Origin of the sequence: Streptococcus cristatus (assembly GCF_003943505.1) — a bacterium.
Classification (GTDB): Bacteria; Bacillota; Bacilli; order Lactobacillales; family Streptococcaceae; genus Streptococcus; species Streptococcus cristatus_E.
Genome location: NZ_RJPS01000008.1, coordinates 1 through 56789, shown reverse-complemented (window position 1 = coordinate 56789; position 56789 = coordinate 1). Strand labels below are relative to the sequence as shown.

At 43.7% G+C, this 56789-nt stretch carries 64 protein-coding genes, 3 pseudogenes, 1 riboswitch and 1 other annotated feature (1 of these 69 running past the window's edge); of the genes and pseudogenes, 10 read left to right on the top strand and 57 right to left on the bottom strand.

The genetic code is table 11. The annotated features are described in order from the left end of the window. The 3 genes from murD to typA form a co-directional block, all read right to left on the bottom strand. Positions 1–15, bottom strand: partial view of a UDP-N-acetylmuramoyl-L-alanine--D-glutamate ligase gene (gene murD, locus D8792_RS07915; RefSeq protein ID WP_125373604.1) — the beginning only. Its footprint begins 1338 nt before the window's first position; the window shows 15 of its 1353 coding nt (coding positions 1–15); it begins with the start codon at positions 13–15; its stop codon lies beyond the left edge, outside the window. Between the two features lie 394 nt (positions 16–409). Then, a complete protein-coding gene (locus D8792_RS07910; RefSeq protein ID WP_005590808.1) occupies positions 410–667 on the bottom strand; it encodes a DUF3165 family protein in 258 nt (85 codons plus the stop codon). A gap of 34 nt (positions 668–701) precedes the next feature. Continuing rightward, positions 702–2549 (bottom strand): translational GTPase TypA, encoded by a 1848-nt coding sequence (gene typA, locus D8792_RS07905; RefSeq protein WP_005590809.1) that lies wholly within the window; start codon positions 2547–2549, stop codon positions 702–704. A 193-nt stretch (positions 2550–2742) separates the two neighbouring features. On the opposite strand from typA, the gene D8792_RS07900 reads away from it, so the two are divergent. Then, positions 2743–3468 carry a 16S rRNA pseudouridine(516) synthase gene (locus D8792_RS07900; RefSeq protein ID WP_125373603.1) on the top strand — a complete coding sequence of 242 codons (726 nt, stop codon included), beginning with the start codon at positions 2743–2745 and terminating at the stop codon, positions 3466–3468. A gap of 35 nt (positions 3469–3503) precedes the next feature. On the opposite strand, the gene D8792_RS07895 is transcribed toward D8792_RS07900, so the two are convergent. From D8792_RS07895 to D8792_RS07880, 4 genes are all read right to left on the bottom strand, one after another. Continuing rightward, positions 3504–3740 (bottom strand): DUF4190 domain-containing protein, encoded by a 237-nt coding sequence (locus tag D8792_RS07895; protein ID WP_125373602.1) that lies wholly within the window; start codon positions 3738–3740, stop codon positions 3504–3506. A gap of 83 nt (positions 3741–3823) precedes the next feature. Continuing rightward, positions 3824–4204, bottom strand: coding sequence for a rhodanese-like domain-containing protein (locus D8792_RS07890; protein ID WP_125373601.1), 381 nt, complete (start codon positions 4202–4204; stop codon positions 3824–3826). Position 4205: 1 nt separating this feature from the next. Then, entirely contained in the window at positions 4206–4424 is a 219-nt protein-coding gene (locus D8792_RS07885) for a YqgQ family protein (RefSeq protein WP_125373600.1), read from the bottom strand. A gap of 382 nt (positions 4425–4806) precedes the next feature. Further along, positions 4807–5322 (bottom strand): Dps family protein, encoded by a 516-nt coding sequence (locus D8792_RS07880; RefSeq protein WP_015605512.1) that lies wholly within the window; start codon positions 5320–5322, stop codon positions 4807–4809. 166 nt (positions 5323–5488) lie between these two features. On the opposite strand from D8792_RS07880, the gene D8792_RS07875 reads away from it, so the two are divergent. Continuing rightward, complete coding sequence (locus D8792_RS07875) at positions 5489–6151, top strand: prepilin peptidase (RefSeq protein WP_125373599.1); 663 nt, start codon at positions 5489–5491, stop codon at positions 6149–6151. Here the strand turns inward: D8792_RS07875 and trpA are convergent. The 31 genes from trpA to D8792_RS07720 form a co-directional block, all read right to left on the bottom strand. After that, positions 6120–6899 (bottom strand): tryptophan synthase subunit alpha, encoded by a 780-nt coding sequence (trpA, locus tag D8792_RS07870; protein WP_125373598.1) that lies wholly within the window; start codon positions 6897–6899, stop codon positions 6120–6122. The genes D8792_RS07875 and trpA overlap by 32 nt on opposite strands. Then, on the bottom strand, positions 6892–8115 hold the full coding sequence (trpB, locus tag D8792_RS07865; protein WP_125373597.1) for a tryptophan synthase subunit beta: 1224 nt from the start codon (positions 8113–8115) through the stop codon (positions 6892–6894). The genes trpA and trpB (D8792_RS07865) overlap by 8 nt, the downstream gene beginning before the upstream one ends. After that, positions 8105–8692 carry a phosphoribosylanthranilate isomerase gene (locus tag D8792_RS07860; protein ID WP_125373596.1) on the bottom strand — a complete coding sequence of 196 codons (588 nt, stop codon included), beginning with the start codon at positions 8690–8692 and terminating at the stop codon, positions 8105–8107. The genes trpB (D8792_RS07865) and D8792_RS07860 overlap by 11 nt, the downstream gene beginning before the upstream one ends. After that, positions 8679–9446, bottom strand: a complete 768-nt coding sequence (gene trpC, locus D8792_RS07855) for an indole-3-glycerol phosphate synthase TrpC (RefSeq protein WP_125373595.1) — start codon at positions 9444–9446, stop codon at positions 8679–8681. The genes D8792_RS07860 and trpC overlap by 14 nt, the downstream gene beginning before the upstream one ends. Then, positions 9443–10447: an anthranilate phosphoribosyltransferase gene (gene trpD, locus D8792_RS07850; RefSeq protein ID WP_125373594.1), complete on the bottom strand. Its 1005-nt coding sequence runs from the start codon at positions 10445–10447 to the stop codon at positions 9443–9445. Before trpD ends, trpC begins: the two co-directional genes overlap by 4 nt. A gap of 10 nt (positions 10448–10457) precedes the next feature. Beyond that, positions 10458–11021, bottom strand: coding sequence for an aminodeoxychorismate/anthranilate synthase component II (locus D8792_RS07845; RefSeq protein WP_125373593.1), 564 nt, complete (start codon positions 11019–11021; stop codon positions 10458–10460). After that, positions 11018–12376: an anthranilate synthase component I gene (gene trpE / locus D8792_RS07840; RefSeq protein WP_125373592.1), complete on the bottom strand. Its 1359-nt coding sequence runs from the start codon at positions 12374–12376 to the stop codon at positions 11018–11020. The genes D8792_RS07845 and trpE overlap by 4 nt, the downstream gene beginning before the upstream one ends. Before the next feature lie 400 nt (positions 12377–12776). Next, on the bottom strand, positions 12777–13958 hold the full coding sequence (gene trpB, locus D8792_RS07835) for a tryptophan synthase subunit beta (protein ID WP_125373591.1): 1182 nt from the start codon (positions 13956–13958) through the stop codon (positions 12777–12779). Positions 13959–14019: 61 nt separating this feature from the next. Continuing rightward, positions 14020–14248, bottom strand: a binding site (T-box leader). A 97-nt stretch (positions 14249–14345) separates the two neighbouring features. Next, positions 14346–14885 (bottom strand): VanZ family protein, encoded by a 540-nt coding sequence (locus D8792_RS07830; RefSeq protein WP_125373590.1) that lies wholly within the window; start codon positions 14883–14885, stop codon positions 14346–14348. Next, complete coding sequence (gene rlmN / locus D8792_RS07825) at positions 14872–15960, bottom strand: dual-specificity RNA methyltransferase RlmN (protein WP_125373589.1); 1089 nt, start codon at positions 15958–15960, stop codon at positions 14872–14874. Before rlmN ends, D8792_RS07830 begins: the two co-directional genes overlap by 14 nt. Positions 15961–15969: 9 nt before the next feature. Further along, entirely contained in the window at positions 15970–16533 is a 564-nt protein-coding gene (locus D8792_RS07820) for a YutD family protein (protein WP_125373588.1), read from the bottom strand. 181 nt (positions 16534–16714) lie between these two features. Then, positions 16715–17782, bottom strand: coding sequence for a SepM family pheromone-processing serine protease (locus D8792_RS07815; RefSeq protein WP_221763071.1), 1068 nt, complete (start codon positions 17780–17782; stop codon positions 16715–16717). Between the two features lie 22 nt (positions 17783–17804). Beyond that, entirely contained in the window at positions 17805–18290 is a 486-nt protein-coding gene (gene coaD / locus D8792_RS07810) for a pantetheine-phosphate adenylyltransferase (RefSeq protein ID WP_125373587.1), read from the bottom strand. After that, positions 18280–18819, bottom strand: a complete 540-nt coding sequence (gene rsmD, locus D8792_RS07805) for a 16S rRNA (guanine(966)-N(2))-methyltransferase RsmD (protein WP_125373586.1) — start codon at positions 18817–18819, stop codon at positions 18280–18282. Before rsmD ends, coaD begins: the two co-directional genes overlap by 11 nt. Before the next feature lie 85 nt (positions 18820–18904). Beyond that, the gene (gene yidD / locus D8792_RS07800; protein WP_185758431.1) at positions 18905–19165 is read right to left on the bottom strand and encodes a membrane protein insertion efficiency factor YidD; all 261 of its coding nucleotides are present in this window, start codon (positions 19163–19165) and stop codon (positions 18905–18907) included. After that, on the bottom strand, positions 19162–19893 hold the full coding sequence (locus tag D8792_RS07795) for a pseudouridine synthase (RefSeq protein WP_125373585.1): 732 nt from the start codon (positions 19891–19893) through the stop codon (positions 19162–19164). The genes yidD and D8792_RS07795 overlap by 4 nt, the downstream gene beginning before the upstream one ends. Positions 19894–20026: 133 nt before the next feature. Then, complete coding sequence (scpB, locus tag D8792_RS07790) at positions 20027–20572, bottom strand: SMC-Scp complex subunit ScpB (RefSeq protein WP_125373584.1); 546 nt, start codon at positions 20570–20572, stop codon at positions 20027–20029. Continuing rightward, positions 20565–21275 (bottom strand): segregation/condensation protein A, encoded by a 711-nt coding sequence (locus tag D8792_RS07785; RefSeq protein WP_125373583.1) that lies wholly within the window; start codon positions 21273–21275, stop codon positions 20565–20567. Before D8792_RS07785 ends, scpB begins: the two co-directional genes overlap by 8 nt. Before the next feature lie 2 nt (positions 21276–21277). Beyond that, complete coding sequence (xerD, locus tag D8792_RS07780; RefSeq protein ID WP_125373582.1) at positions 21278–22009, bottom strand: site-specific tyrosine recombinase XerD; 732 nt, start codon at positions 22007–22009, stop codon at positions 21278–21280. Further along, positions 22006–22467: a cyclic-di-AMP-binding protein CbpB gene (gene cbpB / locus D8792_RS07775; protein ID WP_125373581.1), complete on the bottom strand. Its 462-nt coding sequence runs from the start codon at positions 22465–22467 to the stop codon at positions 22006–22008. The genes xerD and cbpB overlap by 4 nt, the downstream gene beginning before the upstream one ends. Beyond that, the gene (locus D8792_RS07770) at positions 22464–22985 is read right to left on the bottom strand and encodes a metallophosphoesterase (RefSeq protein WP_125373580.1); all 522 of its coding nucleotides are present in this window, start codon (positions 22983–22985) and stop codon (positions 22464–22466) included. Before D8792_RS07770 ends, cbpB begins: the two co-directional genes overlap by 4 nt. Next, positions 22961–23938, bottom strand: coding sequence for a nucleoside-triphosphate diphosphatase (locus tag D8792_RS07765; RefSeq protein ID WP_125373579.1), 978 nt, complete (start codon positions 23936–23938; stop codon positions 22961–22963). Before D8792_RS07765 ends, D8792_RS07770 begins: the two co-directional genes overlap by 25 nt. Beyond that, a complete protein-coding gene (gene racE / locus D8792_RS07760; protein ID WP_015605535.1) occupies positions 23935–24729 on the bottom strand; it encodes a glutamate racemase in 795 nt (264 codons plus the stop codon). Before racE ends, D8792_RS07765 begins: the two co-directional genes overlap by 4 nt. 99 nt (positions 24730–24828) lie before the next feature. Then, positions 24829–25077, bottom strand: coding sequence for a YneF family protein (locus D8792_RS07755; protein ID WP_015605536.1), 249 nt, complete (start codon positions 25075–25077; stop codon positions 24829–24831). A gap of 57 nt (positions 25078–25134) precedes the next feature. After that, complete coding sequence (locus D8792_RS07750; RefSeq protein WP_125373578.1) at positions 25135–26385, bottom strand: diaminopimelate decarboxylase; 1251 nt, start codon at positions 26383–26385, stop codon at positions 25135–25137. Between the two features lie 159 nt (positions 26386–26544). Continuing rightward, the gene (locus D8792_RS07745) at positions 26545–27624 is read right to left on the bottom strand and encodes a hypothetical protein (protein WP_125373577.1); all 1080 of its coding nucleotides are present in this window, start codon (positions 27622–27624) and stop codon (positions 26545–26547) included. Positions 27625–27695: 71 nt separating this feature from the next. Next, positions 27696–30347, bottom strand: coding sequence for a valine--tRNA ligase (locus tag D8792_RS07740; RefSeq protein ID WP_125373576.1), 2652 nt, complete (start codon positions 30345–30347; stop codon positions 27696–27698). Between the two features lie 29 nt (positions 30348–30376). Next, on the bottom strand, positions 30377–30964 hold the full coding sequence (locus D8792_RS07735) for a GNAT family N-acetyltransferase (protein ID WP_125373575.1): 588 nt from the start codon (positions 30962–30964) through the stop codon (positions 30377–30379). Between the two features lie 243 nt (positions 30965–31207). Continuing rightward, positions 31208–31462: a DUF1912 family protein gene (locus D8792_RS07730; RefSeq protein WP_002899692.1), complete on the bottom strand. Its 255-nt coding sequence runs from the start codon at positions 31460–31462 to the stop codon at positions 31208–31210. Positions 31463–31488: 26 nt separating this feature from the next. Then, a complete protein-coding gene (locus D8792_RS07725; protein WP_125373574.1) occupies positions 31489–32850 on the bottom strand; it encodes a DUF438 domain-containing protein in 1362 nt (453 codons plus the stop codon). A gap of 2 nt (positions 32851–32852) precedes the next feature. After that, complete coding sequence (locus D8792_RS07720) at positions 32853–33083, bottom strand: DUF1858 domain-containing protein (protein WP_125373573.1); 231 nt, start codon at positions 33081–33083, stop codon at positions 32853–32855. 292 nt (positions 33084–33375) lie between these two features. Here D8792_RS07720 and D8792_RS07715 point away from each other — a divergent pair, with 292 nt between their 5' ends. Beyond that, positions 33376–34308 carry a nitronate monooxygenase gene (locus tag D8792_RS07715; RefSeq protein ID WP_125373572.1) on the top strand — a complete coding sequence of 311 codons (933 nt, stop codon included), beginning with the start codon at positions 33376–33378 and terminating at the stop codon, positions 34306–34308. 483 nt (positions 34309–34791) lie between these two features. Here D8792_RS07715 and D8792_RS11730 read toward each other — a convergent pair. Then, positions 34792–34866 (bottom strand): annotated as a pseudogene (locus D8792_RS11730) (hypothetical protein); the annotation flags it as partial. A 168-nt stretch (positions 34867–35034) separates the two neighbouring features. Continuing rightward, a complete protein-coding gene (locus D8792_RS07700) occupies positions 35035–35199 on the bottom strand; it encodes a hypothetical protein (protein WP_125373571.1) in 165 nt (54 codons plus the stop codon). Positions 35200–35346: 147 nt separating this feature from the next. Between D8792_RS07700 and D8792_RS07695 the strand changes: the two genes are divergently transcribed. Continuing rightward, entirely contained in the window at positions 35347–36198 is an 852-nt protein-coding gene (locus D8792_RS07695) for a helix-turn-helix domain-containing protein (RefSeq protein WP_125373570.1), read from the top strand. Between the two features lie 9 nt (positions 36199–36207). On the opposite strand, the pseudogene D8792_RS07690 reads toward D8792_RS07695, so the two are convergent. The 3 genes and pseudogenes from D8792_RS07690 to rlmD form a co-directional block, all read right to left on the bottom strand. Further along, positions 36208–36849: pseudogene (locus D8792_RS07690) on the bottom strand (replication initiator protein A); the annotation flags it as partial. Next, positions 36846–37019 carry a hypothetical protein gene (locus D8792_RS07685; protein WP_125373568.1) on the bottom strand — a complete coding sequence of 58 codons (174 nt, stop codon included), beginning with the start codon at positions 37017–37019 and terminating at the stop codon, positions 36846–36848. The gene D8792_RS07685 and the pseudogene D8792_RS07690, both read right to left, overlap by 4 nt. A 119-nt stretch (positions 37020–37138) precedes the next feature. Continuing rightward, positions 37139–38497, bottom strand: coding sequence for a 23S rRNA (uracil(1939)-C(5))-methyltransferase RlmD (rlmD, locus tag D8792_RS07680; RefSeq protein ID WP_125373567.1), 1359 nt, complete (start codon positions 38495–38497; stop codon positions 37139–37141). Positions 38498–38657: 160 nt separating this feature from the next. Here rlmD and recX point away from each other — a divergent pair, with 160 nt between their 5' ends. From recX to D8792_RS07665, 3 genes are all read left to right on the top strand, one after another. Further along, positions 38658–39434: a recombination regulator RecX gene (gene recX / locus D8792_RS07675; RefSeq protein WP_125373566.1), complete on the top strand. Its 777-nt coding sequence runs from the start codon at positions 38658–38660 to the stop codon at positions 39432–39434. 86 nt (positions 39435–39520) lie between these two features. Then, positions 39521–40054, top strand: a complete 534-nt coding sequence (ntdP, locus tag D8792_RS07670; protein ID WP_005590859.1) for a nucleoside tri-diphosphate phosphatase — start codon at positions 39521–39523, stop codon at positions 40052–40054. Between the two features lie 187 nt (positions 40055–40241). Next, entirely contained in the window at positions 40242–40559 is a 318-nt protein-coding gene (locus D8792_RS07665; protein WP_125373565.1) for a DUF960 domain-containing protein, read from the top strand. Between the two features lie 57 nt (positions 40560–40616). On the opposite strand, the pseudogene D8792_RS07660 reads toward D8792_RS07665, so the two are convergent. Continuing rightward, a pseudogene (locus D8792_RS07660) lies at positions 40617–41051 on the bottom strand (GNAT family N-acetyltransferase). A 62-nt stretch (positions 41052–41113) separates the two neighbouring features. Here D8792_RS07660 and D8792_RS07655 point away from each other — a divergent pair. Further along, on the top strand, positions 41114–41539 hold the full coding sequence (locus tag D8792_RS07655) for a MarR family winged helix-turn-helix transcriptional regulator (protein ID WP_125373564.1): 426 nt from the start codon (positions 41114–41116) through the stop codon (positions 41537–41539). Between the two features lie 120 nt (positions 41540–41659). Here D8792_RS07655 and D8792_RS07650 read toward each other — a convergent pair whose 3' ends face one another. The 4 genes from D8792_RS07650 to D8792_RS07630 all read right to left on the bottom strand — a co-directional run bounded on the left by D8792_RS07650 (position 41660) and on the right by D8792_RS07630 (position 45607). Further along, positions 41660–43201, bottom strand: a complete 1542-nt coding sequence (locus tag D8792_RS07650; RefSeq protein ID WP_125373563.1) for an ABC-F family ATP-binding cassette domain-containing protein — start codon at positions 43199–43201, stop codon at positions 41660–41662. Positions 43202–43448: 247 nt separating this feature from the next. After that, complete coding sequence (locus tag D8792_RS07640) at positions 43449–44105, bottom strand: CBS domain-containing protein (protein ID WP_048763750.1); 657 nt, start codon at positions 44103–44105, stop codon at positions 43449–43451. Between the two features lie 277 nt (positions 44106–44382). Beyond that, the gene (locus tag D8792_RS07635) at positions 44383–45237 is read right to left on the bottom strand and encodes a bifunctional methylenetetrahydrofolate dehydrogenase/methenyltetrahydrofolate cyclohydrolase (RefSeq protein WP_125373562.1); all 855 of its coding nucleotides are present in this window, start codon (positions 45235–45237) and stop codon (positions 44383–44385) included. Positions 45238–45376: 139 nt separating this feature from the next. Continuing rightward, positions 45377–45607 (bottom strand): DUF1797 family protein, encoded by a 231-nt coding sequence (locus D8792_RS07630; RefSeq protein WP_005592360.1) that lies wholly within the window; start codon positions 45605–45607, stop codon positions 45377–45379. A 241-nt stretch (positions 45608–45848) separates the two neighbouring features. Here D8792_RS07630 and D8792_RS07625 point away from each other — a divergent pair, with 241 nt between their 5' ends. Further along, positions 45849–48122 carry an ATP-dependent Clp protease ATP-binding subunit gene (locus D8792_RS07625; protein WP_125373561.1) on the top strand — a complete coding sequence of 758 codons (2274 nt, stop codon included), beginning with the start codon at positions 45849–45851 and terminating at the stop codon, positions 48120–48122. Positions 48123–48301: 179 nt separating this feature from the next. On the opposite strand, the gene D8792_RS07620 is transcribed toward D8792_RS07625, so the two are convergent. The 9 genes from D8792_RS07620 to D8792_RS07580 all read right to left on the bottom strand — a co-directional run bounded on the left by D8792_RS07620 (position 48302) and on the right by D8792_RS07580 (position 55792). Next, complete coding sequence (locus D8792_RS07620; RefSeq protein WP_125373560.1) at positions 48302–50356, bottom strand: cation:proton antiporter; 2055 nt, start codon at positions 50354–50356, stop codon at positions 48302–48304. 12 nt (positions 50357–50368) lie between these two features. Continuing rightward, positions 50369–50623, bottom strand: a complete 255-nt coding sequence (locus tag D8792_RS07615) for a hypothetical protein (protein WP_125373559.1) — start codon at positions 50621–50623, stop codon at positions 50369–50371. A gap of 47 nt (positions 50624–50670) precedes the next feature. Further along, on the bottom strand, positions 50671–51219 hold the full coding sequence (mnmM, locus tag D8792_RS07610; protein ID WP_125373558.1) for a tRNA 5-(aminomethyl)-2-thiouridylate-methyltransferase MnmM: 549 nt from the start codon (positions 51217–51219) through the stop codon (positions 50671–50673). Then, positions 51213–52160: a tRNA modification radical SAM protein MnmL/YtqA gene (gene mnmL, locus D8792_RS07605; RefSeq protein WP_125373557.1), complete on the bottom strand. Its 948-nt coding sequence runs from the start codon at positions 52158–52160 to the stop codon at positions 51213–51215. Before mnmL ends, mnmM begins: the two co-directional genes overlap by 7 nt. Positions 52161–52219: 59 nt before the next feature. Next, positions 52220–52519, bottom strand: a complete 300-nt coding sequence (locus D8792_RS07600; protein ID WP_125373556.1) for an MGMT family protein — start codon at positions 52517–52519, stop codon at positions 52220–52222. Between the two features lie 102 nt (positions 52520–52621). Then, on the bottom strand, positions 52622–53272 hold the full coding sequence (locus tag D8792_RS07595; protein ID WP_125373555.1) for a phosphatase PAP2 family protein: 651 nt from the start codon (positions 53270–53272) through the stop codon (positions 52622–52624). Beyond that, positions 53262–53819: an ECF transporter S component gene (locus D8792_RS07590; RefSeq protein ID WP_048766230.1), complete on the bottom strand. Its 558-nt coding sequence runs from the start codon at positions 53817–53819 to the stop codon at positions 53262–53264. The genes D8792_RS07595 and D8792_RS07590 overlap by 11 nt, the downstream gene beginning before the upstream one ends. Positions 53820–53963: 144 nt before the next feature. After that, positions 53964–54198: riboswitch (FMN riboswitch) on the bottom strand. 85 nt (positions 54199–54283) lie between these two features. After that, entirely contained in the window at positions 54284–55225 is a 942-nt protein-coding gene (locus D8792_RS11445) for an HU family DNA-binding protein (protein ID WP_185758430.1), read from the bottom strand. A 57-nt stretch (positions 55226–55282) separates the two neighbouring features. Beyond that, positions 55283–55792 (bottom strand): tRNA (cytidine(34)-2'-O)-methyltransferase, encoded by a 510-nt coding sequence (locus tag D8792_RS07580; protein ID WP_185758429.1) that lies wholly within the window; start codon positions 55790–55792, stop codon positions 55283–55285. A gap of 305 nt (positions 55793–56097) precedes the next feature. Here D8792_RS07580 and trkA point away from each other — a divergent pair. Further along, the coding region (gene trkA, locus D8792_RS07575) for a Trk system potassium transporter TrkA (RefSeq protein ID WP_125373553.1) at positions 56098–56789 on the top strand (692 nt) is incomplete at its 3' end.

Below are 56789 nucleotides of genomic sequence, written 5' to 3'. Positions count from 1 at the left end.
TGAAATAGTCTTCATCATGTACCTCTTCATTCATACTACCTTCTATTTTACCTTTTTTTGCGAAAATAAAAAAGTCATATCAGGCTTTTATTTTAACTGTTATCAGCTTTTAATAAATAAGAAGAAATATTATTCTATTTGAAATCCTTGTAAAACCTATTTATATAGATAATAACCATCCAAAACATTTAATTACCAGTGCCTTACCAAACCTAACCTACTCACTGATGGTCAACAGCATTCAAAAGAATCGGGCCTTCTTTACATGAAAAACATCGGTATCTGTATTATATTTTTACTCAGCCAAAACCACCATTGAAGAATCTCGCTTTAGATAAACAAAAGGAATTAGGCTCCAAAAGTCTACATAACCTTTGAAATCCTAATTCCTTCCTTATAGTTTATGAGTTTAAAGTTCTTTTGATTTCTGAGATGGTACTAGACGCTCGATGTCCATCAAGGCCCACACTGTAATAATAATCAAAAAGATACTCACAAATAATTCTCCAGGCAATTTAAAAATTTGAAAAATTGCCAAAGCAAGCAAAATGATCAAGGCAACCAGCAAGAGTACAAATGTCAAGACATTCAGCGTTCCCTTAATACTAGTTGGAATGGCAAATACATAGAAAAGCAGGATTAATATTCCAATAATCAGGTAAATCATGCTGCTCCTTTCTACCACCAATCAACTCAATGATTTATTCTGCTGCTTGTTTTTTCTTATTTTTATTAGCTTTTTCGCGTTCTTGCTTGTTCAAGATTTGCTTACGCAAACGGATAGACTCAGGCGTTACTTCCATGTACTCATCGTCGTTCAAGAACTCAAGTGACTCTTCAAGGGTCAAGATACGAGGCGTCTTGATAACAGCTGTTTGGTCCTTGGTAGCTGAACGAACATTGGTCATTTGTTTCGCCTTAGTGATATTAACAGTCAAGTCGTTTTCACGAGAGTTTTCACCAATGATCATTCCCTCGTAAACCTCAGTACCTGGGTTGACAAAGATGGTACCACGTTCTTCGATAGACATGATTGAGTAAGTTGTAGCCTTACCAGCATCGATGGAAACAAGGGCACCACGGTGACGTCCACCAATTTCCCCTGGAATCAACGGCAAGTATTGGTCGAAGGTATGATTCATGATACCGTAACCACGAGTCATTGACAAGAACTCAGTTGAGTATCCAATCAAACCACGCGCTGGAACAAGGAAGACCAAACGAGTTTGACCATTACCAGTTGAGATCATATCCAACATTTCACCTTTACGTTCAGAAAGGCTTTGGATTACAGAACCTTGGTATTCTTCTGGAGTATCGATTTGAACACGTTCAAATGGCTCGCATTTAACACCGTCGATTTCTTTTACGATAACTTCGGGACGAGATACTTGAAGTTCATAACCCTCACGGCGCATGGTTTCGATAAGAATTGACAAGTGCAATTCTCCACGACCTGAAACGGTCCACTTATCTGGTGAGTCCGTTGGGTCAACACGAAGGGAAACGTCTGTTTGTAGCTCAGCCTGCAAACGTTCTTCCACCTTACGAGACGTTACCCATTTTCCTTCACGACCTGCAAATGGTGAGTTATTGACCAAGAAAGTCATTTGAAGGGTTGGTTCATCGATGTGAAGGATTGGAAGAGCCTCAACTGCATCCGTTGGCGTAATAGTTTCACCGACAAAGATATCTTCCATACCAGATACGGCAATCAAGTCACCTGCTTTGGCTTCTTGGATCTCACGACGTTCCAAACCAAAGAAACCGAAGAGTTTCGTAACACGGAAGTTTTTAGTTGTGCCGTCTAGTTTAGAAAGAGTAACTTGGTCTCCAACTTTCACACTACCACGGAAGACACGACCGATACCAATACGACCTACGAAGTCGTTGTAGTCCAAAAGTGACACTTGGAACTGCAAAGGCTCATCTGAGTTATCAACTGGAGCTGGGATATGGTCGATGATGGTATCAAAGATTGGTGCCATTGTTTTTTCTTGATCAGCTGGATCATCTGACAATGAAGATGTTCCGTTGATAGCTGAAGCATAAACAACTGGGAAGTCAAGCTGGTCATCATCTGCGCCAAGCTCAATGAAAAGTTCCAAGACTTCATCCACTACTTCTGCTGGGCGAGCTGATGGTTTGTCAATTTTGTTGACAACAACAATTGGGACAAGGTCTTGTTCCAAGGCTTTTTTCAACACGAAACGAGTTTGTGGCATAGTTCCTTCGTAGGCATCTACGACCAAAACAACACCGTCAACCATTTTCATGATACGCTCAACTTCTCCACCGAAGTCCGCGTGTCCTGGTGTGTCCATGATGTTGATACGAGTTCCGTTGTAAGCAACGGCTGTATTCTTAGCCAGGATGGTAATACCGCGCTCTTTTTCGATATCGTTTGAGTCCATAGCACGCTCTGCCAACTCTGTACGTGCATCAAGAGTTTCAGATTGTTTCAATAATTCGTCAACGAGGGTTGTTTTCCCGTGGTCAACGTGGGCGATAATCGCAATGTTACGGATATCTTCTCTTAATTTTGTCATGTTTTCCTCTAAATCTTATTATTTATTTCCAACTAAAAATTATAACACAGTTTTTTCCAAAAAACACGGGCTAACCAAGTGTAAATGTTTTCATAGGCAAATCGTAAACTGTAGCCATTTTTGCAATTTTACTTCCGAAAGTGTATGATAAAAAGAAAAAAATAATCGATCCAAACCTTTGAAAGGAAAACTCATGCGCCTTGATAAATTCTTAGCCCTAGCTAAGATTAGCCGGAAAGAGATGAAACAAAAACTGCGACTAAGGCAGATTGTAATTGACGGTCAAGCTGCTCGCTCCCTCAGTCAAAATGTCGATAGTGGCCTCCAGTCCATTAGCCTAGCTGGTAAACCTTTAAACCACCTAGCCCACCATTATTTTCTGATGAACAAGCCCGCCGGTGCTGTCACTGCCAATTCTGACTCGGACAAGATGACTGTCCTAGATCTAATTGCCCCAGAAGATTTTAACGACCAGCTTTACGCCATCGGCCGTTTGGATCGCGACACACGTGGCCTGCTCCTGATTACAGATAATGGGCCACTGGGATTTCAACTCCTCCATCCACAATACCATATCGCAAAGACCTACTATGTCGAAGTCAACGGCCCTCTTGACCAAGAAGTCACAAACGCTTTTCAGCAAGGCATTATCTTTCTGGACGGAACTCAATGCAAACCTGCCCAACTTCAGATTCATACAGCCAGCCCCGAGCACTCCACCGCCTCAGTTACTATTTCTGAAGGAAAATTCCATCAGGTCAAGAAAATGTTTCTAGCAGTTGGTGTCAAAGTCACCTATCTCAAACGTACCCATTTCGGTGATTTTCAGCTGGATCCCAATCTGACAGAGGGCAGCTATCGACCGCTGAATCCTTCCGAACTCGAGATTATCAAAGGCTATTTGGAACAAACCTGGTAAAATAAAAAGGCTTATTCAAGCCTTTTTATTATTTATTACATAAATCCATTCATGGTCAGAAGAATTCCTGCAATCCAGTTAATGATAGAAATTACAATACCGACGATATTCAGAATTTTTTCTGTTTTATAATCTAATTGAGTCTCTTTTTGATGAGAATTGCCCAAAACCAGACCGATAATACCTAAAATAAGACCAATTATTGGAAGCAATAAGCCCACAACAATGGACAGGATACCTAAAACCAGAGAGGTTTTTTTCTTTTCTTGCATGTTCTAAAAACTCCTTAAAAAATATTTGCACTTACCTATTATAACATAGGTAGTTAGTTTTGTATATATATTTCTACAAAGAATCAGCTTGTCTTAACCTTACCACTCCATGAATCAAGACCGTAAGACAGGATATAAATATCATTAAAACCTTGCTTCTTCAAGTAGATCGCCGCATTGGTCACACGTTGCCCACGGCTATTTTCATAGAGAAGAACTGGTTTGTCTTTGCGAAGCGCATTGATACTAGACTTGAGCTGTTGAGACGGAATATTACGCGCCCCCAAGATATGTTTGCGATGGAAATCCGATGGATCACGCAGATCAATCAACTGCCCCTGACGAATCAAACCTTCAAACTCACTATTATCTACTACCCTAGCTGCACGACGAATACGGAAATAATTGAAGCCCATCCAAGCCAACATTCCCAGCAAAATTGCCCATAAAATCCAAATTCCCATTCTAGTTTCTCCCTTTATCTTCTAAATACTTCAACTCTGTTTGATGCTCTCTGCGTAGGACAGCCTCAGCCTCCAGATAATCAAGCTTATCCATCAGGCCGGCATCGTAAATCCGCTCCAACTCAATTTTCATCATTTCAATATCATAAAGACGCTTGCCCATATAGATAATGATCCCGAAATTTTTAAGAAATTGCTGCACATCATAGAGTGTTTTCATGAGCTATATTTTATCAGATTTTAGCAAAGTTTTCAAGATGGCAAAACAGAAAAGACAGCCACGGAGACTGCCTTTTCGGGAGATTATTATGAAAAAGAAAAGTTTAGGAGTTCTATCAAACAAAGTTAGGAGGTCTTCATTTGATAGTCTTAGTATAAAGGAAGAAGCTTAAACAATCCTTAAGAAAAAACAGAGAATGGGACAGAAATCGGTAATTCGTTAGAATTCGATTTCGTCGTCCTACCTCTGCACAGTTGAGTAGGGCTGTAAAAGCTGATGAAATCAGCGTAGTAGAGCCCACTCAACCACTGCGTCTTGCTCGACAATCCAAAGATAATTGAGAGGCTAGGACTTTTGCCCCAGCCTCTCTTTAAACATCATTTTACAAACCTGGTGCTTGGCCAAGCTCAGCTGTCAACATCCAGATCGTCTTTTCAAGGTCTGCCTTAGCGCCAACGAAGATATCATTGGTCACATCATCGCCTTCTTCATCCGTCACATCCATAGCTTCTTGGTAAAGATCTGTCAGATAACGGAAGATTTCAATCACGCGCTCCAAGCTTTCTTCAACATTCTTGCTGAATTCGCCAGCCTTTTCCTCAATCTTGCTGTGTTGGATAAACTCTGTCAGAGTTGAATAAGGCTTACCACCCAGAGTAATCAAGCGTTCGCTGACTTCATCCAAGGTTTCATCGATTGTATCCATGTATTCATCCATTTTTGGATGCCATACCATGAAGCCTGCACCACGCATATACCAGTGAACTTGGTGAAGAGCGATACGAGCTGTATAAAGATCTGAAACTACTTGGTTAAGAACTGCTTTTGTTTTTGGTAAAGAATTTTGGTTAGTGAAAGTTGCTACGTCTGCCGCAGCACCATGTTTTACTTGAGTCATAATGATACCTCTCTTTTTATTTGTAATGATTCTAATCTTTATTGATTATGTTTTAATTATAATGCTTCTAATTAAGAAAGTCAAGCCTTAAAACTCAAAATTTTACTTTATTAGAAAAGTTGTAAAATTTCAAAATTTTTCTACTCAAAATCGCGAATAAATAAGTATGATTCATCTATACTTTTTTCTAGTTGGAACGGTTCTAGCCTCCTTTCTCGGCTTAGTTATTGACCGCTTCACTAACCAGTCCATCATCTCTCCAAGCAGTCACTGTGATAACTGTAAGCAGATACTCAAAGCACGAGATTTGGTCCCAATCCTGTCTCAGTTGCTGAATGGCTTCCGTTGCCGTTTCTGCAAGATCCAGCTGCCTGTCTGGTATGCTGCTTTTGAGTTAGTGCTGGGCTTGCTTTTTCTAAGCTGGAGTTTAGGCTATCTTTCGCTAGCCCAGCTCTTACTGCTAACTATGGGCTTGACCTTAGCCATCTACGATCAGCGTGAGCAAGAATACCCTCTCCTAATCTGGCTGATTTTTCAGTTCTTACTGATGGCTACAGCAGGTATCAATCCGCTCATGATTTTCTTTTTGATCCTAGGACTTCTAGCCTTATTTTATAATCTTCGTATTGGCGCTGGAGACTTTCTCTTTCTAGCGTCCTGCTCAGCTATTTTCAGCCTAACAGAAATTCTCATTCTTATCCAAATCGCTAGCTTCTCTGGCCTCGCCTGTTTCTGCTTTAAAAAGAAAAAAGACAGGCTAGCATTTGTACCCTGTCTTTTGTTTGGTGTGGTGGTGATTATTTCTTATAAGCTGCTGCTGCTTGGATAAAGGCTGCTATACTGGCGTCCTTTTCATGAAGAGCTTTGACAATCTTAGATCCAACAATAACTCCGTCTGAGACTTGATTGAAACGGTCAACATCCTCTAAAGTCGAAACACCAAAGCCCGTCAGTACTGGAATCTCTGCAATATCATGGAGTTTGCTCAAATGCTGGTCCAAATCATTGCGATAACTGCTGCTCTTACCCGTCACACCGTTGATGGCTACAGCGTAAATAAAACCTTCTGCATCCTTAATCAACTCCTGCTGACGTTCTAGGCCAGTCGTCAGGCTCACTAAAGGAACAAGAGCGATATCTGAATCTTCCAGCAGAGGCAGGATAAAGTCCCTATGCTCGTAGGGCAGATCCGGAATGATCAATCCTTTAACCGGCGTCCTAGCCAAATCCTTGACAAAATCTTTGAGACCGTATTGGAAAATAGGATTGAAGTAGGTCATGATGATGAGAGGCAGCTGAGTGTCCAACTTCTGCAAGCTTGCCACTAAAGACTTGGCCGAAGTATGGTGGCCCAGACTTCTCAGACCGGCTTCTTCAATAACTGGCCCATCTGCAACAGGGTCTGAAAAAGGCAGGCCGATTTCAATAGCTGACACACCCAAGTTTTCCAAAAATGAGATGGTTTCTGGTAATCCTGCCAAACCTTTCTCGTGATCACCAGCCATGATATAAGGAAGAAAAATTCCCCTGCCTGCTTTTTTGATGGCCTCTAAATGCTGAGTGAGTGTTTTAGTCATGGGCACCTCCTTTTTGAGCCGCTTCTTTTTCCAAGCGTTCCTTTACCTGAACGACATCCTTGTCACCACGGCCGGATAGGCAGACAATCATTGATTTATCTGGCCCCAACTCCTTAGCCAGCTTAACTGCGTAAGCAATAGCATGACTAGACTCTAGAGCAGGGATAATTCCTTCAATACGAGACAGGAGTTGGAAGGCTTCCAAAGCTTCTTCATCCGTGACTGGGACATAAGTGGCACGTTTGATAGCATTAAAATGAGAATGTTCAGGACCGATGCCCGGATAGTCCAGCCCGGCAGAGATAGAGAAAGCTTCAAGAATCTGCCCTTGCTCATCCTGCAAGACATCCATCAAGGCACCGTGTAAAACCCCCGGGCGGCCCTTGGTTAAGGTCGCAGCATGTTCATCTGTATCTACGCCCCGCCCAGCTGCTTCTGTTCCATACATAGCAACTGAGCTATCGTCTACAAAGGGATAAAAGAGCCCAATAGCATTGGAGCCACCGCCAACACAGGCCACTAAAGCATCTGGCAAGGCACCTGCATTTTGCTCAGCAAACTGGCACTTGGCCTCACGCCCAATCACGCTCTGATAGTCGCGAACAATCTCTGGGAAGGGATGAGGTCCCAAGGCCGACCCCATAATATAGTGAGTATCATCGACCTGAGCCACCCAAGCTCGCAAGGCAGCATTGACTGCATCCTTGAGGACTCGAGAACCATCGGTCACAGACTCCACCTTGGCTCCCAGAAGTTCCATCCGAAAGACATTAAGGGCTTGGCGCTTGACATCTTCTTCGCCCATGTAGATAGTACAGTCCATGTTGAAAAGGGCTGCAGCAGTGGCTGTAGCTACTCCGTGCTGACCCGCACCTGTCTCTGCAATAATTTTCTTCTTACCCATCCTCTTGGCTAATAGGACCTGACCTAGGGCGTTATTGATTTTATGGGCTCCAGTATGGTTGAGGTCTTCCCGCTTCAGATAAATCTTAGCACCGCCAGCATAGGCTGTCAGATTTTTAGCAAAATAGAGAGGATTCTCCCGTCCTACATATTGCTTCAGCAACTCGTTCAGCTCAGCCTGAAAGGCTGGGTCTTTTTTACTCTCACGGTAGGCTTTATCCAATTCCAAAACTGCTGTCATCAGCGTTTCGGGAACAAATCGCCCACCAAACTCACCGTAAAATCCTTCTTGATTGGGTTGATTATATGCCATCTTTCACTCTTTCTATAAATTCTGTTATCTTTTCTAAGTCCTTCTGGCCGTCAGTTTCGACCCCGCTTGAGACATCAACTGCGTAAGGGGCAAAATGCTGAATAGCTTCTCGGACATTGCCTGCATTCAAACCACCGGCGATAAAGAAGGGCTGGTGGATTTGACCTTTATCAAAAGTTTGCCAGTCAAAAGTCTGACCACTACCAGCAAGAGGGGCATCAAAGAGCAGGTAGTTCGCCTCTTGGCTGACTCCTTTTAACGCTCCCTTGACCTGATAAGCTCGAATAACCGGCCGGCCAATCTGAGTCAGAAGCTCTTCATCAAAATCGCCATGAATCTGCACTAAATCCAGATTTACCTCTGAAATAGCTTCCTGCAGCTCTGACAAGCTCGGAGAGACAAAAACTCCTACCTTTCGGACAGTAGCTGGCACCAAGGCAACTAGCTTCTGAGCTTGCTCCAAACTGACCCTCCGACGGCTCTCAGCAAAGACAAAGCCAATGTAATCTGCACCAGCCTGACATGCCGTTTCCACAGCGCTGGCAGTTGATAAGCCGCAAATCTTAACCTTTGTCAATTTTCAGCTCCTTGATTTTTTCTGCCACATTCTCAGCCTGCATCAGGGCTGTTCCGACTAAAACCGCATGGAAATAAGGAGCTACTAGCTCAGCATCTTCCTTGCTGAAAATAGCGGACTCTGATACGTAAACCCTGTCATCTTTGAAATGGGCAGATAGCTGAAGACTTGTATTGATATCTGTCTCAAAAGTAACTAGATTGCGGTTATTGACACCGATAATCTGAGCTCCTATTCTATGGGCAATCTCCAACTCCGCCAGATTATGGGTTTCGACCAAAACTTCCAAACCTAAACCTGTCGCAAAATCATAGAGTTCTTGCAGCCGCTTTTCAGACAAGGCAGCCACAATCAGAAGAATAACTGTCGCTCCAGCATTGCGGGCGCGAACAATCTGCTTTTCATCAATGATAAAGTCTTTATTGAGGGTTGGAATGGTCACTTGACTGGAAATCTCTCTCAGGTAATCCAGATGTCCTTTGAAGAAAATCTCATCTGTCAAAACCGAAATCATGGCTGCACCGCATCGTTCATAGGTGCGAGCCTGCTCTACAATATCCACAGCAAGATTTATATCTCCCAGACTGGGGCTGGCTTTTTTAACCTCAGCAATCAGCTGCAGCTCTTGAGGATGGCTTTTGAGATACTCATAGAGGGAATAGGTCGAGCGCAGAGGTTGCAGCTCTTCATAAGACATAGCTGCCACTTCCTGCTCTTTTTGCTTTAGAATGGTCGGGAGAAATTCTTTGCTCATTTTTGATACTCCTGTAGTTGCTTGAGTTTTTCATATGCTGCGCCGCTGGCAATCACTTGGCGGGCCAAAGCTATTCCTTCTTCTATGCTTTCTGTTTTCCCATTAGCAAAGAAGCCTAGACCTGCATTCAGAACTGTCATTTCCAGATAAGGGCCAGCTTGATTTTGCAGGACAGATAGCAGAATTTCCGCATTTTCCTTGGCATTACCTCCACGAATCGCTTCAAGAGGGATTTCTTCCATACCAATATCTGACGGTAGAAAGCTATGCAGGCTGATCTCCCCATCTGCCAGCAAAGCGTACTGGGTACGACCATGAAGACCGGCCTCGTCCAGACCATCTGGGCCAGACACGACTACTGCACGCTTACGCCCCATATTTTTCAAAACTTCTGCCGTGCTCTCTAGCATATCCGGCCGGCTGGTCCCCAAAAGCTGGGTTTCTAGAACCATCGGATGGATGAGGGGCCCTGTCAAGTTCATGATAGTGGGAACACCTAGACTGAGACGAGCTGGCATGATATATTTCATAGCTGGATGAAGGTTTTTAGCAAAAAGAAAGACTATCCCCGTCTGATCAAAGACCTTACCCAAGCTGGCTGTATCCATGTTTAGGTTAATTCCCAAAGCTTCTAAAACATCAGCCGATCCTGATTTAGAGGTAATGGAGCGATTACCGTGCTTTGCCATCTTGATCCCACCACCTGCTAATACGAAGGCCGCTGTGGTCGAAATATTGAAACTAAATGATTTGTCACCACCAGTTCCACAATTGTCCATGGCTGTGCGGATTGTAGTAGGGATCTGCGGAGTATGCCCTCGCATGGCCTGAGCCAAGGCTGTCCGTTCCTCTACCGTTTCCCCTTTCATCTTGAGAGCCAGCAAAAAGGCTGCAATTTGTGTTTCTGTTACTCTTCTAGTAATGATGCGCTCTAGCACATCTGACACTTCGGAGCTGCTTAAATCCTTAAAATCGGCTAGTTTTGCAATAATTTCTTTCATAATTCTTCCCCTATTTGACTAAGTCGATGAAATTTTTGATAGACGATAAGCCATCCGGCGTGCCAATACTTTCTGGATGATACTGAAAACCATAAATGGGCAGGTTCTTGTGCTGGATAGCCATGATCGAGTTGTCATCAACTGCCCAAGCTGTCACTTCAAAGTCCTCTGGCATCTCTTCAATCAAGATCGAATGATAACGCATAACTGGTCGTCCATCTTCTATTCCCTCATAGATTGGAGATTTTCCTTCAAAACGCAGAATACTCTGCTTGCCGTGCATAACCTTGGGAGCCAAGCCTAGCTTTCCGCCAAATACTTCTGCAATGGCTTGGTGCCCCAAGCAAATCCCCAAAATCGGCTTTTTACCAGCAAAATCGCGGATAAGCTCTTCCATCCGTCCTGCATCTGCTGGCCAGCCTGGACCTGGAGACAGCACCAAAGCATCAGCTTCTTCTGCCGCTTGATAAAGGCCTGCATCATCATTTCGCAAAACCTTAACTTCTGCGAAATTGCCGATATATTGGGCTAGATTGTAAGTAAAAGAATCATAATTATCAATCAATAAAATCATTGCATCTCTCCTATCTTGGTCATTGATTTGGCTTTGTTGATGGTTTCTTGGTATTCATTAGTAGGGATCGAGTCATAAACAATACCCGCTCCAGCTTGAACATAAGCTCTGCCATTTTTCAAAATCATAGTGCGTATAGCAATGGCAAAATCCATATCCCCTGTCGCAGACAGATAGCCGATAGCCCCTGCATAAACGCCACGCTTTTCCTGCTCCAGCTCATAAATCCGTTTCATGGCTCGAATCTTAGGCGCGCCCGAGACGGTACCGGCCGGCAGGGTGGACTTGAGCGCATCCATGGCTGTCAGTTGGGGCAGAAGCTGACCACGGACCACGCTGGTCAGATGCATGACATAGCGGAAATACTCCACTTCCATGTACTTAGTGACTTCCACGCTGTTATTCTGGGCAATTTTACCAATATCATTACGCCCCAAATCAACTAACATGCGGTGTTCCGCCACTTCCTTCTCGTCAGCCAGCAGCTCCTCTGCCAAGGCTTTATCTTCTCTTTCATCCTTACCACGCGGTCTGGTTCCAGCAATAGGATTGGTCGTGACCTGACCCTGCTTGACAGACACCAAACTTTCTGGGCTGGCTCCGATAATCTGATAATCTCCGAAATCATAAAAGTAGAGATAGTTGGAAGGATTGGTCACGCGCAGATTGCGATAGTAATCCAGCGGTCTGCCAGAATACTCTGCTGAAAAACGCTGACTGAGTACACATTGGAACATATCTCCCTGCCGAATCAAGCTCCGCGCATCTTCCACCATTTTTTCAAAAGCCGTCTGCTCGATATGGCTCTGGAAGTTCAAACTGGACAGTTCCAGTGGTGAAAATTCATCTGCTGCTGGCTGCGCCAGCTCAGTCATGATTCGCTCCAGACTAGTAGCCAAATCAGCTTCGCTTCTATTACTGTAGAGCGCCTCCTCAACGATATAGACCTTGTCTTTTTTATGGTCAAAAACCATGTAACTCTCATAGACGAAAAAGTGCATATCCGGCGTTCCAATCACATCAGCTGGAATCTGGCCAATCTCCTCATAGAGGGAAATCATATCATAACCGACAAAGCCGATGGCTCCACCACCAAAAGGCAGGTCTGAATGATGATCTTTTTTTACTGCCAACTCATGCAGATAGTCCAAGGGATCTGCCTCGATTACTTGCCCATTCTTTGTTAACTGGCCATTTTCATAGCGAACTTCAAAGACTGGATTATAAGCTAGGATAGAAAAACGAGCTGTCTCGCTATCTCTCGGAATACTTTCCAAAATCACCTTGTGGTCGCCCTGAATCCGCATATAAGCCAGAATCGGCGATAAAATATCAGCTGGTAAAATCTTTTGCATAATGTTTCTTTCTATTTAATCAGAAGCGTTCAAGGAGGTGCAATCTGCTAGTTATGACTGCATTCGCAAGAACAGATAGCACCTGTCCACTGTCATAACTTGCTCCAGAACTACAGAAAAACGCCCACACAGTTCATCCTGTGAGGGCGTGTCATCGCGGTGCCACCTCAGTTATGGAGTTTTTAGGCTCCACATCTCATTTGTTATTATAGTCATTTAAATTGCTTTTGGTACAAGGCAGCATACTGGTTTACAGCAAAGTAGGCTAACAAAGTAATAAAAGATCAACTAAAGGACAAAATTTTGATTCCAACAGCCCATTTCATAACTTCTCCTGCCTGTTTACAGCAACCACAGACTCTCTGAAAGAAGGAATGTTACTACTCTTCTGCTGGGTATTTTATTTTCGTTTTTCTAGATAGTCAGCAATGGCTGCCACGTCCTTGTCTCCACGCCCAGATACATTGATAATGATGATTTGATCAGATGACAATTGCGGAGCTCTCTTAATCGCTTCAGCAATGGCGTGAGAGCTTTCAATTGCTGGCAAAATTCCTTCCTTTTGTGTCAAGAGAAGCAAGGCATCCACAGCTTCATCATCTGTCGCTGCTACGTATTCTACTCGACCAGAATCTTTAAAGAAAGCATGTTCAGGACCAACTCCAGGATAGTCCAAACCTGCTGAAATGGAGTAAACCGGTGCCACCTGACCATCTTCAGCAAAGACAGCGTAAGTCTTCATACCATCCACTACTCCAACACTTCCCTTGGTCATGGTAGCTGCGTGCTGGTCTGTATCAAGGCCTCGTCCAGCCGCTTCAACTCCCACTAACTTAACTTCTTCATCTGCCACATACTGAGAGAAGGCGCCGATAGCATTGGAGCCGCCACCTACGCAGGCAATAACATAGTCCGGCAAGCGGCCCTCCTTGTCCAAAATCTGCCGACGTGATTCTTCACTGATCACCTTTTGGAATTCATGGACAATGGTCGGATAGGGGTGAGGTCCGACAGCAGAACCCAAAACATAGAAGGCTTCCAAATCACTCATCCAAGCTCCAAAGGCTGCATCCACCGCATCCTTGAGGGTTTTGGTTCCTGTTTCCACCGCGTGAACAGTCGCTCCCATCATTTCCATGCGGAAGACATTGAGGCGCTGGCGTTCTACATCCTCTGCACCCATGTAAACATCGCACTTCATACCAAACTTAGCTGCGGCTGCCGCAGTTGCCACACCATGTTGGCCAGCTCCAGTTTCAGCGATAACCCGTGTCTTGCCCATGCGCTTAGCTAGAAGAATCTGTCCCAAAACATTATTTAGCTTATGTGAGCCCAGATGATTGAGATCTTCCCGCTTCAGATAAATCTTAGCCCCGCCCAGATGCTGGGTCAGACTTTCTGCAAAGTAAAGCGGAGTTTCCCGGCCTGAATAATCCGCCAAATAATGTCGGTATTCATTTAAAAATTCTGGGTCATCCTTATACTTCTCAAAAGTTGCTTCTAATTCATCCAGCAAGGCCTGGATAGGCTCTGGTACAAAGGAACCGCCGAATTGTCCAAAATATCCTTTAGTTTCTGTCATCTTGATTTCCTCTTTTCTTTATTTTCAAGCAAAACAAAAGCCCACACACAGAAAAACTCTGTGTGAGGGCGTAAAATCGCGGTGCCACCTCAATTATGGAAAAAGTATAGACTGCCTCCATATCTCTGTCTTGTCTAACAACAAGTCGCACTGTAAGGTGTGCTCACCGAATTTTTATTGTTTCAAATTCATTTTTTTGCATCAGCCCACTTCATAACCTCCCACTACCTGTTTCCACCAACCACAGGCTCCCTGAAAGTAGAAAAATTATTACTTTTCTGATGATTGTTTAAAATTATAAAGCTTCTAAAGTCTTTTGTCAAGAGAAAAAACAGAAAAAGAATTATTTTTTATAAAAAATTCCATAAACTCCGAACTTTTCCTTGGCTAATCCCTCTTGAAAGCGTCATCTTGGCGATTTTTCCAGATTTTCTGACCAAGCTGAAATGCCCGCCAAGCTAGATAACCACCCAAAGTATTGGTCCAGAGATCATCAATCTCAAAGACTCGATTGGCGTTGATGAGAAGATCAAGTAGAATCTGAGTCACTTCGATAGACAGACTCATAGCAAAGCTCATCCAGACAACTTTCTTGGTACTCCGCAATTTTGGAAAGAGGCAAAGCAATTGAAAAACCAATGGCGACAGCAAAAAGATATTAGCTAGATTTTGGATAAAGACCTTGACCAGCTGGATCCAAGAAGTAATTTCGCCAATATTAACAAAGGAATTAAAAGGAACCAAGAGAACCACTACTCGACCAAAATACTGGATACCTGGCGTTTCCATTCCCGGCTCTGGAACCTGAGGAATAAAGCACAGGATGCAGAGCATCAAGAAATAGAGTCCACATCCTCCTACAAGCAATTTCCGGCCTCGAGCCGTCAGCTCACCATCTGAAGTCAAATAATTCTTAAGGCTGAACATTTTCAACAAGTGCTTTCTCACGATCTCGCTTCATAGTATTGGAACGCAACTGGCCGCAGGCTGCATCAATATCTGTACCATGCTCCTGACGTACCACACAGTTAACTCCGTTTTTCTTGAGGGTATCGTAGAAGGCCATCACGCGCTCTTTGGGACTGCGGCTATATTGGTCGTGCTCGCTGACTGGGTTGTAAGGAATGAGATTGACATAAGACAGTTTCTTGATATTTTTCAGCAATTCTGCCAATTCCTTGGCCCGCTCCACTCCATCATTGACTTCGTTGAGCATGATGTACTCAAAGGTCACTCGACGGTTGGTAGTTTCGATATAATATTCAATGGCCGCAAAGAGTTTCTCAATCGGAAAGGCACGGTTGATTTTCATGATACTAGAACGCAGTTCATTGTTGGGTGCGTGCAGTGAAACAGCCAGATTGACCTGCACGCCTTCATTGGCAAAGTCACGGATCTTATGAGCCAGCCCTGAAGTCGAAACAGTGATATGACGGGCACCGATGGCCAGCCCCTTATCATCATTGACCGTCCGTACAAACTTCAAGACATTCTTATAGTTATCGAAAGGCTCGCCAATCCCCATAACGACGATGTGGCTGACCCGCTCGTCCTGACCACGCTCGTCAAAATACTTCTGCACCAGCATAATCTGCGCAACAATCTCACCATTATTGAGGTCGCGTTGCTTTTTAATCAAACCAGAAGCACAGAAGGTACAGCCGATATTGCAGCCAACTTGGGTGGTCACACAGACAGAAAGTCCGTAGTGCTGGCGCATGAGCACCGTCTCAATCAGCATGCCATCCGGCAGCTCAAAGAGGTACTTGACCGTACCGTCAGCCGACTCCTGAACAATACGTTGTTTAAGCGGATTGACAACAAACTTATCATTGAGCTTAGCAATCAAGTCCTTGGACAGATTGGTCATTTCCTCAAATGACTGGACACGCTTGCGATAGAGCCACTCCCAAATCTGGCTAGCACGAAATTTCTTTTCTCCCTGAGCTTCTGCCCATTCAATCATTTCTTCTCGCGTTAAGCTATAAATCGATGGTTTCATGTTTCTCCTTTATTTCTGACGAATGACAAAATGGCGTTGCGATTGGCTAGATGCCGCTTGCTTTGCCTGTTTACCTTGTTTCTGTTGTTTGTTCTTGTTTACCTTTGGACGATGTTTTTGCTGATCATCCTTCGTTCTTTTAGAGCCACGTTCCCTAGAAATTTCTGGATGTTTTTTGCTGTCCGATTTTCTCTTATGATGGGATTTTTTGTCAAAGGCAGCCCGTCTTGGCTGAGCATTTTCCAAAACAAAATAGGCGCAGCCATAATTACAATATTCTAGCAAATAGTCTTGCAAACGGCTGATTTTCTCTGCATTTTCCTTGGCTTTCTCATCCCGATAAAAACCGCGCAACCGCAACTGTTCATTGCCCCAATCGCCGACAATATAGTCAAATTTATTCAGAATTTCTGAAAAGCGTTGGTGAAAAGCCGTCAAGTCAAAGGCCTCTTTATAATTCTCCACCAATTCAAACTCAAATTTTTCTGCAATTATCTTGCTGCCCATTTGCTTAAATTCTGGGCCAGGGAATTTATTGTAATTATACAACTCAGGTGAAATTTCTTTACGCATACCTATCCTTTGTCACTCATCTATCTTACTTCATATTATTTTATCACAAAACAAGGGGAATTTATATTTTTTCAGAAGAAAAAGATCTTTCTGTAAAAAGTCAGACGATTTAATAAAAACTGCTAATCTTTTTTTAAAAAGTCCTTCGTTCGTCTCTAAAAGTTAAAAATCTTAGCCGAAACTAAGATTTTTTGGTTTTTTCTAAATAATCAATCGCGTCCTGAAGGGTTTTGACCGGCACGATTTTCATATCCGTTTTGATTTCCTTAGCTGCTTCAAGCGCCGTTTCATAGTTGGTCTTGGCTTTGGGATTAGCCTTTTTTTCTTCCTCGCTGACAGGATTATCCGGAGCAAAGAAAATTGTCGCTCCGATCTTGGCAGCAGAGACGACTTTTTTGTCAATCCCACCAATATCACCAACCTTACCTTCTCTGTCAATGCTGCCCGTTCCCGCAATCACGCGGCCGTCTCGCAAGTCAGGATTAGCCAATTGAGTATAGATGGCTAGGCTAAACATGAGGCCAGCACTGGGACCACCGATACCTTCAGTCGAAAATTCAATCGGAACACTACTGTTGACCTCCGTACGGTCAATCAAACTAATACCAATTCCATTTTTGCCATTTTCCAGCTTGATGATTTTCCCTGTCGCTGTCTTAGTTTCGCCATCTTCCTCGTAGGTCACCTTGACACTATCGCCCAAGGCCTGAGAATTCACATATTTGACCAAATCTTCTGAGCTTTCAAAGGTCTTGTCATTGACTCCTGTCACCGTATCCGCAATATTCAAAATCCCTTTAAAGGTCGAATTTGGAGCTACTTTCAGAACATAGACACCCAGATAGTTCATCTTGATGTCTTTTCCTGCAGCTTTGAGACCTTGGTATTTGGCCATATTCTGCGACGTTTCCATATAAAATTGGTTAATGCGCATATATTCAGCATCGCTTGAACCACCTGTCATATCCTGAGCTGAATAAATATCCGTAAAAGGCGTCAGCCAAGCGTAGACCATATGAGCAAAGGTCGCATGCTGGATCCCAACCGTTACAAAATTGTAGGAACCTGCTGCCTGATCCTCTTTTCCGTCCACAGTCAGAACCTTTCGAATGTCTTCTGCCCCCCCAGGCACCTCAATATAGTAAGGCAATGGAACAATGAAAGAGAATAGGAAGAGCACAAGCACGATAATCGAGGCCGCTCCAGCACAACCAACTACTTTTAAACCACGTTTATTTTCCTTTGTCATCTTTTCCGGATTTGTCATGTCATTATTCATCTTTTTTCTCTAACTCCTCAATCACACTCACTGGTACATAGGCAGAAAGATCCTGCTGAAAAGCAATCAATTCCCGCATCGCTGAAGAACTGATGTATCGGTAGGCCGGCTGACTCAACAAAAAAACGGTCTCCAATTCAGGTGCTAAGTCCTTATTAAAAAAATGCAGGCTAGCTTCATAGTCCAAGTCCTGACCGTTGCGTAGGCCGCGGACAAGGGCAGTCACACCTAGTCTTTTTGCCACATCGACCGCCAATTCATCATGGGAAGTGATAACTTCCACATTTTCCAAATGCGCCAAAGCCGCTAGAACCATTCTTTTTTTCACATGGATGTTAAAAAATCCTTCTTTGTGAGGATTGTAGAAGATGCCCACATACAGGCGATCAAACATCCGACTGGCACGCTCAATCAAATCCACATGTCCGTTGGTAATGGGATCAAATGACCCTGTAAAGAGTCCGATTTTATCTGACATAGACCGTCACCTTTGAAATTCCATATATTTTTTGCTTCCAGATACCCAAGTCTGCGATTTCTTCTGGCAAATCAACCGACTTGTCTGTCTCACAAACAATCATAATATCCTCACTCAAGAGCTTGCGCTCCGCCATTTTTTCAATATCCGCAATAATCTGCTCCTTGGCATAGGGCGGATCTAGTAAAACCAGATCAAACGGACCAGTCAACTGCTCCAGTGCCCGACTCGACTCCATCTTGAGCAGCTCAAAGCGCGCTGCTTCCTTGGTCATGGCAATATTTTCTGCCACGATAGCTTGCGCCCGCCGATCTTTTTCAACCAAAATAGCCGACTCCATACCACGAGATACCGCCTCAATCCCCAGACTGCCGCTGCCTGCATACAGATCCAGCACCCGGCCGCCATCGAAATATGGCCCAATCATATTAAAAATCGCGCCCTTGACCTTATCTGTCGTAGGTCGCGTTGTCTTGCCATCTAATGTCTTGAGGGGTCTGCCCCCGTACTTTCCTGAAACAACTCTCATAAAAAACATTATAACAAAAATATTGAAAAGCTGATAGTAATTGCTAAGGCTGGACTTTATTCTCTAGCAAAAAACGGAAACAAGGCTATTTCCGTTCGAAGTCTGTTTTAGAGTCATTCCGCCGAAGACTAAAATGGTCTGGGACTGGATCGTCCCCTTCCTCGGACCAGGGATGGCAGCGACCAATTCTTGCCAAGCCCATCAGCAGCCCCTTGGCTCCGTGCTTTTCAATGGCTTCAATCATGTAATTGGAACAGGTCGGCCGAAAACGGCAAGAAGGGGGAAAGGCAGGGGAAATAAAGCGCTGGTAAAAACGAACCGGCGCTATCAATATTTTCTTAATCATTGTTTCTTAGTTTTGGTCACAGCCAAATTATGCAACTGGCTGACTTCCTTTTTACTCAATCGACGTGCTTCACCTGGCTTGAGGCCAGTTAAATCCAAATGTCCAAACTGAGTCCGTGAAAGCTTGTCCACTGGTAACCCCACCGCTTCAAACATCTTCTTGACCTGATGATTGCGCCCTTCGTGGATGGTCAACTGAACAACCGAACGATTCTTCACCGGATCGACCTTAAGAATCTCATAAACCGCTGGCTTGGTTTTCTTGCCCTCAATGACCAGACCATGGGTCAGCGGACGCAGAACTTCCTTATTGGCCACACCCTTGACACGCGCCACATAGACCTTGTCAATTTCATTACGCGGGTGAATCATTTCATCCGTGAAGTCACCGTCATTGGTCAAAATCAAGGCGCCAGAAGTATCCCAGTCCAGTCGACCAACGGGATAAATCCGCTCCTTGACCTGTGGCAGCAAATCAACGACTGTCTTACGCCCCTTGTCGTCTGTCACACTGGAAATCACCCCGCGCGGTTTATTGAGCAAGTAGTAGACCTTTTCTTCATTGTAGATAGGCTGACCTTCTACTTCCACTCGGTCGCCCGACTTGATGGTAGTTGCTAACTCACGCACTACCTGACCATTCACGGTTACCAGCCCCTGCTTGATCAATTCCTCAGCCTTTCTCCGGCTGGCAATTCCCGCATGGGCAATGTATTTATTGATTCTCATCGATATTGTCCTTTCACAAGATACAAAGAGCATTTTCACAACTTTAACAGCTTGAAAAATGGCAAATAGGGAAAGCAGCGCCTCCCTCAAAGCTTGGAACCGTTCAGAAAACGTCCCTTATAGGATGAACTTGTCATTCTCCGAAAAGCTGACTTTCCTCAGCAATGAGCTCCGCTTCGTCCACAATCGGCAATTCGTCCAAATGGTTGATACCCATATAGTCTAAGAAATAATCCGTCGTCACATAAAGATTGGGACGGCCAATGACTTCCTTCTTACCATCTTCCCGAATCAGCTCAAAGGCTAGTAACTTCGAAATCGCCCCGCTGGAATTGACCCCGCGAATATCATCAATCTCCACCCTTGTAATGGGCTGCTTGTAAGCAATGATCGACAAGGTTTCCAGTGCCGCTCGGGATAAGCTCTGGTTAATCGGTGCCCGCGAATACTCTCGTAAAATTTCAGCAAATTCAGGCTTGGTGACCAACTTATAGGTCTTTGACGTTTCCAGCAAGGTCAAGCTGGAGTCTGGATTTGTCTGATAGTTCTCCGCCAATTTTTCCAAACTCTGGATGACACCAGTCGGCGGCAAGGAAAGGATTTCTGATAGCTGATGAACTTTCAGACCGTCTTCCCCCGCCACAAAAAGCAGGGCTTCAATCTCTGCTAATTTACTCATTCTTTCTTCCTACTAAATAAATATTTCCAAAGTTTTCCTCCTGAATGACCTGCACCTCCTGAACCTTGACCAACTCCAAGGTTGCTAGAAAGAGCGTAATCACTTCATTCATGTCTTTGGTTTCTGCAAAAATATCCTGCAGGGCAAGGCGTTTGTGAGCCCGACAGCGCTGGCGCACTACTTCCATCATGTCCTCAATCTTGTACTCATCTCGCACAATGGTCGTATGACTCTTGGAAAACTCCTCCTGCTTCTTGGTCATCACCTTGGAAAAAGCTAAAAAGAGATCAACGGCTGTCTTGTCATGCAAGAGTTCAGCGTCTTCATAGACCAGTTCCAGCCTGGGCTTGGAGTAGTAAAGAGCCCGGTCCTCATGCTGGAGGGACATTTTCTGCCCCAGCAACTTGAACTTCCGATATTCCTCAATCTGACTCAGCAAATCCTGCTCCAGATCATCTTCCAGATCCACCTGATCCACCACCTTGGGCAGGAGCTTGCGACTCTTGATCAGCATGAGCTGACTGGCCATGACCATGTATTCTCCCGTCACTTCTAGACGCATGGCCTGCAGAGTAGATACATAAGCCAGATATTGCTCGATGACCTCGGTAATGGGTACATCGTAAATATCCATCTGATACTTGGATACGAGGTGGAGCAACAAGTCTAGCGGCCCCTCAAAATCTTTTAACTTGATATCCATTCTTATCTGTATTTTTCTAATGTAATCACTGTCTTCAAGCCCAGATCACGAGCGATGTCGTAGATACCGACACCTTTTTCTCGCTGGCGCAGGATAAATTGCTCCCGCAGGCTTTGGGCTGACAAACTGGTCTGCCCCTGCTCAATCAAGAAGGCCTCCAGCTGGCGAAAGCCCCATTGGCGCGAATAGGACTTACCATTCTTTTCAAATAAATAAGTCCCTGTCAAATAATCGCCCAACTCGCTCGTCAGACTTTCAGGGATCTTAATAATCCGCTTCTGCCCAGCCTTCTCGATCCGCAAAACCTGGAAATCAAGATTGACATCTTCAACCTTGACCTGCAGGATTTCACTTGGCAAGAGACCCATTTCCAAAATCAAGAGCGCTATCAGCCGGCCTTGTGGTACCGTAGAAGTTTCCCAAAAGGCTGATAAGTCTATCAGCTCGCTTCCCAGTTCCTTGGAAATAGCGACTTTGGGCAGAGTCAAGCGGTGAAATTCACCAATCATCTTGTTCTCGTAAAGATAGTAAAGAAATTGATTGACCGCTGAGAGCTTCCGCTTCTGGACAGCCGCCTTGAAATCCTTGATAGAGGCTTGATAAATCCGCAAATTGGTTTCCGTCACCTTGCTGTGGATTTCATTGACAAATTGCTCCAAATCGTAGGAATAGGCTAATTTTGAATTTTCTGAGATATTTTTTTGTTCTAAAAAAGGAGTGATTTGTTCTTTCATTTTTTGGAAATCTCATACTGACTCGTGAAGGTATGCATCAACGAGTTTACAGCTTTTAAAATCGACTTTCTAGTAATGATGCCATAAAAATGGTGTTCTTTATCCACAACAGGCAGGAAAGACTCATCCACCAGCTTGTGCAAAACATCCGCAATCTTGTAATCTGGCTCGACCGTCAGACCATCCTTTCGTGTCATGTGGACAATGTCCATAGACATAAACTCTTCCTCTGCCAGCTCATGCTGCATCCGATAGGCCATGATGTCCGTCAGAGAAATGGTGCCAACGAACTTTTTCTCCGCAGTCACCACTGGAATGCGTGAATAAGTCATCTGGCTAAGCAAGAGAATAGCATGATCCACATTGTGCGTGTCAATCATGACCGCCAGATTCTCCCCCGGCGTCAAAAAAGTGTCTTCATGTTGCAGTAGATAATCTTCAAATTCCTTAGCAATCATCGTGCAAACTCCTTAGACAAGCTTGGATAGAGCTCATGATTTCGCGTATAGAAATCAATCTTAAAACGGTCATCGTCAATCTCTACCTTAGCGTAAAGACGTTCGTTGATTGAGCCACGAGGTTGGCTAATGGAGCCTGGATTGAGAAAGAGAGTCTTGCCTTGCATCCAAGCATCTGGAACGTGTAAATGCCCATAGAGACAGATATCTGCTCCTACTTCCTGAGCCCACAGATCCAGCTTTTGGAAGCTAAAGTTGATATTGAAAAGATGACCGTGAGTCTGAGCAATAATAGTCCCATCCAAATCTGTCACCAGCCGCTCTGGATAGCCAGGATAAAAGTCCATATTGCCCGCCACGACATGAATCCCTTTCCAGACTTCATCCTCAAAAGGTAACTCTGAGTCTCCATCATGGAAAATAGCATCGACTTTTCCTAGATAATGATCTTTAATTGCTTCGACAATGGCACGGTCCCCATGGGAATCGCTCATTACGATGATTGTTTGCTTTGCCATGCTGGAAATACCTCCAATAATTTTTGCACTGCTTGCGCACGATGGGACTGGGCATTTTTCTCTTCGATTGTCAGCTCAGCTGATGTTTTTCCTGTTTCTCCAACTAAGAACAAAGGATCATAGCCAAAGCCATTTTCACCTTTTGGTTCATGGGCAATGTAGCCAGGCCAATCCGCTTCAACCACCAAGGATTCCTTATCTGGACTTGCGACCACCAGAGTCGTGTGGAAATGAGCAGAGCGATCTTTAATATCAAAGACCATGGCCAGCTCATGCAAGAGCTTGATATTATTTTCATCATCTGTCGCACCAACACCAGCAAAGCGAGCGGACCAGACGCCTGGTAGGCCACCCAAGACATCCACTTGCAGGCCTGAATCATCTGCCAAAACCATTTTGCCAGTCAACTGACTAATCGTTTCAGCTTTAAGGCGGGCATTCTCTTCGAAGGTCATACCCGTTTCAGCCACTTCTGGCAAATCAGGATAGTCATTCAGATTTTCTACCTCGTAGCCCAACTTCCCGAAAAGCTTGCGAAACTCTGCTGTCTTGCCCTCGTTACGCGTTGCAATCAAGAGGGTATCCTTGACATCTTTTGCTCCCAGAAAGGCTTGTAAATCTACACCAGTCTGCGGCAGATGGACATAGAGGAGTTTCCCCCCTTCAACCAAGAGAAGGGATCCCTGTCGCTGCAACAGTTCCAAGCTTCGACCCGTTTCCTGGTTTAAAATATCCAGCAAGAAGGTCAAAAAGCGAAAGGCTGAGCCATAGCGAATGACCGTGATATTTAAGGGCAGGCCTAGTTCTTCTTTCGCCAAAATACTCTCTAGGCGGTCTAAAATCTCAGAAGCTTCGGCTGGCACTCGCTCAAATTCACTGTAAGAGGCACTTTGTCCCCATTCAGCTACATACCAGTCAGAAGCATCTTTGTATTCATAAATGTTCTTTGTCATAAGGTCACATGCTCCACATTGACTTTCAGATTCAGCCAGTTTTCAGCGATTTCCGCAAATCTCTTAGCATTGGCTGTAGTATAAAAACGATGGTTCAGTTCGTGCTTCTCACGGCTACGATTGATTTCAAAATAATTGAGCAGGACAGAAATATCCCGTACACACTCAGCCCCGCTGTCAATCAGCTTGACGCTCGGCCCCATCATATTTTGAATAATCGGCCGAAGCAAAGGATAATGAGTACAGCCCAAGACAAGGGTGTCCACCTTGCCCGCCAGAGGATGGAGGGTCTCATAGACCACCTTTTTGGTCAGGCTGGACTGGAGCTCATTTGACTCCACCAGCGGGACAAACTTAGGACAAGCCAAGCTCTGCACCTCCATCTCGGGAGATAGAGCCTCAATCTTTTGTCGGTAAATATCGGACTGAACCGTCATAGGAGTCCCGATGACCCCAATCTTGCCACCAGTCGTAGACTTGATGGCAGCGCTAGCTCCGGGCAAAATCACACCTAGGACAGGAATGTCCAACTTAGCCTTGACTTCCTCCCAGACAACAGCTGTGGCAGTATTGCAGGCAATAACAATCATCTTGACATCCTTGGTCAAGAGAAAATTGACCAACTGCCAAGTATAGTCCCGAATCTGCTCCGCCGGCCTAGGACCATAGGGAGCCCGAGCCGAATCACCTATATAAACCACTTCCTCGTGGGGGAGTTGCCGCATCAATTCACGGACAACAGTCAGACCGCCCACCCCCGAGTCTAAAAATCCAATCGGTCGGTTATCCATACAGTCTTCTTTCTAAAACAAGGGATTGGAAGCCTAGCCCAAATCCCCATTTTTTATATAGAAATCTCCGTCTGCCACCAAAGGACGGCTGAGAGAAGCTTATTTTTTGTTTTTATTTTTAGCAACTGCTGCTTTTTGTTGGTTGATGATTTGACGGTAAACTTGTTGAACACGTGCTTCACTTGGTTTTTGACCATTAGCACTGAGCAACATCCGCACCGCTTCTACATTGAGACGTGGATTTTCCGCAAATTCCTTTTCGACCTGACGGCGAAGCAAGTACATACCCAGCAAAATCCCACCAAAGAAAGCCAGCATAATCAATAAAATTGCTAACAATGTATTCATAATAATCCGAACTCCTGTTTCATTTTTTACATTACTCTTTATTATACCAAATTATCTCTATTTTTCAAAATCAAAGCCATAGAGAGTCGCGAAATAATCTTCTGGCCTCTCTGCCCGACGAATCATGCGAGCCTGACCATTTTCCTCTAAGAGAATCTCGCTAGAGCGCAACTTGGCATTGTATTGATAGCCCATGGAGAAGCCGTGGGCACCAGTGTCGTGAATGACCAGCGTATCGCCAATCTGACTAACAGGAAGCTCCCGCTGGATGGCAAATTTGTCGTTGTTTTCACAGAGGCTGCCGACCACATCGACAATCTCCGTCGGTCCTTCTGGCCTATCCATATTGGTAATATGGTGATAAGCGCCGTACATAGCGGGACGCAGGAGATTAACCGCTGAAGCATCCACTCCCAGATAGGTCCGATAGGTCTGCTTTTTGTGAGTCACCTTGGTTACCAAAAGACCGAAAGGAGCCAGCATAAAACGGCCTAGCTCTGTGAAAATCTTGACCTGCGCCAGACCAGCTGGTGTCAGGATTTCCTCATAGGCCTGACGAACTCCTTGACCGATGACCGCAATGTCATTTTCCTCGCCATCAGGCTGGTAGTTGACTCCGACACCCCCAGACAGATTGATAAAGTCTAGCTCAACTCCTGTCTCAGCCACTACTTCTACAGCCAGTTCGAAAAGCTGCCGCGCCAGTGCTGGATAGTAGTCATTGCTGACAGTATTTGAGGCCAAGAGGGCATGAATACCGAACTTCTCTGCCCCCAGCTCCTTGAGGTCTTTGAAAGCCTGAATCAGCTGCGCTTTAGTCATACCAAACTTGGCTTCCTCTGGATGATCCATAATGCTGGTCCCCAGCTCAAAGACACCGCCGGGATTGTAGCGACAGGAAATCACCTTGGGAATCCCGGCCACTTCCTTCAAGAAAGCTACGTCTTCATAGGCATCTAGATTGATGGTCGCGCCCAACTCCCGGGCAAGACGAAATTCCTCGGCTGGCGTATTATTGGACGAAAACATAATCTCATCCCCTGCAAAGCCCAGCTTTTGACTCATGAGCAGCTCCACATAGCTAGCACAGTCCACCCCGCAGCCTTCTTCCTTGAGGATTTTTAAAATAGCAGGATTTGGTGTCGCCTTGACGGCAAAATATTCCTTAAAACCAGGATTCCAAGCAAAAGCCTCATGCAAAGCCCGTGCTCTCGCTCGAATCCCCTTCTCATCATAAAGATGGAAAGGCGTTGGAAACTGCGCGGTCAGCTCCGCCAAGCACTCACGACTGATAAATGGAGTTTTCATACACGCTCCTACTTTCTCTTTTACTGACAATATTATACCACAAGTGTAGGCTGGGGAGGAGAAAAAGAAGCCACAAGGGCTTCTTCTTAACGTTTCTGATTTATGAAATTAGTATAAGAATACTAGATAAAACTAAGATTTAAACGAAGTGATAACCATCTAATTTAAATGATATTCAGTTTTTATCTTATCAATACTATTAATTAGCCCCGGTTTCCTTAAGCTTACCTCCTTAAAATTGCTAGATTTTAGTTTTTCATCGTGTAAATAGTGATATAACTCATCTTTATAAGAAGATAATAATCTATATTTTGGAAATTGTATCTCAATCAAATCACTAGAAAAAGCGCTTAACATTTTTTTATTTCTAAATAATTTTACATTGTATTTTATAGAGCACGGAGCATCTATAAGAATATTAAATCTCAATGTATTATCGCCTTTTATTAAACGTTGATTGATAGAGAAATTAAAACAATCTTGACTATAAGGAGATAGTAATTCAATTATTGGTGTTAATGTCCTATCACAAAATACTGCCCCTCCTAAATTTCTAACGAAACGTTTCTCCGAGGATAGATATGGTATCTCAGTCTCACTTTCAATTTCTTGATTTTCCTTATTCACTAATTCAATTCTAATTGATTGTTTATAGTCAGGCAAGCTATTAGAAAAGAATTTAACAATATTGTGATCTGTTAATTTCTTTGAAAACAATATTTTAATATCACCCCCACTTAAACTACCGCTCTCCACTTCTGATTTTAAGATTATTTTATCTTTTTCATTTTCCTTATTTAAATAGTGGATTTTAACTTGATAATTTTTTAATGAGTTTTCCTTGTTCCCATTGTTAAAAATAACGAAATCTAGATCTTGGGTGAGTACATCGAAACCATTTTGTATCACAATATCTTCATAAAAAAAATCATTAACACTAATATTATCAACTACTAAGTTTTGAATTACTAAGTCATCATTTGAATTTTCAATAACTAATTCATTCTCAATATAATTTTTATATACTCCATCATTCTGAAAAATAGCTAACTCAACTCCATTAAATCGTTTTGGAACATTTCTAACATCAATTCTTTTAATTTTCACTTTCTTAAATTTTGATAAAAATGTTTTATTAAATAACCAACCAATGCCCCCAACTATTATTAGAAATATCCAAAAAACAAAATCAGAAATAAAATTGATAAATATATCATTTAATTCATTTAAATCAAACAATTCTCATCTCCTAAAATCTTATTTTATCCTCATTATATCAAAAAACACGGCTTCTCACCGTGTTTCTATGTTTATTTCACCAACTTCTTCATCTCATCAATCCGCGCTACGGTCGCGTCGTATTTAGCTTGGTAGTCGGCTTGTTTGTCGCGTTCTTTTTGGACGACTTCTGGTTTGGCATTGGCTACGAAGCGTTCGTTAGAGAGCTTTTTGCCGACCATATCCAGTTCTTTTTGCCATTTAGCCAGTTCCTTGTCGAGGCGAGCTAGTTCTTCTTCGACATTGAGGAGGTCTGCCAGTGGCAGGTAGATTTCTGCTCCTGTGATGACGCTTGACATTGCGAGTTCAGGTGCAGGGATGGTTGATGCGATTTCCAAGTGTTCTGGATTTGTGAAGCGTTTGATGTAGTTGACATTGCTGTTAAAGAAGGCTTCCAGGTCGCTATCGCTTGTCTTAACAAGGATGGTGATTGGCTTGCTTGGTGCTACGTTTACTTCCGCACGCGCATTCCGAACGGCACGGATCAAGTCTTTAAGGCTTTCCACACCAGTGTGAGCCGCAAGATCTTCAAAGGCTGGGTTGACAGTTGGGTATTCTGCTGTCACGATAGAGCCTTCTGAGATTTGTCCAAAGATTTCCTCTGTCACAAATGGCATGATTGGGTGAAGGAGACGAAGGATCTTGTCCAAAGTGTAAAGGAGAACAGAACGTGTGATGACCTTCTCTTCTTCGTTATCGCTATAAAGGACTTCCTTGGTCAACTCAACGTACCAGTCCGCAAACTCATCCCAGATGAAGTTGTAGAGGATGTGACCAGCCACACCAAATTCAAACTTATCAAAGTTTTCAGTAACTTTTCCGATCGTTTCATTGAGGTTGTGGAGAATCCAGCGGTCTGTCACGTTGCCAGCTTCCTTGTTGGCAACTTTTTCCACATTGGCCGTTGCTTGGTCAAGGGTCAAGCCTTCATTGTTCATAAGGATGTAGCGAGAGATGTTCCAGATTTTGTTAATGAAGTTCCATGAAGCATCCATTTTCTCGTAAGAGAAGCGCACGTCTTGACCTGGTGCAGAACCGTTTGAAAGGAACCAACGAAGGGCATCGGCACCGTATTTCTCGATGACATCCATCGGGTCAATCCCGTTTCCGAGAGATTTAGACATCTTACGTCCTTGCTCGTCACGGATGAGACCGTGGATAAGCACGTTTTGGAATGGCTGACGACCAGTGAATTCCAGAGATTGGAAGATCATCCGAGACACCCAGAAAAAGATGATGTCGTAACCTGTTACCAAAGTTGAAGTTGGGAAGTAACGCTTGAAGTCTTCTGAGTCGACATCAGGCCAGCCCATGGTTGAGAACGGCCAAAGAGCCGAACTGAACCACGTATCCAAGACGTCTTCGTCCTGAGTCCATCCGTCGCCTTCTGGAGCTTCCTCACCAACGTACATTTCACCCTCAGCATTGTACCAAGCAGGGATTTGGTGACCCCACCAGAGCTGACGAGAGATTACCCAATCGTGGACATTTTCCATCCATTGGAGGAAGGTATCGTTGAAACGAGGTGGGTAGAATTCTACCTTGTCTTCTGTATCTTGGTTGGCAATGGCATTTTTAGCCAATTGGTCCATCTTAACGAACCATTGCGTAGACAAGCGTGGCTCAACCACTACACCTGTACGTTCTGAGTGACCAACACTGTGAACACGTTTTTCGATTTTAACGAGGGCACCGATTTCTTCCAACTTAGCAACGACCGCCTTACGAGCTTCAAAACGGTCCATGCCTGCAAATTCGAAGGCCAAGTCATTCATAGTTCCGTCGTCGTTCATAACGTTGACTTGTGGCAAGTTATGACGTTGACCAACCAAGAAGTCGTTTGGATCGTGAGCGGGCGTGATTTTCACGACACCCGTACCAAACTCAGGATCTGCGTGTTCGTCGGCAACAATTGGGATTAGTTTATTAGCGATTGGAAGGATGACATTTTTACCAATCAAGTCCTTGTAGCGTGGGTCTTCTGGATTTACCGCAACGGCAACATCCCCAAACATAGTCTCAGGACGAGTGGTCGCTACTTCAAGGGCGCGTGAACCGTCTTCCAGCATGTAGTTCATGTGGTAGAAGGCACCTTCGACGTCCTTGTGGATGACCTCGATATCAGAAAGGGCTGTGCGAGCTGCTGGGTCCCAGTTGATGATAAACTCACCACGATAGATCCAGCCTTTCTTGTAAAGTTCGACAAAGACCTTGCGAACCGCTTTTGACAGACCCTCATCCAGCGTGAAACGCTCACGAGAATAGTCCACAGAGAGACCCATCTTGCCCCACTGTTCATTGATGGTTGTCGCGTATTCATCTTTCCATTCCCAGACTTTCTCGAGGAATTTCTCACGACCCAGGTCATAACGACTAATGCCCTCACCACGCAAGCGTTCCTCAACCTTAGCCTGAGTGGCAATCCCCGCGTGGTCCATCCCTGGAAGCCAGAGCGTATCAAAACCTTGCATACGTTTTTGACGGATAATGATATCCTGAAGAGTCGTATCCCAAGCATGACCAAGGTGGAGTTTCCCAGTTACGTTTGGTGGTGGAATAACGATTGAATAAGGCTTAGCCTTTTTATCGCCTGAAGGCTTGAAAACATCAGCGTCAAGCCATTTTTGATAACGACCAGCCTCAACCTCGGCTGGATTGTATTTAGGTGAAAGTTCTTTAGACATGTGTTTGTCCTTTCTAGTTATTCTAGTTTTTAAAAATTTGAGTATTTCATTTCCCACTCACTTCTCAGCAAGCCATAAGCAAACTCTGCACAGCGATTGCCTTGGGCATCTTTGCGATCCCGGATGCGAGCTTCAAGGGTGAAGCCAAGTTTCTCAGCGACTCGTTGACTTTGTTTATTGTAATCAAAACATCGAATTTCAACCTTGTGGAGTTTAAGAATGGTAAAAGCAACTTCTATCAAAGCACTAACAGCTTCTGGCACATACCCGTTCCCCCAATAATCTGGATGCAGGAGGTAGCCAATTTCAAAGACATCATCTTCATGGCGGTGATTGAAATCACAAGAGCCAATAACTCGGTCTTCCCCCTTAACTGTAATGCCATAGCCAGACGGAAGTTCCTTTTTTTCTAGATTTTCAAAATAGCGATTTTCAAAATAGTCACGCTCTGTTTCCAAGCTATCTACAGGAGGAAATCCAGCTGGATAACAGACTTCAGGCAGACCAGCATAAGCAAACATATCCTCCACATCATCTGCCGTTCGCTGACGCAATATCAACCGCTCAGTTTCCAACCTTGGCAACTCTTTGCCATTATAAGATTCAAGAAGTTTCATTCACCCCTCCTTTCCGCCACATAAAAATAATCCCTTCCTAGTAAGACTAGAAAGGGACGAATGTGTTTATCCGCGGTACCACCCAATTTCGGGCAAGCGCCCGCATCTTTGTTTATTTCATTTTCATCTCATCAGCAACCAGCTTTGACACATTTGTGGACTTCTCAGCACCGCCACTTTCTGTAAAATGCTTGACTCAAAACACCTCTGATGAACCTATTCTATCACCTTTCCAGCGAAAAATCAATAATTTCTCTCACCCAAAAGTCCATCTGGCAGGTCATGAAATCCCTTGCCCGCCTGATAGTTGGCGAATTTCCCTAAAAGGAACTGGTAGGCATCTAGACGACTTTCATAGCGAATCGCCGCTTCCTTGGCCCGCTCGTCCTGGTCCGCCTCGTAGACCGCCTGACTCTCCTTGAGGGCCATCTCGTTAATCATGACCTGGGTCTTGACCCAAGCTTCAAACTCCTGTAAAAATTCCTGTTCGTAACTCATGTTTCTCACTTTCTAACTGCAAATGCCTAATCCAAATCTCGGTAAAAATCACTGTCAATATCACGGAAGGGCTGAATGTCCTGCACATACTCCAGCACACCCTGAAATTCACCAGCCTCATCTCGCACTGCCGCATAGGTCACATGGACAAACTTGCCCCGCGATTCCGACTTGAACCACATCTCAAACTTGTCCCGTTCTCCCTCGCGCAGAGCCTTGAAAACCCGCCGCACCTTGTCCAAAAGCTTGGGTGGGTGGCAGAGCTCAACATTGCGCCCTATCTGGGACGGCGTCCGCTTAAAAATCATCTCGTCTGACGGCACGCTGTCATTATAATACTGGAAAATATCGTCCTTATTGACAAAGGTAATCTCCATGGGCAGATGGTCCAAAATCAGATTGGCCTCCGCCACCGACAGATAGCCATGACCAAAAGGCTGCTGGGAGTCTCGATTAAAGGCTGGCTCCTTCTTTTCCTTGGGCTTAAAGGAGATGGTGACCTGACCATCTGGCGTATCAATGACCTGCGCAAATCTGCCATCACTAGTCTGTTCTCTACTGGCTGGCGCTTCGCTTCCTTCATCATCAGCATCCCCAGCTTCCTCCTCCGAGAATGAGTGACGCGCAGGAATCCATTTTTCCGTTGGCTTAATGATGGCATAGCCATAAGTATCGCTCTCCTCAGCAATCTTGATCCAATCATCCTGAGCAAAGGATTCGAGGAGGATCATGAGAAGGATAGACTCTTCCTTGAAAATCATAGCTTCAAACTCAGCCGCAAAAGTCTCAAACTTGTCCTTGACTTCTTGAATCGAAGTGTCTGGCAGCTGCTCTGCTGCAATCTTAGCTTCTTGGAAAAGATCTCGAATCTGGTCATCTACGCCCCACATGACTTTGGGCGGCGAATCGTGGCCATAGCTCTCCATGATGGGAAACATGAGCTCTTCCTTACGCTGATAGTGGATATCAAACTGACCCACCAAACCCAGCTGGCGCTGGAGTCCCTTGCGAATTTCAGGTAGAAGCTCCTCATCTTCTGTGCTTTCATAGGTTGATAGGAGTCTGCGAACCCGCATAAGGGCAGCCCGCAAGGCTAGATTTTCCTGCTTAAAGACTTGAACCGGATGGCCTGGGTGGTCGGTATCTGCCACCTCCACATCCTTAATAGCACCTTTAAAGAGGTTGGCATGAACATTGCAGAGGGACATGACATCTTCAAAGGTCACTCCCGTATCCGAGTTCATAAGCTCATGCTCCATCAGGCTGATTTCAATAGCGGACACACCAGCAAAATGCTCATTGAAAAGCTCCTGAACGGATTCTGCAGAAGCTCCGTTATGTAGGTCCAGCAAGATTGACTTGAGGACTTCAATGCGTTCACTAGCCATGCCTAAATCCCCACCACTTCATAACCGTTTAATTCCAGAGTTTGCTTGATTTTATTCGGGTCAATGCCATTCATGCTAGCTCCTTTTTTGATAGAAACCATGCGCCCGACTGTATTGCGCATGACAGGATTGGCCAGAGGCTTAAAGCCCAACTCGACTAAAACATCCAAAACCTCAGGCTGCTTCTCAATCACTTCTGCCACTGGAATAGACAAATCAATCACATTATCCATATGCCCTACCTCCGTGTATTTTTTATTATTATATCACAAAAGATGCGTCCAATAAAAATCCTTTCCACGCTTGCTCAAATCCAAGCTTGGAGTATATAACAAATTCTAATAGGCTATAAGTTATTTTTATAAGGACACTGATAAATTTAATTTCACAAGGAAAGGCTATTCCTATCAACCATTTCTGAGATTTTTTTCACAAACTTCTATCTTTTGCCAGTCTACGGCTTCATTGAAAACGCTTTATTATAGTGATATAATGATTTTAAATACAGAATAAAGGAGATGCCCTATGTCTATTACAAAATTGTTGAACATTAAGTACCCTATTTTCCAAGGAGCGATGGCTCAGATTTCCCACTACCAACTGGCTGCAGCTGTTTCTGAAGCTGGTGGGCTGGGAATCATCGCTTCAGGAGGAATGACGGGTGAGCAGTTGCGTGAAGAAATCCGTGAACTGCGTAAATTGACTGACAAGCCATTTGCCGTCAATGTTATGCTCATGATGAAAAATATCAAAGATATTGTGACAGTCATCATTGAAGAAAAAGTTCCTGTCGTAACGACTGGGGCTGGTACACCAAAATTCATCATGCCTTATCTGAAAGAGGCAGGTATCAAGGTTATCCCTGTTATTGCCAGTGTCAAACACGCGCAAAAAATGCAAGAGCTCGGAGTTGATGCCGTGATTGCTGAAGGTTCTGAAGCTGGTGGCCACATCGGTGAAACCAATACTATGGCTCTCATTCCTCAGATTGTTGACTCAGTTGATATTCCAGTCATCGCTGCAGGTGGCATTGCCGATGGTCGTGGTCTCGCTGCCGCTTTTGTCCTCGGTGCGCAAGGGGTTCAGATGGGAACTATCTTCCTAGCTTCAGAAGAATGCCCAATTTCAGCAGGTTACAAGGATGCCATTGTCGCAGCCAACGACACTGCTACTGCCGTTACTGGTCGTATTGCTGGTGCGCCAGTTCGTTGTATCCGCAATGAAATGACTGACCACTATATCGAACTAGAAAACAAAGGCACCAATCGTGACGAACTCGAAGAAATCACCATCGGTTCTCTTTCTAAAGCTGTTTACGAAGGAGATACTGTGCATGGCTCTATGATGAGTGGCCAAATCGCAGGCTTAGTCAAGGAAATTCGTCCATGTAAAGAAATCCTCGACACAATCGTTGCCGATGCTCAAAAGGTTCTCCAAAACACTGAAATCAAGCTATAATCCTCTAACTCAAAAGAGAGTGGGACAGGAATCGGTAATTCGTTAGAATTCGATTTCGTCGTCCCACCTCCGCACAGTTGAGTAGGGCTGTAAAAGCTGATGAAATCAGCGTAATAGAGCCCTACTCAACCACTGCGTCTTGCTCGACAAGCCAAAGACAATTGAGAGGCTAGGACTTTTGTCCCAGCCTCTTTTGCTGTTCATTTAGACTTGTTTTTGTCGCTGCCTCAAATATGCTTCAATAAATCGCTCTTCTACTTGTCTTTTTTGACCAATTTCACGACTGCTTCGGTTCGTGTTGTCTTTCCCTTGAGAATAACATCTTTTAATCCTACCATTGATAGATATTCATTAAGTTTTTCAATATCTAAACTAAGCCCTTATATTTGCTATTAACTTCAAATTTTTATAAGCATCAAGATGACCATAAAATAAAGGTTCCAAAACTAATCCTATCCTAGATAATATATTTACGGAATTCTGTTATACGGTTTGATTAAAAATAGTTATTTCCCCAGAATATGGTTTTAAAATCCCTAGAATCATTTTGATAATTGTAGTTTTTTCAGCTCCATTTGGTCCAACAAAACCATATACTTTTCCCTTTTTTAAATAAAATAAGTGTTATGAATAACGTCAGTATCTTTAAAGCTTTTTGTTACATTAATAATTTCAACTATAGCCATCCCTACTCCTTAGCTTACAGCAAGAAATTATGCTTAATTCTTATCGTTTTTTGTAAGAAATCAGCGAACCCAATAATATTCCATTCAACAATCCTAAAGAAATACCATATTCAACTGGAGAATCTAAAAAAATTGCAAACACTATTCCAATCATCATCCCTAGTGAGGCTGCTGTTGAAATCACATCTTCATTTTCTTTTTTCATTTTCTTTACACCTCATTTCCTTTTTGTATATAAGCTGTAGTACTCTCCACCAATAGCCATTTTCATATTTAGACTTCCTTTCAGTTTTTATTTATTGTACAATAAATAAAAATCAATTACTTTTTTTGTTGGGAAAATGGGAAAATTATGAAATCAAAACTTGGCGTCACACTCAGAAAAGTTCGTAAAGGAAAACAGATCAGTTTATCTTCCGTTGCTGACGAGCATCTTTCTAAATCTCAAATATCTCGATTCGAACGTGGAGAATCAGAAATATCTTGTATTAGGCTTATCAATATTTTAGACAAGTTGCACGTTACCCTAGATGAATTTCTTATTTTACATGATAAAGACTACTCCAATACAGAATCATTCGTCAATTTAGTTCAATATATTCGTAAACAATACATATTACAAAATATCAATAATATAAAATGTCTACTTTCTGACTCCTCAAATTACACCTTAAATTCCTTTGAAAAAACCATGGTAAAATCCATTCTACACACAATGGATTCGACTATCGTTCCATCAGATGAAGAGTTACTTCAACTGACAGATTATCTCTTCAAAGTTGAAAGATGGGGGTACTATGAAATTATTTTATTAGGTAACTGTGTACGAACAATTAATTACAACTCCTACTTCCTACTAACAAAGGAAATGTTAAATAATTACATTTACTCTTCTCTAAATAAATCTAATAAACGAATTGTCACTCAGCTTGCTATAAATTGTTTCATTCTTAGCATCGATAAGGAAGTATTTTCAAATTGTTCCTATTTAATTGATGAGATAAAGGAGTTGTTAGATAACGAATTAAACTTTTATGAACAGACAGTTTTCCTCTATGCAACAGGTTACTATGAATTTAAGCGTCAATCATGTACTGGAATCGAAAAAATGAAACAGGCTATAAAAGTTCTAGATATTTTAGGTGAAGACAAGTTAAAATTACACTATACTGACCATTTTAATAAACTAGTAAACAAAAAATAAATGAAATCATTGTCTCAACTGGTCATGAACCAGTCCCCAAATGTAATCTCTGTCATATCTTGTGACTTGCTCCACCTTACGATGAAAATGTTCATTTTCGCTTTTCTTACTTGTTAGATTTTCTGTCTCCTCCTCGTCCTCAATGACAGACTCACTCCCTTTAGTTTCAATCATATCAGTCTCACTAACTTCAGTCTCACTAGTGGCTGAATTTAAGACCGACCCCGGCTGATTTTGATACCTCCCTAGTGTTTTTTGAATACTACCCCCGTCTGAATTTAAGACGGGGGTAGGTTCATGTTCTAGCTCCCCTAAGTAAATCTTATTGGCCAAGCGTCCTTTTTCACTGGAAGACTGTTGGACTTCATCTATCAAGCCATACTCTCGCAACGTTTTCTTTATTGTCAGCAATTTTGACTTGGAACAGCCAAGAAGTGCCCTGAGTTTAGAGTTGGAATAAACCAAATAGATAGCCCCATCCTCATCTATCCACCCCTTACTCAACGACAACTCCAAACGGTCTTTTAGAACAGCATAAGCTACTTTAACTTCAAGTTTCATGTCCTTATATCGGTCACTTTCAAATAAGAGTTTTGGAAGCTTATAGTAACGCTCTGATGTTTGGTAATGATTTGCGGCGATACGTTTCATGATTGTCCCTCCAACACTAATAAACCAACATTTCCTAACTCATCAAATTGAATTAGCCCTGACTCTTCCATTTCAGCAATTAACTGAGTTGCTTTCTCAATATTTATTCCCATGACAGCCATGAGATGGCACATCACGATTTGCCGTGATGACTGTTCTTCCTTTTGCATGCTTTTCCTCCTGAAAATAAAAAGGCGAGAACACTTATTAAAATGTTCTCGTTAAGTTAATTTATTACTAACGTATCTATTTTTTCTCTACGCAGTCGACATCCAAACAGACGTTCACATCAATATACTTTTTTGACCAATTTCACGACTGCCTCCGTCCGAGCGGTATGGGGAAACATGTCAACTGACTGGATGTAGTGGACATTGTATACCTGACTGAGCTTGACCAAATCGCGCGCCAAGGTTGAGACATTGCAGGAAACGTAAACCATCTTCTCAGGTGCATAGCGGACAATCGTCTCCAGCAGCTTATCATCCAGACCTGTCCGTGGCGGGTCGACAATCAAGGCATCCGCCCGATAACCTTCAGCGTACCAGCGAGGAATAATCTCCTCTGCAGTTCCAGCTTCGTAGAGTGTATTATCAAAGCCCATCCGTTTCGCATTGCGCTTGGCATCTTCAATGGCCTCAGGGATGATGTCCATGCCCCGCAAAGACTTGACCTTTTTAGCAAAGGCAAAGCCAATGGTCCCCACTCCGCAATAGGCATCAATCAAATGGTCCTCAGCCGTCACATCCAAAGCCTTGACTGCTTCCGCATAAAGCACCTCTGTCTGTTCAGGATTGAGCTGATAAAAAGCCCGAGGCGACAAGGAAAACTCATAGTCCAGCACACCTTCTTGGATGGCTTCCTCGCCCCAGATAATCTCTGTCTTATCCCCATAAATCTCACTGGACTTGCTCGTATGATAATTAACTGCAACTGTCTCCAGCTCTGGAAATTCAGCCACTAGGTCTCGAACGACTGGAGAAAAGTCTAGCTTGCGCCCTGTTACAAAAATCATCTGCACCTGACCCGTCTTTCTGGCTCTGCGAATCATAACGGTGCGCACTCCAGCAGTCTTGCGCTCATCATAGATGGGCAGCCTGTACTTGCCTAAAAGTCGCGCCACCTTATTGACAATAGCCTGCGTCACCTTGTCCTGAACCAGACAGTTTTTCAGCGAGACCAGATAGTGGGAATTCTGTGCATAGAGCCCCGCCTTGACCTCATCCTTAAACTTGCGAGTCTGGAACTGCAGCTTGGCTCTATAATAGAGCGGCTCCTGCATACCAATGGTCGGACGAATCTCATAATTCTCATAGCCAGCTGGCGCAAATTTTTTCAAGGCCTGACGCAGCAAGTCTTCCTTAAATTCCAACTGCTTGTCATAGTGGAGGTGCATGATTTGACAGCCTCCGCAGCTTTCATAAATCTCACACGGCGCTTCCACCCGAAATTTTGACCGTTTGTTGATTGTGAGGAGCTTGGCCTCGATAAAATTCCGCTGCACCTTGGTCACCTGACAGTAAACTTCTTCGCCCTTCAAAGCCCCCGGCACAAAGACCAGCGTTTTCTTATAAAATCCAATCCCTTCCCCATTAATTCCCATTTTCTTGATTTTGAGAGGGATTCTTTGCTTCACTTTTACATTCATGACTCTATTATACCACGCTAGAGTCGATTCGTTGAGAATATGTTACAATAAAAGATGAGAAAATAGTCTAAATCATAAAAATCTCTCGACAACTACGAATAGAGTCAGAGAGACGATGAATGACTCTACACTAAAATATCGTCCAAGTGAAAGGACTAGTATGAAAATCACAAAAATCGAAAAGAAAAAACGGCTCTACCTCTTGGAGTTGGACGACAGTGAAAAGCTCTATATCACAGAGGACACCATCGTTCGCTTCATGCTGTCTAAAGGGATGGAAATCTCGGAGCAGGAACTAAAAGAAATTCAAACTTACGCCCAATTTTCCTACGGAAAAAATCTAGCCCTCTATCATCTCTCCTTCAAGCAAAGAACTGCCAAGGAAGTTAAGGACTACCTGACCCAGCACGACATCCACCCCGAAGTCATCAGCCAAGTCTTGGACGCTTTGAAAAAAGATAATTGGATCAACGACAGAAAATATGCCAATTCTTATATCCAATCCAACCTTCTCACTGGTGACAAAGGCGCTTTTGTTCTAAAACAAAAACTCAGTCAAAAAGGGATTTCTAGCACTATCATAGAAGACGAATTGAGCCAGTTTGATTTCACTGAAGTAGCCGAGCGAGTTGCTGAGAAACTTTTAAAGAAATACCAAGGAAAACTGCCCAGCAAGGCCTTACAAGATAAAATACTTCAATCCTTGATAAACAAAGGATTTTCCTATGGACAAGCCAAAGAGGCTTATCAACATTTAGACATCGAAGAAGACCAAGAAAACCAACAAGAGCTGCTCTACAAAGAGCTAGACAAGCAATACCGCAAGTACTCCAAAAAGTACGACGGCTATGACTTAAAACAGCGTCTGACCCAAGCTTTGGCCCGTAAAGGCTATGATTTTTCGGACATTGCCAGCGCTCTAAGAGAATATCTTTAAGATTTTCTATGAAAACTTAGGCATTTTTATGAAAATATGTTACAATAAAGAGGATAAACTTATAAATTGTAGAAAGTTGGTAGGTTATGAAACTTCCCAAAGAAGGCGACTTTATTACAATTCAAAGTTATAAGCATGATGGGAATCTCCACCGCACTTGGCGAGATACCATGGTACTAAAGACAACAGAAAATGCCATTATTGGCGTTAATGACCACACACTGGTAACAGAAAGTGATGGCCGGCGCTGGGTAACACGAGAGCCTGCCATTGTCTATTTTCATAAGAAATATTGGTTTAATATCATTGCCATGATTCGTGACAATGGCACTTCATACTACTGCAACCTGGCCAGCCCCTACTATCTGGACAACGAAGCCCTCAAGTACATCGACTATGATTTAGATGTCAAGGTCTTCACAGACGGAGAAAAACGGCTGCTTGATGTGGAAGAATATGAACGTCATAAAAGGCAAATGAACTATTCGGATGATTTGGATTTCATTCTCAAGGAAAACGTTAAGATTCTGGTTGACTGGATCAACAACGAACGCGGTCCCTTCTCCGATGCTTATGTGAAAATTTGGTACAAACGTTATGTTGAACTAAAGAATCGATAAAGTTGTCAAAGAGCGCAAGCTCTTTTTTCTTGCTTTCTTTTTCAAAAATCCTTTGTCTAGCAAGGAAGCAATTTCTTGCAATTCCTACTTATTTCTTGTATGATAGAACCATCAATGCTGCTAGTAAAGCACTAGAGGACCAATTTCTGGTCCTCCACAGCAAAATTTCCAGAAAGGAGTGAGTCTCATGGCTTTTACCAATACTCGTGGTCGCTATGCCAGCTTTGGCGCTATCACTAGCCTTCCAGATGATGTGATTGACACTTTCTGGTACATCATCGACAACTTCCTTAAAGATGTCTTCCCTTTGAATAATCTGATTCGCTTCGAATTGATCAATAACGAAGGGAAGCTGACTTTTCGCTTCTCTGAGGACCATCTCGATACACTCATCTCCTTTGATTTCACCTATAAGTTTGACCCATTCTACCCTCGCATGATCTACGTTGTGGACAATGACGGCAGAGAAACAGTCATGTTAGCCGATGAATACTCCATGTTTTAAGAAAGCAAAATCCAGTTGAAACACCGTCACTAAGAGCGGTTCATCAACTGGATTTTTTCATTTGTTGTAAATCATTTTGATATGGGGCCTTGATTCAAAGATAAAAGGGGCTCCCTGTGTTACAAAACCGAATTTTTCATAAAGCCCCACGACTTGCTCCTGAGCTTCAATTTCAATCATTTTCCCCGGTCATTTTTTCTCACAAAGAATCAATATTTCCTCTACTAATCTATGCCCCAAGCCCTTTTCTCTGGCTGACGGAGCTGTCACAAGGCGGCAAAAAAAGACTTTTTCTTCTTCCTCAAACACGAGGGCATAAGCATCTATTTCCTCTTGCTCATTTACATGGAAAAGGTGTACAGCAGTTAGATCTTTCTCATCCAATTCATGATAGATTCGCTCTGGCTCGACGAAAAATCTATCGATCCGCAGTTTTAAAATCTTGTAAAACTCCAGTGTGTCCAACTCTGGCAAATATTTTTTATACCACATACTTGTTTCCGTCCTTGCTTTATTATATAATCATTGTAAATACAACTATCAAAGGAGTTCTTATGGATTACCGTCAGTTATTTCGTCAAATGGGATTTATCTCCCGTCAAGCCATGATGAGAATGAATCAAGAAGCTAGCCAATACGGGCTTGATAATAATCTCTTTCTCATTCTTACTCGCATTGTCGAACATCCCGCCATCCATCAATCTCGGCTGGCAGAGCTGGTTCAGATTGATAAGACTACTCTAAGCCGCTCTTTAAGAAAGCTGGAAGAACGAGGCTTGATTGTCAAAAAGACCAAGCAAGAGAATAAGAAATTCAAGGAGCTCTATCCACTGACTCCTGCACTAAAAGTATATGACAAGCTGATTGGCTACGAGGATAGATACATCCAGACCAGTCTGCGTCAACTGACTTCATCTGAACTCTTTCAGCTGGATCATATCTTACAGAAAATTCAGAACTCCCAACAAGAAGAAGTATAATACAACATAGTTGCATTTACAACTATTATACATTAAAACTAAAGCTATTAAAAACGGCTGCTTGCAAATGACTAAGTGAATCCTCCTCGTCTCTGCAAGCAAAACCGCCTTAATAGCTTTTTAAGTTAGTTGATTGAAATCCCAGATCTGATCCATCCAGCCTTCATAGAAATCAGGCTCGTGGCAGACCATGAGAATGCTGCCCTTGTATTCTTTCAGAGCGCGCTTGAGCTCCTCCTTGGCATCGACATCCAAGTGGTTAGTCGGCTCGTCCAGCACCAGAACATTATTTTCTCGGTTCATGAGGAGACAAAGGCGGACCTTGGCCTGCTCCCCACCTGAAAGAACCTGAATCTGGCTCTCGATATGCTTGGAAGTCAAACCACATCTAGCTAGAGCTGCCCGAACTTCTGCTTGGTTAAGGGCCGGAAAGGCATTCCAAACTGCTTCAAGCGGTGTCTGACGATTGCCGCCTTCGACTTCCTGCTCGAAATAGCCCAGTTCTAAATAGTCTCCGCGCTCGACTTCCCCAGCGATTGGTGGGATAATCCCCAGCAAACTCTTGAGCAGGGTCGTTTTCCCAATCCCATTTGCCCCGATGATGGCCACCTTCTGATTGCGCTCAAAGGTCAGATTAAGAGGCTGAGTCAGTGGACGGTCGTAACCAATCTGCAAGTCCTTGGCTTGGAAGATAAAGCGACCAGGTGTACGGGCAGGCTTGAAGTCGAAGGATGGTTTTGGTTTCTCACTCTGCAGCTCAATAATGTCCATCTTATCGAGTTTCTTTTGGCGAGACATGGCCATATTACGGGTCGCCACACGGGCTTTGTTGCGGGCCACAAAATCCTTGAGGTCTGCAATTTCCTTCTGCTGGCGCTCGTAGGCTGCTTCCAGCTGAGATTTTTTCATCTCATAGACTTCTAAGAATTGGTAATAATCCCCAGAATAGCGGGTCAACTGCTGATTTTCCACATGGTAGACGATATTGATCACATCGTTCAAGAAAGGAATATCATGCGAGATCAGGACAAAGGCATTTTCATAGTTCTGAAGGTAACGCTTGAGCCAGTCAATGTGCTCCGCATCCAAATAGTTGGTTGGCTCGTCCAAGAGCAGGATATCTGGTTTTTCCAGAAGCAATTTGGCCAAGAGAACCTTGGTCCGCTGCCCACCAGATAGCTCTGTCACATCACTCTCCATACCGTAGTCCATGACACCTAGTGCTCGTGCAACTTCGTCAATCTTGGCATCCAGCGTATAGAAATCCCGGCTCTCCAAGCGGTCCTGCAGCTCGCCCACTTCTTCCATCAGGGCATCCACATCCGCTCCATCCTCAGCCATGCTCATATAGATTTCATTGATGCGGGCCTCAGTCTTGAACAGCTCGTCAAAGGCTGTCCGCAGCACATCGCGGACAGTTTGGCCCTGCTCCAATACAGCATGCTGGTCCAGATAGCCAGCCGTCACATACTTGGACCACTCGACCTTACCCTCATCCGGCAGCATTTTACCCGTCACAATACTCATAAAGGTTGACTTTCCCTCACCATTGGCGCCGACTAGACCGATATGCTCCCCCTTGAGCAGGCGGAAGGATACATCCTCAAAAATAGCCCGGTCTCCAAAACCGTGGCTGAGATTTTTTACTTCTAAAATACTCATCTTTTCTCCTCTATCATTGATTGCAGTTCCTTGATTATACCATCTTAGGAAGCCAATTGGCAAGAAAATGAGGCTGGGACAAAAGTCCTAGCCTCTCAATTGTCTTTGGATTGTCGAGCAAGACGCAGTGGTTGAGTGGGCTCTACTACGCTGATTTCATCAGCTTTTACAGCCCTACTCAACTGTGCGGAGGTGGGACGACGAAATCGAATTCTAACAAATTACCGATTTCTGTCCCACTCTCACTTTATAAAACTTTTGCGCTGGTGCGGGTAATATCTTCTACTTTTATATTGTGTGCTTCAAACTTGGACTTCAAGGAAACTAAGTCAATATCTCCGTCAATTTGTACCTCAATGACCACTTTACCGTCCTTACGAGGAATATTGACTGTGTTTGAAATATTGAGGTTTTCTTCGACAAGCAAGGCGATAATATGCGATAGGACACCAACCTCGTCTTCTGTGACAAAGCGCATCCGAACGCCCTTTTCGCCATAACCAGACACTTCTAGAAAAGCCTTGAAAATATCGCGATCCGTAATGATTCCATAGACCTGCTCATTGTCCACAACCGGTAAAATTCCAATTTTATTTTTCAGCATCAAATAAGTCGCATCTTCCAGACTAGCATACTGGGAAATAGTAACAACATCGTGAATCATCACATCTTTTACCTTGGTTTTATTTAGAAGATAGTTCATTTCATAAATTGATAGGCTCGTTGCCTTTGATGGACTTGCTTCCGCGATTGTTCCTTCTGTCACAAGACCCACCAGCTTATCATTTTCAATCACGGGCAAGCGGTGCAATTTTTGGTCGCGCATAATATCTGCCGCATGCGCAATCGTTGTGTCTGGACTAATGTATACAACCTTGCGTGTCATAAAATCTTTTACTGCCATGAGAAGCCTCCTCTAGTTTCTTTTTCTAATCTTATTATACTGTATTTTCCAACTAATTTCAAACGCTTTCACGGTTTTCTCTTATGTTTTCAAAATTTAGAAAAATCAGGCAGGCTACCTATAAAAAAGCTAGATTCTCCTATGAGAAAACGAGGAGGAACGTTTGATCCAGCCTCGCTTTAGCCTACCTCTATAGTTTCTTGTCTAATACCACTAGCGACAAGATTACCAAAAACGATTGAAAGAGAAAATTGATCAGCCAAATGCTATTTTTCTATTATTTCTCCAAACTTCTGACAAAGGCTTGATAGGTCTGCTCCATCAGCATGGTAATCGTCATCGGTCCGACTCCCTTTGGAACTGGAGTAATGAGACTAGCCACTTCTGCCACTTCGTCAAATTTGACATCGCCAATCAACTTGCCATTTTCATCCCGGTTCATGCCGACATCAATAACGACAGCTCCCTCCTTGACAAAGTCCTTGGTTACAAAGTGTCCCCGTCCGATAGCCACCACTAAAATATCAGCTTTCTTTGCAATTTTTGCTAAATGATGGGTCCTCGAGTGCGTCAAAGTAACGGTCGCATTTTTAGACAACAGAAGCTGAGCCATGGGTTTACCGACAATATTGCTACGACCAATCACCACCGCATTCTTGCCTTCCAAGTCTACCTTATATTCGCGGAACATTTCCATGATTCCTGCTGGTGTAGAAGGGATCATCAAGGGATGTCCTGACCAAAGTCGCCCCATATTGGTCGGATGAAAGCCATCTACATCCTTCTCTGGATCAATAGCTAGTAGAACCGCTTCATCGTCAATGTGGGCTGGCAAAGGAAGCTGAACTAAGATTCCGTGCCAAGCTGGATCCTGATTATATTTAGCAATCAAAGTCAGCAATTCTTCCTGACTAGTTGACTCAGGCAGACGCACAACTTCACTGCGGAAGCCAGCGGCTAGAGCGGATCGTTCTTTATTTCTCACATAAACCTGACTGGCTGGATTGTCGCCCACCATAATCACCACTAAACCAGGTTCCTGACCTGTCTCTGTTTTTAACTTTGCTGTTTTTTCTGCAAGTTTCGCTTGAAGCTTTTCTGCTAAAGCTTTCCCGTCAATAATGTTTGCCATTCTTTTCTCATTTCTTTTTCACTATATTTATTCATTATATCAGAAATACTTCTGTCCCACTTATACATTTTTCTTATATAAAGTTATAAGATTAAAGACCGAGCTTGACGAGCAAAATAAAAAAGCAGAAGTCTGCTTTTTAGTATAATAATTCATAAATTTCCATGGCAATCAAGTCAATACTATCGAAAGTATAAGTCTCACGCGCTGCCACATCACGCAGAGTAAAAATTGGTCCGTTTTCTTCGTCGTAGCTGTACGCCACTTCGGCAACAACTACTCCTTCACGTTCAAAATTACGTTTTAAATTTCCACCATCTTTGGCCATAGCTTCCAAACGATTGATGATTCTAACTAAATGTGATTCCATTTTATTTCTCCTATTTACTTGCTTCTCTCCTATTTTACCATAAAAAGAAACTGAAATACCAGTAAAAGACCATTTTTTTCTCTTTTTCGCGCTATAATTTCTCAAAAAATCAGTCTCAGGGAGGATTTTGTAGTAAATTCTTGCATTGTTCAAGAATACTGATATAATGAAACTATAATACTTTGACTATTTTTGACCATTTAAAAATAGGTGGATCTACGGCCAAAGAAAGAGGTAGAATATGCTTTGTCAAAATTGTAAAATCAATGAATCAACCATCCATCTCTATACAAATGTAAACGGAAATAAGCAGCAGATTGACCTTTGTCAAAACTGCTATCAAATCATGAAGACAGACCCTAATAATAGCCTTTTTCGAGGACTGACTCAGGCTAACAACCAAGGAATTGATCCTATTGACGATTTCTTTAACAGTCTTGGTAATTTTCAACAACCCCAAGAACCAAATCCAAATATCCCGCCAACTCAATCTGGAGGAGGCTACGGTGGCGGTGGCTATGGTGGCAATTCCAATCATGGAGGCGGAGCACGCCAACAGGCTCCGCAAAAGCCAAAAGGTCTCCTAGAAGAGTTTGGTATCAATGTGACTGAGATCGCCCGTAAAGGAGAAATTGACCCTGTCATCGGTCGGGACGAAGAGATTACTCGTGTTATCGAAATCCTCAACCGCCGCACCAAGAACAATCCTGTTCTCATAGGAGAGCCAGGAGTCGGAAAAACAGCCGTGGTGGAAGGCTTGGCCCAGAAGATTGTTGATGGTGATGTACCTCATAAACTCCAAGGCAAGGAAGTTATCCGCCTAGACGTTGTCAGCTTAGTACAAGGAACTGGTATCCGTGGTCAATTTGAAGAGCGGATGCAGAAGCTCATGGACGAGATTCGTTCTCGTCAAGATGTCATTCTCTTTATTGATGAGATCCATGAAATTGTCGGAGCGGGGTCTGCTGGCGATGGCAATATGGACGCTGGGAACATCCTCAAACCAGCTCTGGCTCGCGGAGAACTCCAAATGGTTGGAGCTACTACCCTCAATGAATACCGTATCATCGAGAAGGATGCAGCCCTGGAGCGCCGCATGCAGCCCGTTAAGGTGGACGAGCCGACAGTAGAGGAAACGATTACTATCCTCAAGGGCATTCAAAAGAAATACGAAGACTACCATCACGTCAAGTACACAGATGCGGCCATTGAAGCAGCGGCACTTCTCTCCAACCGCTACATCCAAGACCGCTTCCTGCCAGACAAGGCTATTGACCTCTTGGACGAGGCTGGCTCTAAGATGAATCTGACCCTCAACTTTGTTGATCCTAAAGTCATTGACCAACGTCTGATTGAGGCAGAAAATCTCAAGGCTCAGGCTACTCGCGACGAAGACTTTGAAAAAGCGGCTTACTTCCGTGATCAGATTGCTAAATACAAGGAACTCCAAAAGACGAGCGTGCTGGATAACGATATCCCCATTATCAGCGAGAAAACAATCGAGCATATCGTGGAACAAAAGACCAATATCCCTGTCGGCGACCTGAAGGAAAAAGAACAGTCTCAACTGGTCAATCTCGCCAGCGACTTAAAAGCTCACGTCATCGGTCAAGACGATGCTGTGGAGAAGATTGCCAAGGCCATCCGCCGCAATCGGGTCGGACTAGGAAGTCCTAATCGCCCAATCGGCAGCTTCCTCTTTGTCGGACCTACTGGTGTCGGTAAGACTGAGCTGTCTAAGCAACTAGCCATTGAGCTATTTGGCTCTGTCGATAGCATGATTCGCTTTGATATGAGTGAATACATGGAGAAACACAGCGTGGCTAAACTGGTCGGTGCCCCTCCAGGCTATGTCGGCTATGATGAAGCTGGTCAATTGACTGAGCGCGTCCGCCGCAATCCCTACTCACTCATTCTGCTGGATGAGGTAGAAAAAGCCCATCCTGATGTTATGCACATGTTCCTGCAGGTTCTGGATGATGGCCGCCTGACCGATGGTCAAGGCCGGACTGTCAGCTTCAAGGACACCATTATCATCATGACATCCAATGCCGGAACGGGCAAAGCTGAAGCCAGCGTTGGCTTTGGAGCAGCTCGTGAAGGCCGCACCAACTCCGTCTTAGGTGAGCTGGGCAACTTCTTCAGTCCTGAGTTCATGAACCGCTTTGACGGCATTATCGAATTTAAGCCACTCAGCAAGGACAACCTCATGCAAATCGTCAACCTCATGCTGGATGATGTCAACCAGCGCTTGGCAACCAACGACATTCATCTGGATGTCACAGAGAAGGTCAAGGAAAAATTGGTCGATTTGGGCTACGATCCGAAAATGGGTGCTCGCCCACTGCGCCGCACCATCCAGGATCATATCGAAGATGCTATTACTGACTTCTATCTGGAAAATCCAAGCGAAAAAGATCTCAAAGCTATCATGACTAGCAATGGCAAAATTCTCATCAAGTCAGCCAAAAAATCAGAGGCAGAAAAAAACAAGCTCGATGAAAGTCAAAACTAACTGACTTTGGCTCTGCATTTTGATAAACTTTTAAAAATAAAGCAAGAAGAGAACGGACAAAGCATGCCGTTCTCTTCTTATTTTATTTTTTAGAAGACGCTTCACCAGCAAATATAGAAAACAAGCTAGCCAAGCATTCCTTACCATCTCCTATGGAGCTCACTGGATAGACTTAGCTTTTAGTGTCCTCTAGCGTAATTAACCATGTCGTAGGGCAGGGTATTAGCTCTTTCTTTCAGTGAGTAATTTTCTAAATTATTGACATTTTGGCGCAGGCGTTTGGCATAGCTGCTTGAGATCAATTTATTTTTCTCGTATTCGAAGATGATTTTTCTCTCCAGATAGTAGCCCCACATCATTTCTGAGATGTTATTAGGTTTGATACGTGTAATAACCCGCTCGATGAAGGCACCGCTGCCGATAATCTCCGTTTCCCTTAGTCGAGATTCCTGCAAGAATGTAATCAGCGAGGGCTTGTAGATTCCTTTTAGGTGTTCCAAACTTTCGATAATGACTTCGGTATTGGACAGGTAAAGCTCTGCTATATCCTCCATATCCTCAGCAGTTAGATGCTTAGCTCCACCCTGCCTCCAAGAGCGCCATCTGGCACCAAGAGTGACGATTTCATGGAGCAACATGCGCAATACGCGCAGCGTAACGAGAAACATATAGGTAAAACGAGAAACTAAGTTTCGATTGATGCCCTGCTCGATATTATGTAGGTAACGCTGATAAAGGTGATAGCTACGGTCGCTGATTTTTCCTTCCTCAAAAGCCTGCTCCAAGCCATCATTTTCGATACTCAAAATCAATAATTTCAGAGCCGCCAAGTCTCGCTGAGTGGCCTTGTCTTCCTGTTCAAGGATTAGGTTTTCGATACGACCATGGTAATTGTCAATAGCCGCATAGAGAGGTGCCTTAGCCTTGGTTTGCTTGAGGCCTGCTTCCAGCTCACTCACCACTTCATTTAAAATAGCAATGTGCATGAGGTGCTCAGCTTCCTCTTCTCTTTCCTCAGACAGATGAGGAAGAGTGAGTAAACCTGTCAGAAAGCTCAGAAAGGTGACACCTGCAACCAAGAAAAGCAACAAAGGATGATCTTGCTCCAATTGACTCGGAATCAAAAGAATAGTCGCAATGGAGACGGTTCCTTTGACACCTGAAAAGGTCAGCAGCAGCATTTCCTTCAGGTAGTTTCCAACATTCTTGTGCAATCTTCTGATTCGAATGAAGTAAAAAGTGAACAACATGATAAACCGAAGAGTAAAGAGCAGGAAAGTCAAAAGAACAATGCTCACGAGTAGCAAGAGATTATCGTAAATCGGGCTCTTTAAAATTGGCTCTGCAATCATCTCCAGCTCTATTCCTAAGATGATAAAAACAGAACCATTGAGCATGAAGTTCACTGTATTCCAGATGGTTTCCGTAACCGAATCCACCTGGGCTTCCAGAAGCGTTATCCGCTTGAAGCGGCTAGCCTTAAAGATACCTGCAACGACTACTGCGATAATCCCTGAGACATGAATCTCCTCTGCTAAAAAGAAGGTAACCAAGGGTAAGCTCAGCTCCAACAAGAGCTCACTAGCAATATCTGATACTTGGGCACTCATCAGCAGTTTATGCAACCAGCGATTAAGAGCTGCGCTGGCCATCCCAACAGCAAATCCTCCAATAATGGAAAGAACTAAGGATATACTAGCTTTTCCTAGGGAAAAACTTCCTGTAGTCCAGGCCAAAAGAGCCACACGAAAAGCAACTAGACCAGACGCATCGTTAAGCAAGCCCTCTCCTTTTAGGATATTTTCCACCCGCTTGGGGAAGGAAAAGCGCTCTGATAGGGAAGCAAAGGCAACCAAGTCTGTCGGACCCAAAGCGGCTCCTACGGCAACACAGGCCGCCAAGGGCAAAGCAGCCCAGAGAAGATGGGCCAGATAGCCCAGGCCAACCGTTGAAATAAAGATAACTGGAAAAATCAAATATAAAACTATTCTCCAATGCTTGAGAATACTGGTAATATTGCTTTCCTCAGCCTCCCGAAAGAGCAAGGGTCCGATTACCAAGGCCAAAAATAGCTCTGTATCTAAATGAAATTTCCCCTGAGGAAGGAGAAAACCAAGCGAAATTCCCAGCACAATTTGCACTAGAGGTAAAGGAAGCTGGGGCAGCAAGCGATTGGTTACATTCGATACAACCAATAAGAGCAAAAAAACAATCGTGTAGAGAAGGATTTCCACTTTGAACCTCCTTTATCTCTGCTGGCAGCACTCTTTAAACAATTCTTTTTGCGCTGAAATCTTTTGATCAATTTTGGATAGGTCGCGGTGCTCAATTATCTTTTGACAGCGCTCCATCTCTAGATTCACCAATTTTTTCTTGATTCGCAGCATTTTTTTATTCATTTTGGCCTCGTCCAAAAAGCCAGCATTCGTTTCTTCATTAGCAGACTCGACGTATTTGTTTCGTAAGCCAGCCAATTTTTCATGCAAATATTGTTTATCCATTTTTCTCCAAATGATTCCTTAGAAAGTTTTTAGCAATCTTGGAATCCTTATTTTCCTTTTAATTTCTCAATCATGACCAAGAAAGGCGGATTGTTAATCTGATTGATGGTCTTGTAGAGGGCGACAGTGAAGTCCTGCTGAGGCAGCTGACTGACAAAGTCTAGCACCGCATCTTTTTCAATTTCGCCACCTTCATGCCCATAGTAAATCATGATAGCTGCACGGCCGCCTTTTACTAAACCTTGGCAGACCTTTTCCAAAGCCTCCAGCGTCGTATCGGGTCTTGTAATGACAGACTTGTCCGCCGAAGGCAAGTAGCCAAGATTAAAAATAGCAGCCTTGAAATAGTCTGTGTATTGGTCTAGAGTCTCATGGCCAGCCAAGATTAGCTGGGCATTGTCAAAGCCAGCTTCTGCCAAGCGCTGGCGGGTCTTTTCCACAGCCTGCTCCTGAATGTCAAAAGCGTAGACTTGCTTGGCCAACTTAGCCAGAAAAAGCGTGTCATGCCCATTGCCCATAGTGGCGTCCACCACGGTATCTTCCTTGGTCACGACTTCTGCCAAAAAGGCATGGGCCATCTGCAATGGTCTTAACATACGAATCTCTGCTCCTTTGCTTTACAACCTTGCTTGCTGCCACGACGACGCATTTCTGCCTCAATGGCATTAAGAACTTCCCATTTATTGAGGCTCCACATGGGACCAATCAACATATCTCGCGGGGCATCGCCTGTGATGCGGTGGATGACGATATGCTCAGGGATAATCTCCAGCTGGTCGCAGATGATGGAGACATACTCCTCCTGACTGAGCAGCTGTAGTCGCCCTTCGTGATAATCCCGCTGCATACGGGTATTGGTCATCAAGTGAAGCAGGTGAAGCTTAATCCCTTGAATGTCATTGTCCGTCACACAGCGGCGGACATTCTCTAGCATCATCTCATGGGTCTCTCCCGGCAGGCCATTGATCAAGTGAGAGACAATCTCCGCTTTAGGTGCCAGCTTACGAATTCGCTGGACCGTCTCCACATAAAGCTCATAAGAATGAGCACGATTGATGAGGTCTGAGGTCTCCTCATAGGTGGTCTGAAGGCCCAGTTCCACGGTCACATGCATACGCTCAGACAGGTCAGCCAAGTAGGCAATGGTCTCGTCGGGCAAACAGTCGGGCCGAGTTCCGATATTAAGTCCAACGACACCCGGCTCGTTGATGGCTTGCTCATAGCGCTCACGGATCACCTCAAGCTTCTCATGGGTATTGGTGAAGTTCTGGAAATAGACCAGATACTTGCGAACATCTGGCCACTTGCGGTGCATAAAGTCAATTTCCTTATAGAACTGCTCGCGAATGGGCGCATCTGGTGCCACAATGGCATCACCAGAACCCGAAACGGTACAGAAGGTGCAGCCTCCATGCGCCACCGTACCATCCCGATTGGGACAGTCAAAGCCCGCATCAATGGGCACCTTAAAAGTCTTTTCTCCAAAAAGTTTTCGATAATAATCATTCAAAGAATTGTAAGATTTCATACCTTCCATTCTACCACAAAAAAGAGTATAGAAACAAAAATTTCCCCCTTCACTAAGAAAGAAGAAAATCATGCCTCCCATTGATAATGCTTGAGGTCCACAAAGCCATTGGCCTTCAAGTCCACTCCTTCCGCCCAGAGCAAGTGTGCTTGGTCTTCCCAGCCTGGTGCGAGACGCCCTGCCGCATTGACTACCCGATGGCAAGGATGCTTGCCGCCATAAAGTTCCGACTGACTAAGAATCTTCCCCACCAAGCGGGCGTTTTTAGGGCGCCCAATCAAACGGGCAATCTGACCATAGGTCGCCACGCGCCCAGCAGGAATCTCATCCACAAGAGCTAAAACCGACTTGATGATTTCTGGATTCAAAACGGACAATCACCTCCTGACCTCACTTGCTTTTATCTTAAAAGAAGACTCCTCCTTTGTCAAGACAAAAAGGCTGGCAAAGCCAACCTTTCTCATCTCTATTTATTTCTGCTTTCCCTTGAAGCGCCACTGAAAGCGCAGCTTGTCATAAAAGGGAAATTCGATATTGAGAATGGCAAAGCCCATCAAGGCTCCTCCGATTACATCCGTCGGGTAGTGCACGCCCAGATAGACTCTGGATGCCATAATGGTAAAGATAAAGAGCAAGAGCAAACCCTGTACCAGACGCTTGATTTGTTGATTCTGCATCCGTTGCTGGACAATGATAATCAAGGTGCCAACAACAATGGCTGTCGCCATGGCATGCCCACTTGGGAAAGAATAGCCTCCCTCTTCCACCAAATGCGAAATACTGGGCCGGCTTCTTTGGTAAAGCAGTTTAATCAGCTTAATCAAAATCCCATGTAAGACCAGATTTCCAGCTAGTAAGGCTGCTTCTATCTTCCATTTTTTATAAAGGAAAAATAGGACAAGGGCAGAAACCCAGATGATAATCCCCATCGGATCAATCACACTGGTCACTAGTTTGAAAAATGTCGTCAAAGCTGCAGGCAAGTCTCCCCGCAGCCAAGTTTGAATCGGGCTATCAAAGCCAACTAGCTGCTCTGGATAAAACTTGACCATGTAGCCTAATATGACGAAAAGTAAAAGGGCAAAAGAGCCCTTTGTTAGATAAGATTGTTTATTTTTCATAGCGTTTTAGAACGGGCGTCAAAAGCGTGTAAATCAGCCAGAAAGCCACCGCCCAGATTACTCCTTCTAATAGGTTAAAGGGAACAATCATGGTCAGCAGATACTTACTTACACCAATGATCTGACCGATATCAAAGTTTGCAAAACGAGCATAAAGCGGAATGGCATAAAAAGCATTCAGCGCCAGCATACTTGCAGTCAAGGAAAGAATTCCTAGGAATGATGCAAGCAGATAGCTCATCAAATCTCTCTTCTTTTCCCAGAAAAGAGCAAAGAAGATGACATAGACCAGAATCGCCACAATATTGATCGGCAAACCGATCAAGGTTTCCACTCCATGACCATTTAAGGACAATTTTAAAACAGAGCGGATGAGCAAAACTGCTACAGAACTCTTAAAATCCAAGAGAACCAAGGCTAATAAAATCGGAATAATCGAAAAATCCAATTTTAGAAACTCGGCTACCAAAGGGATTTGATAGAACATGAGCAGAAAAGATAGTGCAGATAGAGCCGCTACTATCGCCATTTTGCGCGTATTTGTCATAACAGGTTCCTCCAATTTATAAAAATTAGAGAAGCTGGAAGGCTGTTAACACAAGGCCCGAAAAATCCTTTCAGAATTTATAAGAGTATATAAAATACCCCTTAAAATAAAATTAAAACGACCAACCGGCCAGGCAATAACGCCTTTCGTCTTCTCCCATCCAGACTATACTGTCGGTTGTGGAATCGCACCACATCAGCTTTCGCTCGCGGACTTGAGTCAACATTGAGGAAATAAAGATTTTTCTTTTAGACGAGGCGACAAGCTGAAGGCATAACTAGAGTTAGGCAAAGCTTGTCAACAAAGTATAAAAGAAAAAGATTATTTCCGCGTCAAATTTACCGCCGGTCGGGAATCACACCCTGCCCTGAAGACACTCTTATCATAACAAAAAAAGCCTGCCAGAGCAAGCTTTTTGATTGATGTAATCAAAAATAATTCAACAGATGCCATTTCATGTTTACTCAGTCTTTATTTTCTTCTAAATAACGATCCCACCAAGCTTCCATATCTTTATATGAGTTGATGGGGGTTTGTTCCCCCGTTTTAGGATTGGTAGCTACAACATCTATTTTATCCTGACCGATTGGTGCAAACAAATGACGAAAATCCTCAAAGACAGACTCCTTTGTGTTTTGGCCCTTTCGCAAATATACCATAGAAATTTTTTCTTCTTGCACTAACTCGAGCATATCTGAACATTCCTGATACAAATTAGATGTCTTAGGAAATTTTTCTTTAGTATCAAATCCAGAAAATGAGAGTGTCCAAGATATTATAGCCGAATGATAGGGTTTCATAGCATCATTTAAATTAGTATACATAAAACCCATTCCCATCTCCTCCATATAAGTCTTGGCATCAAAACCTTGTGGAGCTTCCTGAAACTTCTCTGCCTCTATATCCCAAAAAAGGTAACGACTACGACCATTTTGGGTATTTGGGGCATCTTTATGAGTGACTTGCACAGCTACGTAATCTTTCCCATTATAGTAGACAGGATCCCACCCCCATGGTTGGAGCTGATAATCATATCTATATAGTTCCTTATAGAGATCAATCTTCCGTTCCTTAAAATCCTTCGTACGCAAGTCATGTAGAATCAGATACCAATAATCTCCCTCTAGCTGATGCCTATTATTGGCAAGACGTTCCTGCGCCCTACGCTCTTGAGATACCAGATAGTTTTGAGTAGGCCTTGCGCCACTTTCGCGACCTTCTTTGTCCAGGCCAACCACATACTGTTGCTTATCTCCAAATAGTAAAATCTTATCTACTTTTGTTGAAAAATCATCATACTTGACTTCGTCCTTCTGAGCAGTGAGATGGTTGTATAGGAGCACTGCAGAAAAGATACTGATTAGAAGGAGGGTACTGATGACCCACTTATGTTTGATCCATTTCATATAAACTCACTTTCTAGACTAATTTCCTGTAGCCTGAGCTGGTGGGGCAAGGCTAGGTTATTTCAACTTATCCGCTTCGTACTCATGTACCAAGTCCAGTCCTGCAAAGTTCTGCTGCCGTAAGGCTTCGTAGACAATCATGCAGACCGTATTAGAGACATTTAAGCTGCGGACATGCTGGTCATTCATGGGAATGCGCAAGGCCTTTTCTGGATGCTGGCGCATAAATTCCTCAGGCAAGCCTTTATCTTCGCGACCAAATATGAAATAGTGCGGCCCTTCTGCTGCAAAATTCTCCTCCGAGTAGACTTTCTCGGCAAACTTAGAAATCAGATAGAGTCGTCCGTCCATCCGCTTCATAAAGTCATCTAGACTCTCATAGAAGCTAATATCTAGCTTATCCCAATAATCCAGCCCTGCCCGCTTCATCTTACGGTCATCAATGGGAAAGCCCATGGGCTTGATGATATGGAGGGGAGAATTGGTCGCTGCACAAGTACGAGCAATATTGCCTGTATTCTGCGGAATTTGTGGTTCAAAAAGGACGATATGATTTTGCTGAGACATGATTTTTTCCTGATTTTCATTAGAATAAAAAAATAGCCACACTGCCCGGAGTCAAGCTCAGCAAACAGCGTGGTTAAGGCATCATTAACTTACATCACAACAGGTTTGATGTAAATCAATGAGGGTACCTTCCTAGTATATCATTTTCTTCCGACAAGTCAATAAAAATGACCTCAAAAAGTGAGATTTTTGTAGGATTTCTTTTGAAACAGCTTACTATTCTGTAAAAAACGACTTTATTGAGATTTATAGATGAAATTTTATATAAAAAAAGGTATGATAGATACATATTCGGGAGGAATAATATGAAAATTATCGTCGTCGGAAGCGGGAAAGTCGGAGCCGCCCTTTGTCGCTCGCTCGTTGCTGAAAAGCATGATGTCGTTTTAATTGAACAAAATGAAGCTGTTCTAAATCATATTACAAAACGTTACGATATTATGGGCATCGTTGGAAATGGTGCGAATTTTAAAATCTTGGAGCAGGCAGATGTTGCCCACTGCGATATCTTTATTGCCATGACTGAGCAGGATGAGGTTAACATGGTTTCAGCCGTTCTCGCAAAGAAAATGGGGGCCAAAGAAACCATTGTCCGTGTGAGAAATCCTGAATACTCAAATGCTTATTTTAAAGAAAAAAATATTCTAGGCTTCTCTCTGATGGTCAACCCTGAACTCCTCGCTGCTCGTTATATTGCGAATATTATTGATTTTCCTAACGCTCTGTCATTGGAGCATTTCGCCAATGGTCGAGTGACCTTGATGGAGTTTAAAATCAAGCCAGAAAGTCATCTCTGCCAAATGAGTCTCTCGCAATTTAGGAAGCATTTCCCTCACGTTATCATCTGTGCTATTGAGAGAGAAGGAAAACTCAGCATTCCAGATGGTGATTTCATCTTGCAGCCATCTGATAAAATCTTCCTGACTGGAAATCGTTCAGAAATTGTCCGCTTCCACAATAAAATCCGACCAAGAGTCATCAAGAGCCTCATGATTAT

Coding starts and splice junctions, on each gene's coding strand:
- trpD (WP_125373594.1), bottom strand. CDS start 10,447: ATGAAAGAAATTATTGCAAAACTAGCCGATTTTAAGGATTTAAGCAGC.
- coaD (WP_125373587.1), bottom strand. CDS start 18,290: ATGTCAGATAAAATCGGACTCTTTACAGGGTCATTTGATCCCATTACC.
- rlmN (WP_125373589.1), bottom strand. CDS start 15,960: ATGAAACCATCGATTTATAGCTTAACGCGAGAAGAAATGATTGAATGG.
- trpE (WP_125373592.1), bottom strand. CDS start 12,376: ATGCAAAAGATTTTACCAGCTGATATTTTATCGCCGATTCTGGCTTAT.
- typA (WP_005590809.1), bottom strand. CDS start 2,549: ATGACAAAATTAAGAGAAGATATCCGTAACATTGCGATTATCGCCCAC.
- D8792_RS07630 (WP_005592360.1), bottom strand. CDS start 45,607: ATGGAATCACATTTAGTTAGAATCATCAATCGTTTGGAAGCTATGGCC.
- D8792_RS07890 (WP_125373601.1), bottom strand. CDS start 4,204: ATGGGAATTTGGATTTTATGGGCAATTTTGCTGGGAATGTTGGCTTGG.
- D8792_RS07655 (WP_125373564.1), top strand. CDS start 41,114: ATGGATTACCGTCAGTTATTTCGTCAAATGGGATTTATCTCCCGTCAA.
- D8792_RS07785 (WP_125373583.1), bottom strand. CDS start 21,275: ATGGATATCAAGTTAAAAGATTTTGAGGGGCCGCTAGACTTGTTGCTC.
- D8792_RS07880 (WP_015605512.1), bottom strand. CDS start 5,322: ATGACTCAAGTAAAACATGGTGCTGCGGCAGACGTAGCAACTTTCACT.
- trpB (WP_125373597.1), bottom strand. CDS start 8,115: ATGGCATATAATCAACCCAATCAAGAAGGATTTTACGGTGAGTTTGGT.
- D8792_RS11445 (WP_185758430.1), bottom strand. CDS start 55,225: ATGAAATGGATCAAACATAAGTGGGTCATCAGTACCCTCCTTCTAATC.
- D8792_RS07730 (WP_002899692.1), bottom strand. CDS start 31,462: ATGAGTTACGAACAGGAATTTTTACAGGAGTTTGAAGCTTGGGTCAAG.
- D8792_RS07755 (WP_015605536.1), bottom strand. CDS start 25,077: ATGAATACATTGTTAGCAATTTTATTGATTATGCTGGCTTTCTTTGGT.
- ntdP (WP_005590859.1), top strand. CDS start 39,521: ATGAAACTTCCCAAAGAAGGCGACTTTATTACAATTCAAAGTTATAAG.
- D8792_RS07895 (WP_125373602.1), bottom strand. CDS start 3,740: ATGCAAGAAAAGAAAAAAACCTCTCTGGTTTTAGGTATCCTGTCCATT.
- trpA (WP_125373598.1), bottom strand. CDS start 6,899: ATGACTAAAACACTCACTCAGCATTTAGAGGCCATCAAAAAAGCAGGC.
- D8792_RS07820 (WP_125373588.1), bottom strand. CDS start 16,533: ATGCGTAAAGAAATTTCACCTGAGTTGTATAATTACAATAAATTCCCT.
- mnmL (WP_125373557.1), bottom strand. CDS start 52,160: ATGGAAGGTATGAAATCTTACAATTCTTTGAATGATTATTATCGAAAA.
- D8792_RS07735 (WP_125373575.1), bottom strand. CDS start 30,964: ATGAAACTTCTTGAATCTTATAATGGCAAAGAGTTGCCAAGGTTGGAA.
- mnmM (WP_125373558.1), bottom strand. CDS start 51,219: ATGTTAAGACCATTGCAGATGGCCCATGCCTTTTTGGCAGAAGTCGTG.
- D8792_RS07910 (WP_005590808.1), bottom strand. CDS start 667: ATGATTTACCTGATTATTGGAATATTAATCCTGCTTTTCTATGTATTT.
- D8792_RS07695 (WP_125373570.1), top strand. CDS start 35,347: ATGAAATCAAAACTTGGCGTCACACTCAGAAAAGTTCGTAAAGGAAAA.
- yidD (WP_185758431.1), bottom strand. CDS start 19,165: ATGATTAAGAAAATATTGATAGCGCCGGTTCGTTTTTACCAGCGCTTT.
- D8792_RS07650 (WP_125373563.1), bottom strand. CDS start 43,201: ATGAGTATTTTAGAAGTAAAAAATCTCAGCCACGGTTTTGGAGACCGG.
- D8792_RS07770 (WP_125373580.1), bottom strand. CDS start 22,985: ATGGCAAAGCAAACAATCATCGTAATGAGCGATTCCCATGGGGACCGT.
- trpC (WP_125373595.1), bottom strand. CDS start 9,446: ATGAGCAAAGAATTTCTCCCGACCATTCTAAAGCAAAAAGAGCAGGAA.
- D8792_RS07720 (WP_125373573.1), bottom strand. CDS start 33,083: ATGGATAATGTGATTGATTTGTCTATTCCAGTGGCAGAAGTGATTGAG.
- D8792_RS07725 (WP_125373574.1), bottom strand. CDS start 32,850: ATGGCTAGTGAACGCATTGAAGTCCTCAAGTCAATCTTGCTGGACCTA.
- trpB (WP_125373591.1), bottom strand. CDS start 13,958: ATGACAGAAACTAAAGGATATTTTGGACAATTCGGCGGTTCCTTTGTA.
- D8792_RS07685 (WP_125373568.1), bottom strand. CDS start 37,019: ATGCAAAAGGAAGAACAGTCATCACGGCAAATCGTGATGTGCCATCTC.
- D8792_RS07795 (WP_125373585.1), bottom strand. CDS start 19,893: ATGAGAATCAATAAATACATTGCCCATGCGGGAATTGCCAGCCGGAGA.
- racE (WP_015605535.1), bottom strand. CDS start 24,729: ATGGATAACCGACCGATTGGATTTTTAGACTCGGGGGTGGGCGGTCTG.
- D8792_RS07740 (WP_125373576.1), bottom strand. CDS start 30,347: ATGTCTAAAGAACTTTCACCTAAATACAATCCAGCCGAGGTTGAGGCT.
- scpB (WP_125373584.1), bottom strand. CDS start 20,572: ATGAGTAAATTAGCAGAGATTGAAGCCCTGCTTTTTGTGGCGGGGGAA.
- D8792_RS07700 (WP_125373571.1), bottom strand. CDS start 35,199: ATGAAAAAAGAAAATGAAGATGTGATTTCAACAGCAGCCTCACTAGGG.
- D8792_RS07590 (WP_048766230.1), bottom strand. CDS start 53,819: ATGACAAATACGCGCAAAATGGCGATAGTAGCGGCTCTATCTGCACTA.
- xerD (WP_125373582.1), bottom strand. CDS start 22,009: ATGAAAGAACAAATCACTCCTTTTTTAGAACAAAAAAATATCTCAGAA.
- D8792_RS07875 (WP_125373599.1), top strand. CDS start 5,489: ATGATTCATCTATACTTTTTTCTAGTTGGAACGGTTCTAGCCTCCTTT.
- D8792_RS07635 (WP_125373562.1), bottom strand. CDS start 45,237: ATGGCAAACATTATTGACGGGAAAGCTTTAGCAGAAAAGCTTCAAGCG.
- D8792_RS07765 (WP_125373579.1), bottom strand. CDS start 23,938: ATGACAAAGAACATTTATGAATACAAAGATGCTTCTGACTGGTATGTA.
- rlmD (WP_125373567.1), bottom strand. CDS start 38,497: ATGAATGTAAAAGTGAAGCAAAGAATCCCTCTCAAAATCAAGAAAATG.
- D8792_RS07845 (WP_125373593.1), bottom strand. CDS start 11,021: ATGATTTTATTGATTGATAATTATGATTCTTTTACTTACAATCTAGCC.
- cbpB (WP_125373581.1), bottom strand. CDS start 22,467: ATGATTGCTAAGGAATTTGAAGATTATCTACTGCAACATGAAGACACT.
- D8792_RS07625 (WP_125373561.1), top strand. CDS start 45,849: ATGCTTTGTCAAAATTGTAAAATCAATGAATCAACCATCCATCTCTAT.
- D8792_RS07715 (WP_125373572.1), top strand. CDS start 33,376: ATGTCTATTACAAAATTGTTGAACATTAAGTACCCTATTTTCCAAGGA.
- D8792_RS07580 (WP_185758429.1), bottom strand. CDS start 55,792: ATGTCTCAGCAAAATCATATCGTCCTTTTTGAACCACAAATTCCGCAG.
- D8792_RS07885 (WP_125373600.1), bottom strand. CDS start 4,424: ATGAAAACACTCTATGATGTGCAGCAATTTCTTAAAAATTTCGGGATC.
- D8792_RS07595 (WP_125373555.1), bottom strand. CDS start 53,272: ATGAAAAATAAACAATCTTATCTAACAAAGGGCTCTTTTGCCCTTTTA.
- D8792_RS07830 (WP_125373590.1), bottom strand. CDS start 14,885: ATGTTCAGCCTTAAGAATTATTTGACTTCAGATGGTGAGCTGACGGCT.
- D8792_RS07665 (WP_125373565.1), top strand. CDS start 40,242: ATGGCTTTTACCAATACTCGTGGTCGCTATGCCAGCTTTGGCGCTATC.
- D8792_RS07615 (WP_125373559.1), bottom strand. CDS start 50,623: ATGGATAAACAATATTTGCATGAAAAATTGGCTGGCTTACGAAACAAA.
- D8792_RS07900 (WP_125373603.1), top strand. CDS start 2,743: ATGCGCCTTGATAAATTCTTAGCCCTAGCTAAGATTAGCCGGAAAGAG.
- recX (WP_125373566.1), top strand. CDS start 38,658: ATGAAAATCACAAAAATCGAAAAGAAAAAACGGCTCTACCTCTTGGAG.
- D8792_RS07640 (WP_048763750.1), bottom strand. CDS start 44,105: ATGGCAGTAAAAGATTTTATGACACGCAAGGTTGTATACATTAGTCCA.
- D8792_RS07750 (WP_125373578.1), bottom strand. CDS start 26,385: ATGAAAACTCCATTTATCAGTCGTGAGTGCTTGGCGGAGCTGACCGCG.
- D8792_RS07815 (WP_221763071.1), bottom strand. CDS start 17,782: ATGACAAAGGAAAATAAACGTGGTTTAAAAGTAGTTGGTTGTGCTGGA.
- rsmD (WP_125373586.1), bottom strand. CDS start 18,819: ATGAGAGTTGTTTCAGGAAAGTACGGGGGCAGACCCCTCAAGACATTA.